The organism is Agrobacterium sp. O3.4, assembly GCF_041414895.1.
Classification (GTDB): Bacteria; Pseudomonadota; Alphaproteobacteria; order Rhizobiales; family Rhizobiaceae; genus Agrobacterium; species Agrobacterium cucumeris.
In genome coordinates, this window is record NZ_JALPZP010000005.1 from 230,686 (window position 1) to 288,356 (window position 57,671).

Sequence of the window (57,671 nt, forward strand, 5' to 3'; positions counted from 1 at the left end):
GCCGGATCTCGCCGACGATGTGGACGCATCACACGTGACCCTAACGATCTGCGTCCACTCTCGTTCCATCATTTTGGGGAAGGCAGGCAACGGCATCATGCCGTCGCGCTTTATTTCAAACGGAATATTTCTTCCGCGTGGTCGCACCTGCAGCCCCGGCAGGCGCCACATCGGGTTTGCCGAAGAGATAACCTTGTGCCTGCGCGCATCCTTCATCCACGACCATGCGATATTGGGCATCGGTTTCGATGCCTTCCGCCGTCACCGGCAGATCGAGGCTGCGGCCAAGGCCGATTACCGCGCGCACGATGGCGCGGGCATTGTCATCATCGCTCATGGCGGCAATGAAGCTGCGATCGATCTTGATCTTGTCGAATGGGAAGCTCTGGAGATTGCTGAGCGAAGAATAACCCGTGCCGAAATCGTCCATGACGATGGCAACGCCCAGCGCCTTCAACTGGTTGAGAATGATCAGCGTCGCCTTGCGGTCTTTCAGAAGTGCCGCCTCGGTGATTTCTAGTTCCAGCCGGTTCGGCGAAAGACCGGTCTGCATCAGCACCGTGCAGACGACATGGCCGAGATTTGCCAGAGAGAATTGCAATGGCGAGACATTGACCGCGATTTTTAGATGCGGTGCCCAGGTGCTCGCCTGGCGGCAGGCCTCACGCAGCACCCATTCGCCGAGCGAGATGATGATACCGCTTTCTTCCGCTATCGGAATGAAAACATCCGGCGACACGACACCCCTTGTCGGATGTTGCCAGCGCACCAGCGCCTCGTAACCGACGACCTGACCGCATTCCACCGACAGGACCGGCTGGTAGTTCAGCAGCAACTCGTTGCGATTGACGGCAAGCCGCAAATCGGTTTCGAGCTGCCGGCGCTCACGCGCCTCCTGATCCATCAGAGGATCGTAAAAAGCCAATATGCCGCGCCCGCCGACCTTGGCGCGGTAAAGCGCCAGATCTGCCGCGTGCATGATGCTTTCATCATCCCGACCGTCGCGCGGGAAAACGGCGATGCCGATGCTGACGCCGACCGCGGTCGGGTCGTTGGCAACATTCATTTTCAGCGCGAACATGCCAAGGATGGTCTCGGCGAGCAGGCGCGCCTCATCCGCCTTGGTGTGCCGGGCCGTCAGGATGACGAACTCATCGCCGCCGAGGCGCGCGACCACATCCCCTGCCCTTGCGCATTCGTGGAGAATGGCAGCAACCCTTTTCAGCACCCGGTCGCCCTCGGCATGGCCGAATATGTCATTGACCGCCTTGAACCGGTCGAGATCGAGCGCCAGCAGCGCAAATTCGTCCTCTTCGTCGCAATTCTCGATTTGCTGGCGCAGCCGCGTCTGGAACATCGTACGGTTGGCAAGGCCCGTCAGCACATCATGGCGTGCGAGATATTCGATTTCCCGCTGCGCCTCGCGCTTCTCCGTCAGGTCGCGAATGGCCATCACCTCGCAGGGGCGACCACGATATTCGATGGTACGCACGGCAAGCTCGAACACCTGTTGCCGGTCGGCCCGCTCGCGGATCGCCTCAACCGGCGCATGGCGCGGCAGATAGGCGGGTTGCCCGTCGATGGCCTGGAACAGATCATCGGGATTTTTCCCGATCAGGGATACCTCATCATTGCCGAGAAGACCGGCAAAACGGGTGTTAAGCTCAACGATACGACCATCACGCACAACGGCAAGGCCATCCAATGTCGCATCGACAAGGCCCTTGAGATCGACAAGGTAGCGATCCACCAGAGCCGCGGTAGCGGTCGCACAAAGGATCAGGAACGTTACGCCGGACACGGCGCCGATCACCATCAGCCTTGCGAGACTATCGGGGTCAGGACCGGAAATGGAAGGATCCGGCGACAGAACCGTTGCCGAAACGGTGGTGAAGTGCAGCGCGCAGATTGCCAGGATCGAAGAGCCGGCCGGAAGGAAGATACGTTGTTCCCAGGAGCCGGAACGGCGAAACAGGAAAAAAGCCAGAAGAAAAAACACCCAGGCAACGGCAAAACCGCCAATAACCGACCCCCAGCGATAGCTGACGGCGGCGGCGGCATCCATTCCCGCCATGCCGACGAAATGCATGACGGCGACCGAAACGGTCACCAGCGTTCCAACGATTGCCGGGCTGTAACCTGCCTGCGAGGGCACCCTGAGCGCCAGCCAGAAACCCAGAACCGGAAGTCCTGCGGAAAGAGCCGTGAAGAAAAAATCAAACCCGATAGGGACCGAACCCTTATAGGCAAGCATGGCGACGAAATGTGTGGCCCAGACGCTGAGCCCTCCGGCAAAGGCGGCCGTCAGCACCCAATAGGGCTTGCGGCCAGCCGGACTTTCCTCCGCACGTAACAACAGGTGAAAAAAGGCGAGCATGCCAAGCAGGCAGATCAATGCCGCAAGAAGCACGACAGCCCTGTCGTGTTGTACGGCAACGCATTCCAGAACCGTGAACATGATGCACTCTCCCAGCCTCTGAAGAACCGCCCATGCTCGCACTATGAATTTGGTTTATTTATAAATCTCTAATGCAACTATTGATAAATGGCGCCATCCGTTCTGTGCCGAACAGGAAATGCACCGGACCGGCGCAAAACACTGCGCGCGGTCCGGCGGGATTAGAGAGAAAAGCCGTTATTTCCAGCTTCGATAGTCGGCCGCAGTGCATCCAAAGGGTGCCGGGCCGTCTGCAAAGCGCTCCTGCAGACGGGCGCAACCCCATTCATTGAGGGCTGCAGGCATCATGTTGTTGAGGTCCATGCCCGGCGAATTGAATTGCGACGGCGCGGCTGTGACGTACCACAACCAGTAACCGAAGACTGCGATAATGATGACGGCCACGATTGCGACAAAAGTGCCCAGCCGCCGCAGAAGGCCCGGTTGTTTCTTTATCGCCGCACCGACAGTAGAGGAGCCTTCCTGCGCCTGGCTCGCAACCATCGGTGCAATTGATGCAAGAGCCTGCGCCCGCTCCTCGTCCGACAGGTCGATCCGTTCCAGCTGGTCGTCGAGCAGAACCGGAAGCGCGGTATTGCCGTGCCAGACTGCCAGCGCCACATCGTGTTTTCCGGTGTGACCAACGACGACAGGGATGCGTCCCCTCTCCAGATGGGTGAAGGACTGCCGCTTGGTCCTGGCGTCTCTCACCGTATCGGCATAGGTCACGAAAAGACGGCTGCGTTTTTCGGCGACTGCCGTCAGCGCCACGGGGATGACGGTCAAAGGGGCAGGATGCCGCAATTGCAGGCGGGTTCGCAGAACGCGGATAAGCGTAAACAGCATTGCCAGACTGCCGAAACCAAGCAGGGCGACAAATACGCCGAGCGTGATGATGCGGTTCCAGAGCATATCGAGGCCGAGGGAGATCGTTGCGAGCTCCGGGTTTTTCGAGGAAATGACCAGCCCGGTCTCATAGTCGCCGGAATGGAAATCGACGAACATAACCTCGACTTCCTTCGTGTAGCTCACGCCGGCATGCTCATAAGAAAGGTCCGCCTCGCAGGTCGTAAAGATCGCCTTGCGTGTCTTGCAGCTGCCGTTGATATCGCCGCTTTCAATCTCCAGCGGATCTTTGCTGATCTGGTAGTCGCGCAATATGCCCGGGCCCTCGGCTACAAGCATCACCGCCAGGATTACCAGAAGCACCGGAATGGAGAAATAATAGGCTGCCGGCACCGAAATGACGCCACGCTTGAGGCTCAGCGGCCGCGACGGAAGTTTTATCTGTGCAAGGTTCATGATCGTCAACGTATTTTGCGGGAGGTTGATGAGCGGAGTTTGCGACTCTCGCCCAGCGGAAGGAATGATCATCACAGGGTCTAATCCGATGAAGTCCCTGAGAAAACCCCCGAAATTTCGGGATGATGACGATAATCGCCTGAAACCAACGGTTTGCCCTAAAACATCACGCTGCAACTGCCCATAAAAAACGGGCGGTAAGACCGCCCGTCACAGGTTTTCAGATGGTATGTGGTTTTACCCTTAGTCCTTCGTCACTTTTTCCAGCCGCGTCGTCTGGCTTGGATGGCCGACATAGTCCTTCACGCGCGCATTCAGCACGATCGGTTCGAACCGCTCGAACATCGGCAGCACGGCCGGATTCTGCGCTACGAACTTTTCCTGCATCTCGGTGTAGATTGCACCACGCTTCTTGGCGTCAGGCTCAAGCGAAGCCTTTGCCGTCAACGCAGTCAGTTCCGGAATGTCCCAGGCCGAGCGCCAGACGAAATTACCGGCATTATTGGCGGCAAGCGAATTGTCAGGGTTGCTGGAAAACTGCTCCATCGAACCCAGCACATTCGGCATATAGGCGCCGGTCTGCGGAATGAGCAGATCGAAATCGCGGGCGCGGTGGGCGGCAATGACGTCCGAACCGTTGCCCTGCTGAATGTTGACCTTGATGCCGATCTGGCTCAGAGACGCCTGGATTGCGGTGGCAAGGTCGATACGCGGTGTCTGCGCAATCGTCTTCAGATTAAGCGTAAAGCCGTTCTCATATCCGGCTTCCTTAAGCAGTTCCTTGGCTTTGGGAACATCGAGTTTCCAGTCCGGGCTTGGAATGGCATATTCGAAATTCTCCGGCACCGGCACCGTGCGTGCCCGGCCATAAGGCCCCATGATGGTCTTTTCCATGCCCTTGTAATCGATGCCATAGGCAATCGCTTCGCGGACCTTGGGGTTGGACAAAGGCTCCTTGCCGGCATTCATGGACAGAACGTAGAAACCGCCGGTCGGCACGCGCTGGATCTGAAAACCTTCCTTGTTGTTGAAGATCGCAAGGTCGGCCGCCGTCAGCGCGCTGGCAATGTCGATATCGCCGCGCTCCAGCATAAGACGCTCGACCTGGCTTTCCGGCACGTGTCGCACGATGACGCGACGCATTTTCGGGCTGCCGGCCACATAATCCTTGTTGGCCTCGAGAATGATGATCTCATTGGGCGACCAGCGATTGAGCGTGAACGGGCCGGAACCGGCGGAATTCGTTCTCAGCCAGGCATTGCCCCAATCATCATTGACTTCATGGGACTTGAGTTCCTTGCTGTCGACAACGCTGGCGATGACCATGGCAAGGCGATAGAGCAGCAGTTCGGACGTGGTTTCACCGGAAAGTTCGATGCGGACCGTTTTTTCATCCGGCGCGCTCACCAGCTTGTCGACATTGTCAGCATTATAACCGACACGCTTAAGATTGGCGGCAGCCGCCTGGTTCATCTTCAACAGGCGGCTGAACGAATAAACCACATCCGCAGAGGTGACGGGATTGCCGGACGCGAATTTTGCCTCGCGAAGATGGAACGTGATGCCCTTGTCGTCTGTCTCCCAACGCTCCGCCAGCTGCGGCGAAACCTTGCCCGAACCATCCACCGAAATCAGGCGATCATAAAGATTGGCCATGATTTCGTTGGCCTTGGCTTCGGTGGCCTGATGCGGATCAAGCGACAGAACCTGAGCCAGCGACGTTGCAATGATAAGCTGGTCGTTGGGGGTTTTTGCCAGACTTGGCGCCGCCGGCACAAGCATTGCCCCCAGAACGGTGGTGAATGCGAGACGGATCAATGATTTTCTCATACCTGCTCCTCCTACAGATCGGTAGTTATGGATGAAGCCGGCGGCGCGAACCTGCGCCGACCGGCCTGAAACGGTCAAAGATGCTTGTTGTTGAGTGCTTCCAGAAGTGCTGCGATATAGCCGTAGCAGAAGGCGAAGGCGACACCGACAGCGTCACGGCCGGCAATCGTCGGCACATGATCGGGCATGATCATGTAGCGATAGCCCAGCTCATGGTAGAGCTTCAGCGAACGCACCATGTCCATGTCGCCCTCATCGGGGAACGTCTCCATGAACGACAGCTTGCCGCCGCTGATATTGCGGAAATGGACGTTGAAAATCTTGTCGCGGCTGCCGAACCAGCGGATGATGTCGTCGATCTCCTCACGCGGATTATCGAGCATCTCGCCAATCGACCCCTGGCAGAAATTCAGGCCGTGATAGGGATTTTCGCGCATCTGTACGAATTTCTTCAGGCCCTCTACGGTGCCAAGCACGCGGGTGACGCCCTTATAGCCCGGCGGCGTATAGGGATCGTGCGGATGGCATGCCAAGCGGACCCGGTTGCTTGCCGCGACCGGCACCACGCGCTCGAGGAAATAATCGATGCGCTCCCAGTTCTCGTCTTCCGAAAGCACCCCGGCGACACCCGGATCGGCATTGTGGTCGGCCTTTTCCCAGCGCCACGCTTCATTCAGCGAACCGCCGCGGCCACGTTCCATTTCAGTGCGCGGAATGCCGATGAGGTTGAGATTGTATTTCGCTGCCGGAATGCCGGCTTTGGCAATGTTCTCGATCATCGTGCAGACGGCATCGATCTGCCGGTCACGCTCCGGACCGGCAAGCAGGATATCGGGATACGATGCCTGTTCGATCGGCCGGGAAGGCAGGGGCAGTTGCACCATGTCCAGCACCAGACCAAAACTTTCGACCTTGTCGCGCAGACGCTCGAAGTCATCGAGAACCCAGCTCGCGGGTTTTCCGGGCGGGTCAGCGCTTATGTTTTTGACGCCGAGCTGCGCCCAAACCTTGAAATCCTCATCATCGCGTGCAGCAACCTGGGTGCCGACATACATCGATTCTCTCCTCTCTCCATGCAAGTCATCATATGACATCGCACGAAATAAGATGAGTGTCGAGATGCTATTGCGCCTCCGAAAGCAGGCGATATCGACGCTGGCTCGCAAGCATATGTTCGCGCATGGCTTTTCGCGCCGCATCCGGGTCCTGCTCGACGATGGCGCGCAGGATTGCATCGTGTTCCGCCTGCACTTTGCGAAGATAATTCGCATCCCCCGTCTCAGGCAGCGTCGGAAACTGACCGCGCGGTATAGAGCGCGAACCGAACTGGCGCAGAGCCTCCAGATAAAAGCGGTTATTCGTGGCGATCGCGATGGCTGTGTGGAACTCGTAATCGGCGTCAACGGTGGTTTCGCCGGCATCTATGGCGCGGGCCATTTTCCGGTGCGCGGCAGAGATTGCGGCTTCCTGCTGGGCCGTCCGGCGGTATGCGGCAATCGCCGCCGCCTCCCCTTCCGTTGCCAGCCGGAACTCCAGCATTTCCAGTGTTTCCGCAATGGTGCCAGCTTCTGACTGGGTCAGCTTTACCCCGGCCCATTCACTGGTATTGCTGACAAAAACCCCCTTGCCCTGGATGGGAACGACATAACCGGCAGAGCGCAGATCCGCGATCGCCTCGCGCACCACCGTTCGGCTCACGCCATAGGTGCGCTCAAGCTGCGGTTCCGTGGGAAGCTGGTCACCATTTCTCAGTTTACCGCTGCGAATTTCCGCGCTGAGATTGTCGATGATCTGTTGCGCCCGTCGCTCCCGCGGTTTTGCCATATCGTCCCTCATGCCACTCTTCCCTCTTGCGAAATACGAATCCCTTCGTTACTCATATGATGACTTTGTGTTACGTCATATGTTTTCATGTTAGCTCAGGGAGGAGTTGGGATGAAGTACCATCAAGAGTTTTTGCAATGGAGAATTGCGCGTCATCGGCGAGCAGTTCGCGGTACGCCATTCGCTGACGGTTCCCTCTTGCGGAAGTGCGGCCTGCAATGACGGAAATCTCACTGCGCGGGCTTGGACATCGCTTCCTGCAACTTGTCGTCAGCCTCTTCATACTGCTTTGCATCACGTTCATCATTGGCCGCGTCATGCCGACCGATCCGGTTGGCGCAATCGTCGGCGAGCTTGCGGACCCCAAGGCCTATGAGGCCATGCGGGCGCGGCTCGGACTTGATCTGCCGCTCTACCAGCAGTTCTTCCTTTATCTGCGCGGCCTGCTGCATGGCGATTTCGGCATAGCGATCCTGACCGGCAATCCGGTGACCAAGGATCTGGCACAGGCCTTTCCGGCAACGCTGGAACTGGCGACGCTGGCGATCATCATCTCCACCGTCATCGGCGTGCCGCTTGGTCTTTCCGCCGCGCTGTTTCGCGATACGTTCATCGACAAATTCGCGCGTGTCTTCGCGCTGGTGGGACATTCGATCCCGGTCTTCTGGTTCGGCATCGTCGGGCTGGTGATTTTCTACGCCAATCTCAACCTTGTTGCAGGCCCCGGCCGTGTCGACGTTTTTTACGAAGGCCTCGTGGAACCGAAAACGGGGCTGATGCTGGTCGATACCCTGCTTGCCGGCGAAACCGAGATTTTCTGGAACGCGCTTTCGCACATCCTCCTGCCGGCGATCATCCTTGCCTATATGGCGATGGCTTACATCACCCGCATGACACGCGCTTTCACACTCGAGCAACTCAGCCAGGATTATGTGATCGCAGCGCGCGCCAAGGGCGTCAGCCCGGCACGCACGGTCACCCGGCACGTGCTGCCCAACATCGCCGTGCAGCTCATCACCGTTCTCGCCATCTCCTATGGCAATCTTCTCGAAGGTGCCGTGGTGACGGAAATCGTCTTTTCCTGGCCCGGGATCGGTCAATACATGACCAACGCCCTGCTCATCGGTGACATGAATGCCATTCTCGCGGCCACCATCGTCATCGGATTCATCTTCATGATGCTCAACTTCCTGGCAGACGTGGCCTATACCACGCTGGACCCGCGCACACGGGAGGTCGCTCGATGACCGATATCACCCAGAATAATGGCGTTCACGGCCGCAGCGCCCTGTCACGCCTGTCGACCACGACATTCCGGACATTAAGAAAGCTCGGTGACGAGCCGCTTGGAATGTTCGGTTTTGCCATCCTTGCCATCCTGGTTCTCGTCGCGATCTTTGCGCCGCTCATTGCGCCGTTCGATCCGGCCCGCCAGGCGCTCGACAATGCACTTCAGCCGCCCAGCTGGCTGCATCTGGCCGGAACCGACGAATTCGGCCGGGATATTTTCAGCCGGCTTGTCTATGGCACCCGCATCACCATCCAGACCGTCTTGTCGGTCTCGGTTATCGTCGGCCCCATCGGCCTTGCGATTGGCGTCATGGCCGGTTTCTTCGGCGGCAGAACCGACGCGATCCTGATGCGCGCCACCGATATCGTTCTGTCCTTCCCATCGCTCGTGCTGGCGCTTGCCTTTGCGGCCGCCATGGGTGCGGGTCTCGGCACGGCGATCATCGCGATCTCGCTGACCGCCTGGCCGCCAATCGCGCGTCTCGCCCGTGCCGAAGCTCTCGTCGTGCGCAATACGGATTATGTCGCCGCCGCCCGCCTTTATGGCGCATCCCCGCTGCGCATCCTGTTCTTATACATTGCGCCGATGTGCATTCCTTCGGTCATCGTCCGCCTGACGCTGAACATGGCCGGCATCATTCTCACTGCCGCGTCGCTCGGCTTCCTCGGTCTGGGCGCTCAGCCGCCCCTGCCGGAATGGGGAGCGATGATCTCCAGCGGCCGTAAATTCATGCTCGATTACTGGTGGGTCGCCGTCATGCCCGGCATCGCCATCCTGCTGACGAGCCTTGCCTTCAACATCGCCGGCGATACGCTGCGAGACCTGCTGGATCCGCGCCATGCCCGTTCCTGATAGCTCCCCCATTCTTTCGGTCCGCGATCTCAACGTTCGCTTCGGCCGCAACTCCATTCCCGCCGTTTCCAATGTCAATTTCGACGTCGGGCGCGAGCGTGTCGGCATCGTCGGCGAGTCCGGCTCCGGCAAGTCCACGACCGGCCGCGCCGCCATGCGGCTTCTGCCGAAAAGCGCCACCGTTACGGCGGAGCGCATGGACTTCCTCTCCGAACCGCTGCTTACCAGATCCGAACGCCAGATGGGCGCAATCCGCGGCAGCGAGATGGCGCTGATCATGCAGGACCCACGTTATTCGCTCAATCCGGTCCTGCCGATCGGAAAACAGGTGGCGGAGGCGGCCGAACTGCATCTCGCTCTCACCGGCAAGGCAGCGAGAAACGCCGCGCGAGACATGCTGCTGCGCGTGCGCATCAACGATCCCGACCGCGTGATGGGACTTTACCCGCACCAGATTTCCGGCGGCATGGGGCAGCGCGTGATGATCGCCATGATGCTGCTCGCCAAACCGAAGCTGGTTATCGCCGACGAGCCGACCTCGGCTCTCGATGTCAGCGTTCGCAAGGATGTGCTTCTGCTTCTGGACGAGATGGTGCGTGAAAACAATTCGGGCCTCATTCTCATCAGCCATGACATCCGCATGGTCTCGGCCTTCTGCGAACGCGTGCTGGTGATGTATGGCGGGCGCGTGGTGGAAACGCTGACGAAGCTCGAGGATGCGCAACATCCCTATACGCGCGGCCTGATCGCGGCGATGCCCGATCCCCGCAATCCTGTCAGGCGTCTCAAGGTACTGGACCGACAGGCAATTGATGCGGAGGTGATGCGATGATCACGGTAGACAAGCTCGATGTCGTCTATGGCACGAAGGAAAACCGCAATCACGTCGTTCGCGGCGTCAGCCTCAAGGTCAACAGGGGTGAAACGCTCGGCATCGTCGGCGAAAGTGGTTGCGGCAAATCGACATTGCTGCGATCGCTGGCGGGGCTGGAATCGGTGTGGACCGGATCGATCAGTTTCGATGACAAGCCGGTCGGCAAGGTGCGCAGCCGCGAGGAACTGAAGCTGGCGCAGATGGTGTTTCAGGACCCGTACGGTTCGCTGCACCCACGCCATCGCATCGGCCGGGCTCTGGCCGAACCCATCCGCTCCATGGGGCTTGGCGATGGCTGGTCGAAAGTACCGGCCGCCCTGCAACAGGTCGGCCTGCCCGCACATTTCGCCGAGCGGTTCCCGCATGAGCTTTCAGGCGGCCAGCGCCAGCGTGTGGCAATCGCACGCGCGCTGATCCTCGAGCCGCCCATCCTGCTGCTCGATGAGCCGACATCCGCGCTCGACGTGTCCATTCAGGCGGAAATCCTCAATCTGCTCGCCGACCAGCGCGAGGAACGCGACCTTACTTTCGTTCTCGTCAGCCACGATCTCGCGGTCATCGCCCATATGTGCGACCGCGTTCTCGTCATGCAGAACGGTGTTTTTGTCGATGAGTTGACCAGGGCCGATCTTGAAGCGGGCGTTACCCACGCGGCCTATTCAGGCGAGCTGTTCGAAAGCAGCTTTCTTTAGATCGACATCGAGCCTCTAAAGACAACCGTCCGGCGGAAGCGCCGGGCGGCTTTGTTTGTGATCGGCTCAATCAAAGATCCGGCGAAACTCAGGGAGAAGACGGTGCTTTGACCTCAGCGAGCTTCTGCTCGAGAAGCCATGTCCACATCGCCTCGTCTTTCAGCACTTTTCCCTCCACCGCCTGATGATTTGTCTCCTCGAACACGGTGAGCCGAACATTGCGTTTCAACTCCTGAAGGCGTTGAACGAGAACCACGGTGTCGGATAGCGGTATCACCTCGTCATTTGCACCGTGGAAAGCCCAGAAGGCGGTCTTTTCATTGGTGCGGTTGAGATAATGCCGGATACCGCCGCCGGCGATCGGCACGACAGCCGCAAAGGTCTCCGGAAACTGTTCCGCCATTGACCATGCGCCAAATCCACCCCGGCTATAACCGATCAGGTAGATGCGGCTGCGGTCCACCCGATGATCGGCCACCACCGACTGCAGAGTGGCTGCAACACGCTCGATCGGATAAAGCAGTTGCTCACTGGGGTTTTGCGGCGAGAACACCAGGAAAGGAAAATCACGCCCCTCTTCGATCATTTTCGGCAGACCACTTGTGCGCAGCTTCTCGACATCGCGGCCACCCTGGTCACCGCCATGCAGCCAGACAACGAGAGGATAGGTCTTGTCCGAACCAGCATAATCCTTCGGGGTGTAAAGCAGGTAATTGATGTCAGAGGCGATGGTGACATCGGATTTCACGGCTTTCTGCTCGGCCGAGGCAAATGTCGAGGTGGTAAGGGCAGCTACGACGATCAGGCAGAATTTCAGATTTTTCATTTGGTCCTCCCAACAGACAGGCCTTTTCCCCCAAGGCCGATGATTGAACTCGCAAGCCTCCGGCCTGGTTCAGGCCTTTCCGAGCCGAAACGGGAAACGCGAGAGCAACGAGAATAAATGATTATATATTTCAATTAAGTACGAGATTTTCCTTATTACTATTCTTATCTTGATGGGAAAATCAGGTCCTTGCCAAACAGTGACGCCGGGGCCGGTACATCGGCTTGGATTATCACGTCGAAGCGTTCATTATTTGTTCTGGATTGGTGTTTGAGTCTTTGCTAATCATTGCAGGAACGGTGGAAATGGCCAGACGATGCCTCGAGGGCTGGCCATTTCCACCGCTATCCACGGACGGACAACCACATATCAAGGATTGCAGGCATGGCGGCTGCCTATCTGGACAAGTTGAACGAACAACAACGCAAGGCGGTGGAACACGGCGTCGGGCTGGCAGAGGGGCAGACGGCCGGACCGCTCTTGATCATTGCAGGCGCCGGTTCCGGCAAGACCAATACGCTCGCCCATCGCGTCGCGCATCTGATCGTCAACGGCGCCGACCCCCGCCGCATCCTGCTGATGACTTTTTCCAGACGCGCAGCCTCGGAAATGTCGCGGCGTGTCGAGCGTATCTGTAAACATGTCCTCGGGAGCAATTCAGGTGCCCTGACCGATGCGCTGGCATGGTCCGGCACATTTCATGGCATCGGCGCACGCCTGTTGCGCATCTATGCCGAACAGATCGGCCTCAATATCGATTTCACCATCCACGACCGCGAAGACAGCGCCGACCTGATGAACCTTGCCCGGCACGAGCTGGGATTTTCCAAGACCGAAAGCCGCTTTCCGACCAAGGGAACATGCCTTGCGATCTACTCGCGTGCGGTGAATTCCCAGACGCCGCTGAAGGAGATCCTGCGCCAGCATTATCCTTGGGTCGCCAGCTGGGAGAGCGAACTTAAGCAACTGTTCGCGGCCTATGTCGAGGCCAAGCAGGTCCAGAACGTGCTCGATTACGACGATCTCCTGCTCTATTGGGCGCAGATGGTGAGCGATCCTACCCTGGCAGACGATATCGGCAACCGCTTCGACCATGTGATGGTCGACGAATATCAGGATACCAACCGGCTGCAGGCTTCGGTGCTGATGGCCCTCAAACCCGGTGGCCGTGGTTTGACGGTGGTGGGCGACGATGCGCAGTCGATCTATTCGTTCCGGGCTGCGACGGTGCGAAACATCCTCGATTTTCCGGCATCCTTCAGCCCGGCGGCGGATATCATCACGCTTGATCGCAACTATCGCTCAACGCAGCCGATTCTTGCCGCCGCCAATGGCGTCATCGATCTGGCGCGTGAGCGGTTTACCAAAAACCTCTGGACGGAGCGGCAGTCACTCGAACGCCCGAAGCTGGTGACGGTGAAGGACGAAACCGAACAGGCGAACTTCATCATCGATCAGGTCCTTGCCAATCGCGAGACCGGCATGACGCTGAAACAGCAGGCCGTGTTGTTTCGCACCTCCAGCCACAGCGGCCCGCTTGAAGTGGAACTGACCCGCCGCAACATCCCCTTCGTTAAATTCGGTGGCCTGAAATTCCTCGACAGCGCCCATGTGAAGGACATGCTGGCGGTCCTCCGCTTCGCCCAGAACCCGCGTGACCGTGTCGCCGGTTTCCGGCTGCTGCAGATGCTGCCCGGCATCGGACCGAAGAAAGCCGGTAACATTCTCGATACGATCGCTGCAGACGCCGAGCCGCTGCTTGCCCTTGCCGAAATTCCGCCGCCACCGAAGACCGGCGACGACTGGACGGCCTTCACGCAAATGCTGGTGGGCCTGCGACGGGGCCAAAACGGCTGGCCAGGCGAAATCGGCCAGGCAAGGCTATGGTACGAGCCCCATCTCGAACGCATCCATGAGGATGCGGATACCCGCAAGGCCGATCTGCTACAGCTTGAGCAGATCGCCAGCGGTTATCCCTCGCGAGAACGATTTTTGACCGAGCTGACGCTCGATCCGCCTGACGCCACCAGTGATCAGGCCGGCGTGCCGCTGCTTGACGAGGATTACCTGACCCTGTCGACCATCCATTCGGCAAAAGGCCAGGAATGGCGTTCCGTCTTCATCCTGAACGTCATCGATGGCTGCATCCCATCCGACCTTGGCGTCGGCACCACCCAGGAACTGGAGGAAGAACGAAGGCTGCTCTATGTCGCGATGACGCGCGCCAAGGATGGCCTGTCGCTGATCACGCCACAACGCTTCTTCACCGGCGGCCAGAGCCAGCAGGGCGACCGGCATGTCTACGCCTCAAGAACCCGCTTCATACCGGCCACATTGCTGCAGTTCTTCGAAACGACGACATGGCCGGTTGTTTCGGCCGCAGCTTCGGAGCGCAGCGCGCAGCAGATCCGGATTGATGTGGGCGCGCGGATGCGGGCGATGTGGAAATAGAGCAGCAACTATGTGCCGGGGCATAGCTGGCACCTTTATGGAAAGCAATCGAGCTGAATATGTCACAGCGCTTACCTAATGCACCGAAGTTGGGGAGAATACGAAAAAAAAAAGCGCCCGTCGTTGAGGCAACCTCGCTTGGGGGTTAACGTCATTATGATATCATTTTTTAGGTATCTTAAATACTGCATGCGAGGGGCGCATTATGAAACTGTATGTTGGCAGCCGGAATTACAAACCTGAGGGCTACTTAACCGTTGATATCGATCCGTCGATGAGGCCTGACATAGTCGCGGACATAACAAAAATGTCTTCGGTAGAAAACAATTCCTGTTCTGAGGTGGTTGCTGGCCACGTACTAGAACATATCGATTGGCCCGACAGCTTTTTGGCGTTCTCAGAATTTTCCAGAATCCTACGACCTGGTGGTGAGTTGAAAATTGCAATCCCTGACATGGGTGCATTGCTTCGAATGCTGTTGAGTGGGGATAGTGCTTTTCACGTCGTAGGATTGATATATGGAGTGGGAGGAAGAATAAATAAATTCGAACAACACAGGTACGGCTTCACGATCGGGATGATAATCGACATACTCGAGGTGCTAGGTTTCAGCGATTTCGATTGGTGGAATTCTAATATTAGTGACGCGTCCAACGGCTGGTGCCCGAGGTACGAAGGTCAGCATGTCGGTATCTCCCTAAACATCAAGGCAACCAAAAAGAGAGAGCCGGTCGTAGAGCCTCAAAAAATCTATGAAAAACTGATTGCCAGCCCTTTGTCAGATTTTCTGGCAGTGGTCGGCGATCTTATTGCGGAAAAACCGCCAGAGGCCGCAGGCACAGACGCCGCGAAAGTGTATCAGAGAATTCATTTTCAACTGATTGATGCACGGCAGCGTATCAAATATCTAGAAGATAACATCAGCGAGATAGAAAAAAAAAGCGAAAAGTAACTTTGCTGTCAAAGTTTCGAACTAAATAGGAATCCCAGCCCTTAAATAAGACCTTTTTTTTAAAATTCACCTTTAATAATCGCGCCCCGGGCTGTGAAATATCTTAGACCGGGGCGCAGAAATGGCAGTATCACAAATTCTCCAACAGCAAACCAAATTTCTTGGACGGCAACGCTATTACATTTAGTCTATCTTCATAAGAGTTTCTGCGATTGGTATCGATTTTTATGAAGGCGGGCGAAAACGTAAATTGACTTTTCTCCCGCATCTCGATGATAAAAAACTCATAGCCAAGAGACATTCGGCTTAACTGAAGGAATGGGGCGAGCGTTTTTTCTTCCGATTGGCTGATCCAGTTCTCAAAAATAATCACTGGTTCAAATTTCTTAATCGTATCCTTCGCTCCGCGCAAAACTGCGTCTTCCACGCCCTCAACATCGATTTTTATCAAATCTATTCTAGAAATCTCACCATCTTGAAGTAAAATATCAAGCGTCGTGCAATCTACCTCAGCGGAAGCAGGCGACGCATCTTCCACAACCCCAGATATACTATTATTTCCCGTCCATAATTCATCAGATATCCGCACTTTACCCGAGCTATCAGATACCGCCACCGAATGAGTGGAAACTCTATCATCGATATCCAACGACGATACAATCTGCTGAAGATCGCGACTCGCGCGTGGAGCAGGTTCTATCGCTACACATTGGCCAGAAAACCCTGGACGCGTGGACAGATACACTGGAAAATAACCCCAATTTGCACCAATATCGACGTAAACCCCGTCATGAGGAACAAACCGGTCGATACAAAATAGAATATCTGGTTCATACCCGTTACGGAAATGGGCAACTTCTAGATCGGCTCCGATAAACTGGGTATTACGCATATCGACCGTTACGGATTTTTGCACTCCGTCGATTTCAACATAGAGTTCGTCATTATATATCCACTCCGGCTTGTTATTGCGTAGCGCCTCCTGCACATCTCTATGAAGAATCCAAAAAGACTCCTGAGTTGCTGGAAAATCATTACTGTATCCCGAGTAGCGGATAATACGCGTCAAAGCAGAGAATGCCTTGAGAGAGATACAATTTCGAACTCGAAAATCCGATAAATCTTTCACTATTTCTCGACGTTCATCTCTCACCATGAAAACTCCCCTCAATTGCCAAACTTAAACACTAGGCGAAATAATCTGGTTTTCCCACCAGTTATGGATATTTCGCGCCAAAACCTCTGCATCATAAGCTGACATGCAGATTGGAGCCAAATCTCCTTTTGGACACGCCATCATCCAAGTCTTTTCACTCCACCAACAATCCCCACATTGCAATGGAGCGAAATTCAAATTTGAGGAATAACCAAAATAATCAACCGACGTAGGCCCGAAGACGACGCAGCTTTTTTTCCCGAAAGCTGCCGCAGCATGTACGAACCCCCCCTCATTATCCAAATGAAATGCAGTATTCGCCAGAAGCCCCAGAGCCTCCGCCAAAGACGTCTTACCAATCAGGTTAACATCTACACCAGAGATAGGCTCGCTCGTCTTCGTGGTACCGATTTGGACAAACTTAAAATCTCCGCCAAACTTTTCCATAAGATAGGAAATCACATCGCTCCATCCCGGATATGCCTTTGTAGCCCTCCGTCCTGGGAGGCCCTGCATTGCCTCATCATAACCGTTGTGAATCGTTATGTACTTGCCAGCGATTAGATCATGTTGGGTTAAAACCGTCTCATCGCAACTGAGAGCTAATTTATCCCCTCCATATCCAACGCCCGTTACATAGTGCAGAAAATCATTTCGGGATCGGCCTTTGATAGCCGCGTACCGACCTAAAGTTCCATCGAGAAAAGGGTGATGAGAGCGTACGACATCAAGCGGCTCAATTTTTTTCTCGTAGGCCTCCAGTATTCGTACAAGTTCATATATTTTCTTATCGGCCTTCGCTAATGCACGATGGCCTGGCCATTTCTCAACATATATAAACTGGTTTATCTTGAGCCCATAAAGACAGACATCTTTGGCATATTTATAAAAATGTGACGGATAAGCACCTTTAAATCCGGGGACACTTTTGAAAACCATTTCCGCCACCGTGGGCGAGCTATAAAAAATGGAAAACTCACCACCGCCTAAATGCTGTAAAAGATCGCGCATAAACCGGGCTATCACTATTAAATCACCCAGTCCGCCTGTTACAAGTATCGCTCCATCATCATTTTCAACAATACCTGACGACGCAAGTTTGCGTCTTTTATATGCATGTCTGATTTTCTTTTCGAGCGCTTTGAAAACTGCCACCACACACTCTCTACTTTGTCCCGACACATAGTATTTCAACCACAGATAGCGTTAACTCGTTGCAGATATCAAGCTTTTTACAGACGTGTAGACGTGATCCACCTGAATATCATTCATACAAGCATGACCTTGTACGCAATTCTCGATTTTTGCGATGTAACACGGAGAACATGGAATTGGTCGCCTCACGATCTCTACTTTTGCACCCACTGGCTGCCATAGGTTCACATCTGCAACCCCGCTGAACACCGCTACCGTCGGGGTACCTAAAAGAGCTGCAAGCTGAGTGGCACCAGTATCGGTACCCACGAATATTCTGGCACCCGCTGAAACCTTCGCCATATCGACAAGCGGCAGCCCTCCTGTCAGATCAAATACCTGTCCCTCGGGAAGAGCTCCGGCAACAGCCTCACCATATTCTTTTTCCTGCGCACCACCCAGTACAACAATTTTTAGATTGTGGTGTTTGGCTATCCGAACTGCCAATTCGGCAAATCTCTCAGCTGGCCATTTCTTGGCAAGCGTCCCACCACCGGGTGCTAAGATTGCGTATTCTGCTCCAGCCCAAAGGAACTCTTCGTTCCCGGCAGAAATCAGAGCAGCACCCGCATCGAATACCAAAGGCTTAACGGAGTTTATTACGTGGCTGCAAAGTAGCATTAACCTGCGGATATTGTGAGGGCTTTTGTGAAGGCCAGAGCGTTCGGGAATTGGGGGAAGCGAGACATCGAGCGGAACGAACTGCTTCCCATGGGTCTGGTACCCGGCCTTTATCTTTGCATCGACAAAAGCTAATATTGGTCTCGTATCTTGGTCATGCCTAAGATCAATTGCGATATCATAGGCCTCACCAACCACATCGCTGATATTGGAAAATTTAGACATGTCAGCCTTCTTAACATCCTGCGAAAGCTGCGCAAAAAAATTATATTCTTTCACCTCGTCGAAGTAGCCGCATGCCTTGGCCAAACTCGAATTGGTGGGAGAACAGACAATCGTGAAATGCCCATGGGGCCATGCGTCCTTAAGGAGCCGAATGGCAGGGAGGGACAAAATAAAATCGCCAATATGATCGAGTTTTACAATAAGTATTCTAAGTTCCACATTACCGGAAAAATGCCCAGCATGCGGAGATGTCGTTACTATCTGCCGATCAGAGGTTTCACGCTGTTCAGACGTGAGTTTTTTTTTTGTGTTAAAGCGACCCTTACGTTTTTTTTCCTTGATACGCGCCAGCAATCCGGCGGCTCCCGCAATAATCACCGACAGCGGATAAGTTATCGGCAAGAATATAGCAGCTTGCCAAGTCAATCGACGTATACGACGCTCCGCTTTCGAGAGGCGATGAGAGACACTTCCTGCTTCCAACGCAGCGCTTGAAAGTTCAGCAATCACATCAGCACTCATCTTCGACTGACTGCGCCAGTCCCGCATTGCAGATATCACTTCGGAAGGGTGAGTTAAGGTTCCTTCAGAATTGACACCAGCTTCTAGATCCCCATATCCAGCAATTAAGCTGATTGCCCGGCCAACAGCCGAGACACGAAGTTCCACATCGGCGTATGACTTCTGCGAAATAACCGCAATCACGAATTGGGTGTTGGCCTCTCCAACTGGACCTGCTGGAAAGTAACGCGTTTCGACCGAAGAAAATCCTAAATACCGCTCAGCGCCAGCAAGGATAAACTCGGGAGAAACTTCGGTCGAACGATCGTGTTGTCTGAATGACACGCCAACATCGTCGATCGGCCTTTTTATTTCCAAGATAAGGACGCCTCCAGAAGAAAGGCGACTGTTTGCGTCAGAGACAATCTGGTAAGCGGCTTTTGAATCAACGTGGGGATTCGTAAGGCGACAAATCACGAGATTGGCAGTCCGACTTTTGTCATCATTCCGGTGGTCTGCTAAAATCTCGGTACTCTCGCCCAAAATCGCTGTCCAGCCTTGAGCCTCTATCCAATCGACTTCGCTCTCCTCCCATGAGCCGAACAACCAGGCGACACGTGGCTCCACCAACTCGAGAGCGAGTGTATAGAAAAGCGCGCGATATGTGGCTGGGCCGCTATATTCCGGATGACGCTGCTGCGACAGATAGGCCTCGAAAGCCTCGTAAGAGACGCCTTCTTTCATGCCTCGCTCTTCCCATGAGCAGATTTCAAAACATTTCCCGTCATAGAATGTTTTCATCTTCCGCGAAACGCATCAAATTCTGACCACTAAAAAGACGACCGTCGATGTTCGCCGCGATTGCCGCCTCTATATCCGATAGTTTGTCACCTATAAGAACGCTTCGCTTTCGGTCTATGTTCCAACGGACAACAATATCTTCTATCATTCCTGGAGACGGCTTCCTCCAATAGTGATTGCCCCGGTACTTTTCAACGGTGGCGTTTTCGTGAAAAGGGCAAAGGCGCTCATCATCAATAAAAGCCCCTTCTTCACGAAGCAACTTCCCGATATGTGCTCGCAAAATTATGTAGTCGAGATCATCATAATAACCGCGCCCTATGCCGGACTGGTTTGTTACAACGAAGACACGGTATCCCCGATCTCTAAAAGAGCTTATAACTTCCGCCGCCCCCGGAATCAGCCGAACGTCCTCAACTTTACTGGGGTATCCGGTGTCTTCTATAATCACCCCATCGCGATCCAGGAAAAGTGCAGGCAGGCTTTGTGCTTGAGGTTCCAGCAACTTATGCATTTCCTCGATGGCGCAGACAATATGATAGAGAGAGGACGCTGGCGAAGGCTCTTCCACCGGACGTCCCGTCTCATCAAACCGGTCCACCCAAAGACCAGGTGAAACATCACTGAGAAAACGCTTCAGACCAGAGGCTGCATCCGCCACCTTCGCATAAGCATTTTCTCTATCCTCTGGTGTTACCGCCGTTTCGGCCATCATAAGCCAAGCCTTAATCCGCTCCGTTTGCGGCCATAGGCGAAAAGCCCTATCTGCGGGGTTCAGGCTGAAATCAAGGCCATTCTGCGCCAACGAAAGCGCCTCATCGACCCCTCCCTCACCGATCTCCACCAGTCTCCGCGCTACGATCAAGGCGTCCTTGCGCCCGACCATTTTGCCCCACCTTGTCAGTAGCCACGCCCACTCGAATTGGTGCCCCGGCTCGACCGGCGTAGGAGCATAGTCGCGCATCACAGACCAGTCGTGATTGTAATATTCACGAAGCGACCCGTTTTCATCGGATACAAATGTCGATAGGCATAAATCACCGATTTCGTTGAGACAAGACAACCAGCGTTCGGGATTCTTGACCCGCAGATTTTCGAGCCATGCAAGAAACGCCTCGAATAGATGCATATGAGGGTTTGACCGAAGCGGGACAAGGGAAGGAACCGCCTCTTCGAAACCCGCAACCGGATGTTTCCAACCAGATATCATCGCCTCAAGACAGCGCAGGGCCTCATCTGCGGCAATCTCTCCAGTCTCCAGAGAGTCGGCAACACAGCTTAAACCGAATAAAGCAAAAGCATGATCATAAAGATCGAACGAGGTCTTCCTTGACCCGTTGACGGCATCTACAGTCGTGATCAAAGTCCCATCTGCGTTAAAACAGTGGCGGCGAAGAAAATCCCACCCGTGCATGACCAGACCTTGAGCATCGCCCGACCATCCCATATTTTTCGCAGCGGAAAAGCTGTAGATTTGGCGACAGACCACTCTCGTTCTGCGCGGAGCCTCAATAGCTACACCGCTTCTGTCAATCTTTTCAAAAAAACCGCCATTAACGTCGTCACGGCCAACCGAAGACCATAAAGGAAGCGCCGCTTCGAAAAGCCATTTCTTAAGCTCCAGATATTCATTCTGAGCGGTTTTGAAACCCGGCTGGACCATAAGGGTCTTCCTAACTATACTATTGGGCTAAAGCAATTGTCGAATCGACAGCTGCACCACCTAACAATCTCAGGCGGTACGAATTCTTACAAAAGTCTCGTCTCAGTTTCCTTGAGGCACGGACACCTCTTGGATCAGACATTTACTTTAGCGATACCTGTCTTCATGCCGTAGATAAGAGTTAATATAGTCATCAAGCCCTTCTTCCAAGGATGATTGCGGACCATTATAGCCGATCGACGCCACCTTCGACATATTTGCTTCCGTAAAATACTGATATTTACCCCGGATAGCCTCAGGCATTTCAATGAAGTTTATATTCAGTTTCTTGCCGAGAATATCGCCCATGACGTGGGCGATATCGGCGAATGACCTTGCTTTACCGGACCCGCAGTTGAATATTCCACTCCGGTTTCCATTGTGCAAAAGCCAAAGAATGAACGACGTGCAGTCTTTAACGTAAACAAAGTCACGACGCTGTTCTCCATGGGCAATATCAGGCCGATAGGACTTGAACAGAGAGACCTCATTTGTTGTCTGCACGACATCAAAGAGCTTGCAGGCTACGCTGCGCATGTCGTCCTTGTGATATTCGTTAGGCCCATAAACATTGAAGAATTTGAGGCCAACCCATTGGGGGGGCGCCTTCTCGCCTCGCGCTACACGTTCAACAAAAATATCATCGGTCGTCTTCTTGCTCCAGCCATAGGCGTTTAGCGGGGCGAGAGCTGCTCGCCCTGCAGACGTCTCGTCGTCATCAAAGCCATCTTCGATTCCACCGTAAGTCGCAGCGGAAGACGCATAGATGAACGGGACGCCATGCTCTGCGCACCAATCCCACAACATAACCGAATAATTAATGTTTAAGTCGATCAACCGGTCGACGTCAGCCTCCGTGGTGGCCGAAATCGCACCCATGTGAATAACCGCCTTCACGTCCACCTTGAGGCCACGAAGATAGTCCAAAAGTCCCTCAGGGGCGACGTAAGCGGCAATATTCCGCTTCGCGAGGTTGCGCCACTTGTCACCGCGGCCGAACCAGTCAACCACAGCAACGGGCCCTAGACCCGCAGCTTCCAAATCAGCGACAATGTTTGACCCGATAAATCCGGCAGCTCCGGTAACAATGTACATTAGACTGCCCTTTCCTGACTGCGCGCTATTGTCGCCGTCGTGCTCTTTCCTGGTACTATTTCAAACGTCACGACCTTGCCGCCGTCCCCCAAGACGACGTCAGCACCGACAATTTTATCGACCGTGTAATCCGCGCCTTTTACCAAAACGTCCGGGCGTATCATCTGGATGAGTTCAAGTGGCGTGTCCTCTTCAAACACCACCACCGCGTCTACAAAAGCAAGCGCGCCCAACAATTCTGCCCGATCAAATTCTGTATTTATGGGCCTTGCCGGGCCTTTAAGCCGTTTTACCGAGCTATCGGCATTTACACCCACAATAAGACGATCGCAATTATCTCTTGCATATTGCAAAAGCCTGATATGACCGACATGCAAGATGTCAAAGCAGCCGTTGGTAAAGCCCACTTTCAGATCATCGCTTCGCCAATCTTGTGTAAGAGCTTGGATATCCTGCCAAGCAACAAGCTTGTCAGAAGGGCTTATTTCCCCGGATGACGTGTCGTGAGACAACGCATCTCTAAGCTCCGCAACGGAAACAGTTGCGGTCCCCTTTTTCCCGACCACGATACCGGCAGCAGCATTCGCAATGCGCGCAGCATCCGCGCGCGAAATATGCGAGCCTAGGCCCACCGCAAGTGCCGCGATCACCGTATCCCCTGCGCCGACAACATCGAAGACCTCTTTCGCATCCGCGCGAATATGGAATGGCTGGTGACCTCGCTCAACAAGCGTCATGCCTTTCTCAGCACGGGTAATAAGGACTGCCTCAATACCAAAGCGAGACAGGATCAACTCGCCGGCCAATTCGGCTTCCTGATCAGTATCGGGCCACAGACCCGTCACCGCCTGTGTTTCCTTTTGATTGGGCGTCACAATCGCTGCCCCGGCATAGCGGGAAAAATCGGAAGTTTTGGGGTCGATGATAACGGGCTTCCCCTCGGACCGACAGGCCGCAATAATCGCTTTTACAACTCTTTCACTTAAGAGCCCTTTGGCATAGTCGGAAAGAATGACAACGCTGTGCGAGCCGATCAAGGATACCGCGGTTGAGATAACCCGATCTTCCTCTTCCGACGAAATCGGCGAAGCGTCCTCAAAATCGACACGTAACATTTGTTGGCCGTGACCCAAAAAGCGTGTCTTGATCGTGGTCGGACGCTTATCCAAAATAACAAACTTTGCCGAGACATCATGAACAGCATTCAACAGTTCGAAGAGCTTGGTGCCGTTGCTGTCTTTTCCGATCGCTCCTAAGAGGGTACAGCTCGCACCAAGAGACGAAATATTGCGCGCGACATTTGCAGCGCCGCCGGCAAAATATTCTTCCGATCGCGCGCACATAACGGGAACCGGGCCTTCCGGCGAAATGCGACCAACATCACCAGAAATAAAGCAATCCAGCATTACGTCGCCGATGCAGAGAACTTTAACTTCAGAAAACCTCAAATAGTCCAACATCACCAGCTACTCTTCCTGTCCCTGCCCTTATGTGACCTACAGAACACACGAACGGCAATGCCAAAAAATTACTCTGAATCTACAGAGCCCCCGCCCCCCAAAAAACGATTCAACCGAATCGAGTTACCATTCTAATTCATCCAAATTGTGCCAAACGTCCGACAACGTGTTCAGCCCATGAGAATATTCCGGCCAACCTATAGCCGCTGAATATCAGTTGAGTTCCTGCTTCCACAAATTCAATACAGAGACCACCGGAAACCCCATATACCCCCAATACATCAACCAAAAACCAGATGCAATATCTCGCGCATAGCCCTTAATCGAAATAATATAGAAGTATACATCTAAATTAATCCGATTTTTTACTTATTTAGATCGTTCATTTTTTTGACCGCCTGAAGCACGCCATTCGCGACATCTTTCCAAGTACGCATTTGCGGCCTGGAGAGTTCGATATTTCTTTTCACCGCTGCATATTCCGCGGGATTCTCAATAAAGGTCTCTAACTGGATCGCCAGCTCCTCCGGATTTTCTGGGTCGAAATAGCGCGCCAGCCCCCCCCCCGCTTCCCTTAAAGCAGGAACATCTGCGGCCAAGGCCGGAGTTCCACACCATAATGCCTCGCTAACGGGAAGCCCCCAGCCTTCCATTCGGCTGGGCAAAAGAAGGGCATAGGCCTTTTCGTAAAGCGACCGTAGCTCCGCCTGATTCGGATTGAAAACAAAGTGAAACTTTCCGAACAAAGGTGCGAATTTGTCTTTCTTCAGAAATTTCTCTACTCTCTTGCGACGCGCACCTGCCAACACGAGCTCCGGAACGGAAACGCCCCGCTGATGCAGGGAAAGCATTGCTTCCACGACGCACTCCAGATTCTTTCGCCCGTTATAGATGCCAACGCAAAGAAGATATGGCTTCTCTGGACCACGCTTATTAACTGCTTCATTCGTCGGTCGTAATTCGTGGCAGAGCGGAACAGCGACAACATCCGGTACAGGCGGCAATGTCCCAACTTCGGAGAAGTGCTTGACTTCAGCCGCCGTAAACTCGGAATTGGTCAAGACCATGGACGAAGCCTCGATCACGACCTGATTGTCGTAAATAAAGTTTCTGGGAAATGAAAACTGATTTCGATGACTGAAATCGTGCAACGGTATCATGTCATGGAGAAGCGGAATGAAAATCGGCTTCGTACCGTTTTCTGCAAGAGCCATCAGATAATCAGACATTATCTTCGGGCGCCCAAGCGCTATGAGCACATTCCCATTGAGATCAACTTCTTTAACCGCGCCCGCAGGAACCGTCGCCCAGCGCTTCTTATTGCGATATTGAACGATACTCTGCAAAACACGGTAGAGCGCGTTCTTAAACACGTTTTTATCATACAGATTTTGGCGAAGCCGCAACGGCGTTGCGGAAGATGGAATATTAGGGTCTAGGACCCCTGTAGGTGAAGCATCACCTGTCCGGGGAAAAACCTCAAAGAACCTTCGATGCAATGGCGAGTATATCACATACCGAACGGTTGCATCAATTTCCGTCAGCTCATAGGCAACTTCCATCACCGTACGCGCGATGCCATAATATTTGAATTTCACGCCGGAGTTCAAATACAGCTCAGATAAATCAAAAAAAACATCGGGCATTCACTGACCTGCCTGCCTTGAACTGGCCCGACGAACACCATCGGGGGATGCAACCAAAAAATTCGCCTGCGATCAGTGAATGGTCGGTCCATTGCTCACCGATAAACGAGAACGTTCCAAGCCAGAACCTTCGCAACACTTGGCCGATATAGATTTCAGTCTGCGGGCTTGTCAATCAGGCAACAGCGCAAACATCCGCCCTAACACCTCGATTGGAACCAATGCCCGGGAGGTTTGAACGCCAGCAACGTGGCTTTTTACGATCCACAACCCCACAGATTTTCTAAAATTCGCAAGAGGCGCAGCTTATTCGCCATGTTGCCCGCAGAAAAGAAGTGGTTTTCAAAGAAAGCTCCACCATACTCCTTGTGGTAGAATTTACGGGTCATTTTTTGATCTCTTCTGTGAGAAGAATAGGGAGAGGGAAATTTCGATACGGGAAGAAATGCAAATGTAGTGCTGACCTGCAATTATCAACCGCTTCGCCGTTCCAATTATAAAAACCGGAGTTGGCGTCACCGAACTGCACCAACCAGGACATTTTTAGAGCTCCCCCCCGCCAGAGTCATGTTCATGCGGTGGTTCCATCACTACGCAATGTTGACACTTTGAAGCCCTAGGCTTATTGGCGTCGTCTAAAATCAGTTGAAGAGGTTTTCCGGTTCGGTAGAACCTTTTTCGCGCGTTTCACCAGAATTGCGTGGTAAATATCATCGAGCTTGGCACGGCAGTTGGAACCTTTAAAGCCATCCTGCATGAAAACATGCTGCTGAATGTGCGATTGAAAATCTGTGTGAGCGTCGACGTCAAATAAGGATGTTTCTGTGATCGGATCGTTTTTGTCGCCAAACGACAAGAAGTTGCTGACGCGGCTTTTTAAAGAAAACTTCAAAAAGCACGTTGGTTGGTACTCTGCAGCAATCGTGGCTATGCTTGTAGTCGCAGGTATGACGTCTCTCAGTGCATGGATCATGCGTGATATCGTCAACAGCGTTTATTTGAAACAGGGTTTCAATGTCGTTCTCGAAATTGCAGTTGCTGTCGCCGTAATCTTTATAGTCAAAGGACTCGCGACTTTTGTACAGAGTTATTACCTGAGTAAAGCTGGCAACAGCATTGTGGCTGAACAGCAACGCAAGATTTATGACAGGCTTTTGAAACAGGGGGTCTCCTTCTTTCAGAATTTGCCATCCTCTGAATTGCTCGTCCGTGTTACCTATAATGCTCAATCCGCTCGCAGCGTCATAGATACGATTGTGACGTCGTTCGTCCGTGACCTTTTCTCGCTTCTCGGGTTGATTATCGTGATGTTCGCTCAAAATTTCCTTTTGAGTGCTATTTCCATGATTATTGGCCCGCTTGCGATTTTCAGCGTGCGCCTAGTTCTACGCCGTGTTCGCAAGATCATGGAGGCAGAACTCGCCTCACTAGGCGAAATCGTCAATGTCGTGCAGGAAACCAGCATCGGCGTTCGTGTCATCAAGGCGTTCTCCCTAGAGAAGCTGATGCGTCAACGCATGAACAAGGCGGTGTCTGACGTCGAACAGCGTGCCAACGGTATTGCTAAGCTCGAAGCAGCGACAAGCCCTATCATGGAAACATTGTCTGGCCTTGCGATTGCGGCTGTCATAGCCATCTCCGGTTACACTGTTCTTGAAAAAGGCGGCTCCCCAGGGGATCTGATGGCATTCATCACGGCATTGCTCCTTGCCTACGAACCTGCAAAACGTCTTGCCCGTATGAGAGTACAGATCGAGGGCGGAATGATTGGCGTTCGCATGATGTTTGAAGTACTGGACGCCCCATTGACTCTCGCCGAGAAAAAGGATGCCGTACCGCTCCCGAAGGCAAGCGGCGATGTTGAACTTAAGAACGTCAGCTTCGAATATGTTTCCGGCCAGCCCGTTCTTAGGGACGTCAGTGTCCTTTTCGAAGGCGGTAAGATGACGGCGCTGGTCGGCCCCTCCGGCAGTGGTAAATCGACCATCATCAACCTCATGATGCGTCTTTACGACCCACAGAACGGCTCGGTTGAGATCAACGGCACGGATCTGCGTGACGTATCCTTTGCCAGCCTGCGCGAGCATGTTTCTTACGTCGGCCAGGAAACCTTCCTCTTCTCGGGGACGGTAAAGCACAATATTTCCGTGGGTCGCGACAACGCCACGGATGAGGAAATCATCGCTGCCGCGAAGGCTGCCAATGCGCATGATTTCATCATGAAAATGCCTGACGGTTATGACAGCAAGCTTGGTGAAAACGGGTCCGGCCTGTCCGGTGGCCAGAGACAGCGTGTTGCCATTGCTCGCGCTATGCTCAGAGACGCAGACATATTGATCCTCGACGAGGCGACGAGTGCGCTCGACTCGGAATCCGAAGCACTCGTCAGAGATGCGCTGGAGAGACTGACGCTAAATAAAACGTCGATTGTCATTGCTCACCGGCTTTCAACGATTAACCGGGCTGACAAGATCGTCGTCATGGATAACGGACAGGTTGTTGAGCAGGGCAGCCGTCGCGAATTGCTCGCAACGGATGGTCTCTACAAGCGCCTGCACAGCATCCAGTTCGATGCAGATGTAGCTTAACCCAAAACAGATCGGGCGGCCTTGCCGCCCGAATTATACTTAATTATTTCCGTACCGATTGACGTCTATTGGCATGCGATGTTCATATCGCGCGTCCTTCTGGCGAAGCGGTGGGATTTTCATCAGTCGATCAGGTGAACGACGTCACAACGCTGGTGGTGCAGACAGTTCCCATCCTCCGGCTACGGTCTTCATTTCACTATCCGCCTTATTCATGCCGGGTAACGCGATAACGAACGTGCACAGCAGTGTCCGCCTTGTAATGAAGCCGCCAGCTTTCATGAAAGGATATTGTCGAACTCGGCATCGATAGCCTTGGCAAACATCGCCAAATCGTGACAGCATTCGATAAGTGACTGCAGGAATGGATGATGACGAAATGGCGGCTATCGAAGAACTGGCCAGAAGATTTGCGCAGGCAGATCTCACCGGCGGGAAAATTCCTCTGGCGCAGATGGAGACGGATGGTCTTGTTCCCAATGATTTCGAAACTGCAATGGCCGCACAGCGTGCATTTGCTGAGATTTCGGAAAAGCCGGTAAAAGGTTGGAAACTGGCGATCCGGCCGGATGGCGAGGCGGTCGGCGCGCCGATACTGGATTGTTTCCGGGTCGAAGACAACAATATCGCCTCTTTTCCGGAAGCGGGAACTGAAGGCATCGAGGTGGAGATCTGCTTCACTCTTTCCTCCGATATACCAGCCCGCGGCACGGTGCCGTTCACCAGAGGCGACCTCATGCGGCACATCGGCAAGGTCCATCTGGGGGTTGAACTTCTTCGCTACCGGCTGGCTGAGAGAAATCAGGTGCCCTTTCCGTTGTTTCTGGCCGACCGCCTTGCCAACCACGGCTTCGTCGTCGGTCCGGAAATAGATACCGGCGTTCTGGAGGTCTTTGCCGGAAACGAAACAGACCTGCCGCAACTAACTGTGACGGAAGGTTCGGTACAGCTGTTCGATGCCACGGTAAAACACCCGAATGGTAATCCGCTTGCGCCGCTGGTCGCCTTTGCGAACGCGGCATTCAACAAAGGCGATATGCTCAAAGCAGGCAATGTCATAACAACGGGCAGTCTCTGCGGTGTGATACCAAACACACTTGCCCAAGAGATACACATAACGCTGAAATCGGTTGGTGCTTTCACCTTGTCCGGTCCGAAACCATAGGCGCACCACCATCCGGATGTCCGGTTTTCCGTGGCCGCCTGCGGTCTTCATCTCGGTCGCGCTTTCCGATATCGCCGGATGATCACTTCACCCGCCCATATTCGCCCAGAAAATCGAGCAGCGCCCGAATGCGTGAGGGAAGTGGTCCGCGCTGGCCGACATAGACCGCATGAAACATCTCCATCTCACCCGTATCAAAACCATCGAGGACCGATATCAGCCGGCCGGCGGCGATGTCCTCCCGAACGGTGAAAACCGCAAGACGAACCAGGCCGACACCGGCAAGAGCAAGGCGGCGAAGGCCTTCGCCATCGCTGACCTGTACGCGCCCCGTTGCAGGGATGACGACGGTCTTGCCGTCGGCTCGCAACGGCCACCCATCGACTGACCGGGCATAGCCAAATCCGAGACGATTGTGGTCCTCGAGATCGGCGATGGTTTGCGGTACGCCGCAGCGCTGCAGATAATCCGGGGCGGCAGCGATGATCATCCTTGTCTCACCGAGTTTTCGCGCAACGAGGCTTGAGCTTTTCAGTGGCCCGGCGCGAATGGCGATGTCCATGCGCTCGGCAAGAAGATCAACCACCAAATCCGTCTGGACAATGTCGAGTGTGATGCCCGGATGAAGCGCCAGAAACCGTGGCAGGACGGGTGCAAGAATATGCGTGGCATAAGAAGCACTGGTGTTGATCCGAACGCGGCCGATAGGCTGTTCGCCCTCCCCCGCGGCGCGTTCTGCCTCTTCGAGATCGGCAAGGATGCGCGTGGCACGCTCATAAAAAGCACAACCCTCCGGCGTTATCTGCAGCTGCCGGGTGGAACGGTTTAGCAGGCGTGCCCCGAGCCGCGTTTCCAGCCGGGCGATCAGCTTGCTCACCGCCGAAGGCGTCATGTTTGCCGCCGCCGCCGCTCGGGAAAAACCGCCGAGCTCGACGACCCGCACGAAGATCTCCATCTCCCCTGCCCGGTTGATCTCAAGTCGCGCCATAATGACTTCATCTCACAAGTGATATTATTTTCGGCATTCTATTTCATTGAAGGGTGAGCGTCTATCTTCAGACAGCGATTGAAACACACCGCAATCCTCGTCTGCCAGATCACGGCGGAATGGGCAGAGCATGGGGCCACCAGACGCCTCGCCGCAACCATGTCGCAGCAACAAAGGAACACTCCATGGAATATCGCTATCTCGGCAAATCCGGCCTGAAAGTGCCGGTCTTGAGTTTCGGTACAGGAACCTTTGGCGGTTCCGGGCCACTCTTCAGCAACTGGGGCAATCAGGACGCTCGAGAAGCTCGCCGCCTGGTCGACATTTGTCTGGAGGCCGGCGTCAATCTGTTCGACACGGCCGATGTCTATTCCAACGGCGCATCGGAGGAGGTGCTGGGTGAAGCGATTAAGGCAAGGCGCGACAGCGTTCTGATTTCAACCAAGACCAGCCTGCCGATGGGCGACGGACCGAACGAGGCCGGTTCCTCCCGCTTCCGGCTGATACGCGCAGTGGAAGACGCGCTGCGGCGGCTGCAGACCGACCATATCGATATTCTCCAGCTCCACGCCTTCGATGCTTTCACACCGGTGGAGGAGGTGCTGTCGACGCTCGATACGCTCGTCCGGTCCGGCAAGATCAGATATACGGGCGTCTCGAATTTTTCGGGCTGGCAGATCATGAAATCACTGGCGGTCGCCGACCGATATGGCTGGCCGCGTTACGTGGTCAATCAGGTCTATTATTCCCTTGTTGGCCGGGACTATGAATGGGACCTGATGCCGCTCGGCGCGGATCAGGGCCTTGGCGCCATGGTCTGGAGCCCGCTTGGCTGGGGCCGATTGACCGGAAAAATCCGCCGCGGCACGCCGCTGCCAGAAGGTAGCCGCCTGCATGAGACAGCGAGCTTCGGTCCGCCGGTGGATGATGAACATCTCTACCGCGTAATCGATGCGCTCGACGCTGTCGCAGCAGAAACCGGCAGGACGGTACCGCAGATCGCTCTCAACTGGCTGCTCAGGAAACCCACAGTTTCCACAGTGATCATTGGCGCACGCAATGAGGAACAGCTTCGCCAGAACCTCGACGCCGTGGGATGGGAGCTGACATCAGCACAGGTGGCGCGGCTGGACGAGGCCAGCGAGACAACCGCACCCTATCCGCATTTCCCGTATCAGCGGCAGGAGGGCTTTGCCCGGCTCAATCCACCGACGGTCAACGGCTAGACTTTTAAAGGCTGGCGGCCTGGGGCGCTGTGCGTAGCTCCAGCCGCCGGAAAACGAGGGAATGTCGTCAGCCGTGCAGCCGTGAGGTCCGATCAAAAGCGGTAATGCAATCGCACACAGCCTTTCTCAATCGGCTTGGCGCTGAGCAGACGAGGACTCGCGCGATAACCGGTGAGAGGAAAGAGAGGCTGGCCCGAGCCAAGTATCTCGGGGATAACGTAAATCTCGATCTCATCCAGCGCACCACGCTCCATAAAGGCCATCTGCAACCGGCCGCCGCCCAGCATCCAGACATCGCCATCCTCGAGAGCGCGTAATTCCGCGATCAGCGCATCGACGTCGGCGTAGATTTCCAGCGGTCCTTTTGGTCGTTCAATCGGGCGCGACGTGACAACGATGACACGCTGGTCTCCATAGGCCCAGGGTGAATTCTCGCTGGCGATAAAGTCATAAGTCGCCCGTCCCATGACGACGGTTCTGATGCCCTTCAGGAACAGTCGGTAATCATGCTCGCCGAGGTCCATGTCGTCATATTTGAAGAGCCAGTCGAGGGAGCCGTCTCCCGAGACGATCAAGCCATCCAAACTCGCCGCGATGTATCCACGAATGACAGCCATATTGTTCTCCTTGATTTATAAATGAATATACGTTTATATATAGACCATGCCTAGACACAAGCTGATTTCCGATGAGAAGGCGCTGGATGCGCTGCTGCCCCTCATGTTGCAAACCGGGCCAGATGGTATGACCTTTGCCGCAGCCGCAAAGGCCTGCGGCCTGTCCGCTGCAACGCTGGTGCAGCGATACGGCAAACGCGAAGACCTTGTGGAGGCCGTACTTCTGCGTGCATGGGACGGGTTGCAGGCCGAAACTGACGCGGCCGACGCCGAGGAACCCCTGACGCCTGAAGGGGCCATCTCCCTGCTCTCGCGGCTCATGCCCAGCGATGCCGCTGAACAGAATGCAAGTGATGGATTGCTGCTGCTGAGAGAAGATATTCGCAATCCATCCTTGCGAGCGCGGGGAGCACTTTGGGGCAAAACACTTGCCCGTGCGCTCGGACGCCGGATCACGGCCGACGACAGAAACGCCGAAAGGCTTGGCTGGCAGATGGCTGCCGTCTGGCAAGGGGCCCACACCTGGTGGGCGTTCACCCGTGGTGAAGACGCGGGCTCGGCCATCCGCAAAGCACTGGAGGAATGGGTTGAGATGGTGAAGCGGGCGGAGCGCTAGTCAGAAATCGCGCTGTTCTGGATTTTTGCGGGCTCTGCGCCGAAGGCACGTATTTCAGCGCGCCACGATATTTTCATCGAGATGATTGGTTTCTCGCCTCCACAATTGCTCCGTAACCCGGGTAGCGATAGGTAAATCGCCATCAGGTCGCCGCAGGCTCCCATAATTCCACTGGGTTGCCTTCCGGATCGTGTATCCGGGCAAAACGGCCGACATCGGAATCCCACTCCGCCCGGGTCTCAACCTTGACGCCCTCTGCGGTGAGCTTCGCGATAAGACCATCGAGATCATCGACCCGGAAATTGATCATCCACTGTTGTTCATCACGGCCGAAATAATCGCTATCCCTAGCGAAAGGCCCGAAGATGGTCATTCCGGCCTCCTGCTGCCATACGGACATGTGCAGATTGTCTATGCCGAGATGTTTCTGATACCATTCGGCGAGGCCGGCGGGATCCCCGGCCCTGAAAAAAACGCCACCAATTCCAACGGCTTTCGCCATGAGTTTCTCCCGCTTCGCAAGAATGGAGGCGATGTTGTGCACCACTGCGCAAAATATCAAGCAGAACCAACGTCAACACCAGCCCGAAGTTGTAACGGCTGGAGAGCGGCAGGCGGCGATGATATCGATCGCTTACGACAGAGATAGACATACCCACCCCGGAGAGATGAGATGCTGACGCTTAGAGCGGCATCGTTTGCGGAAGCAGACGCGCTGACAGAACTTTGCCTGCGATCGAAGGCCGTGTGGGGTTATGATGAGGAATTCCTGCGTGCCTGTCGTTCAGAGCTGACAATCACCCCCCGGAAAATGCGCGAGTCATTTTTTCAGGTCGCAATTGCCGAAGGGGAGCTCGCGGGCGTCGCCCAACTATCCCTTAAAGAAAGCAGCGCCGCCGAGCTCGAAGCTCTTTTCGTCGAACCGAGGTTGCAGGGGCTGGGCACAGGGCGAGCTCTCTTCCAGTGGGCGATTTCGATCTGCCGGGATCATGGCAGGCGGACCCTTCTCATCGAATCCGATCCCGGTGCTGCCTCGTTCTATAAGCGCATGGGTGCCAAAGAGACGGGCGTGGTTCCCTCAGGGTCGATCCCGGGAAGGATGATACCGAGGTTTGAGTTTGACGTGCCAGACGTGAGTGAACACGCCCTCCCCTCCCGATGAAAAAACCTCTTGACCTCAACCATGGTTGAGCTCCTAGAAGTATTGTCACCTTGTTTCCGCAAGGCTCATTTCATGCTCTTGAGCGAACAGTTGACAAAGGATACCCCATGGCTTTCCAGCTTCCCGACCTCCCCTATGCCCATGATGCGCTCGCTGCCTCGGGCATGTCCGAAGAGACGCTGAAGTTTCATCACGATCTTCACCACAAGGCCTATGTCGATAATCTCAACAAGGCGATATCAGGCACTGCATGGGAGAAAAGCAACCTCGAGGACATCGTCCGGGGCACCTATGAGAAGGGCGCAATCGCCCAGTCCGGCATCTTCAACAATGCCTCCCAGCACTGGAACCACAATCTCTTCTGGGAGATCATGGGACCGGGAAATCACGCCATCCCTAAGACGCTTGAGGATGCGCTGACGCAATCCTTCGGCTCGGTATCGCTGTTCAAGCAGAATTTCGCCCTCGCCGGCGCCTCGCAATTCGGCTCGGGCTGGGCATGGCTGGTGGTGGATACCGACGGCACGCTGAAAATCACCCGCACCGAAAACGGCGTCAATCCGCTGTGCTTCGGCCAGAAGGCGCTTCTCGGCTGCGATGTGTGGGAGCACAGCTACTATATCGATTTCCGCAACAAGCGCCCGGCCTATATCGAGAACTTCCTCGACAATCTGGTGAACTGGCAAGCCGTGGCCGCCCGCCTCTGATCTGAGCCCCACCGATCCGGCCTCTGCCGCTGCCCTCGTGCGGCTGGCCGGGTCAGGCGCAGCCGGACAGCCGCCGTCCGGCTGCAACTTCATTCGAGCGTTTCAATGCCCTATGTCGTTACCGAAAACTGCATCGCCTGCAAATACATGGACTGCGTGGAAGTCTGCCCGGTCGAATGTTTCTACGAAGGCGAGAACATGCTCGTTATTCATCCCGACCAATGTATCGATTGCGGCATCTGCGAGCGCGAATGTCCTGCGGCAGCAATCCGGCCGGATACCGAAGCCGGGCTGCATGTCTGGCTCGACCTCAATCGCCACTATTCGGGCATCTGGCCCCGCGTACACCAGAAAAGGCAGTCGCCTGATAATGCCGACGTCATGAATGGCGCCGCAGCCAAGTTTTCCATTTTTTCCAAGAACCCGGGAGCGGGCGGTTAGCCCGGCACTGCATGTCTCATAATCTCAGGCTGATCGATGGCAGCGTGATAAGCCATACGCATATTCCGCTCAAAGGCACCGTTTCACCGACGATTTCCCCCCGCGAATTCAAAGACGCGATGGCCGCCCTTGCCTTTACCGTGGCTTTGGCCACGGCCTCCCATGCCGGAGAAAGGGTCGGACGAACGATCACCTCCTTCATGCCGCTCAGCGCCGAGCCCCCGTATCTGATGATCTCCATCGATGCCAGCAGCCGCATGGTTGATCTGATCGCCGCAAGCCGACGCTTCTCCGTCGCAGCACTTGCAAGAGGACAGGAGGAAATTGCCGACATATTTGCCGGAAAAGGCAACCTGCCGGACCGATTTTCCGTCGGCGACTGGGGTCTCTGGCCTTCGGGAAACCCGAAGCTTGACGGCGCGCTGCTATCCCTGGATTGCGAACTCGTCGGCTCCATCGATGCCGCCGACCATATCCTGTTTGTCGGGGCCATCATTGAAGCGACGTCTGACCCGCTGCGCAGGGCCCTGCTCTGGAGCGAGCGCGACTATACCGTCAAGGAGGAACGCGGAGCCAACTCCTAAAGGGTTTCAGGCGTTGCCACGAGGGCAATAGCTAAAGAAAAGCCGTGGAATGGGGACGATCGTCATTGTTTGCCCGGGCAAAGCTTCCTGGAGCAACGCCCATTCTCCGGCGGAACGCGGTGCTGAATGCGCTGGCGGATTCATAGCCGATCTCATCGGCAATGCGGTCGAGCGATTTTACCCCGCTCATGAGCGCATCCCTGGCAAGCGCCATCCGCCACCGGGCGAGATATTCGATCGGCGCGCAGCCCACCATTTCAACGAAGCGTGCGGAAAAGGCCGAACGCGACATGCCGGCGATTCCCGCCAGTTCCGCAACCGTCCAGCCCACACGAACATCTTCATGCATGGCCGATAATGCACGGGCAAGGCCGGGTAAACGCATTGCCTTTACCAATCCCGCGGGAATTGCCGCATTGCCCGCTCCCGGTCGGCGCAGCGCTTCCACCAGAAGGACTTCCAGCATGCGCCGGATGATCAGCTCCTTGCCCGGATCCTCGCCGGCGCATTCCTCTGATAACAGCTCGATCAGCCGCGCCAGCCGCGATGCGCCTTTCTCCTCTGCCGGCACGTAGATCATTTCGGGCATCAGTGACAGCAGAAGTGAAGCATTGATGCGTTCGAACCTGAAGCTTCCGCCCAGCGCGACAAAATCGGGCGCCCCCTCCTGTTCGCCATGACGGACAGCCCGATCCTGCGGTTCGACGGGAACACATTCGACATCGGTCTCGCTACAAAGCGAAAAAGCCGGCGTTGTGGGCAGAAGCAGGAAATCTCCGCATGTCAACCTGAGAGGAACCCGGCCTTCCATCATCACCCATGCCGCACCTGCAAGGACGAGCGCGAAACCCGGCGCATCATGCGGACGATAGCGCACTCCCCATCTGCCCTTGCCGGAAATCGGCTTCGAGACGGCGGCACTGGGTCGCAAAAGGTCGACGATATCGCTGAGAGGATCCATTTTGGACGATCGATAACAAATAATAGCTCATTGAGCATATATCATCCACCTCAGCCCGTCTATCTCCCGCACATCAACAACGGAGATTTACCATGACCAACACCATCCTGATTACCGGCACGTCGTCGGGTTATGGCAAAGCGATTGCCGAACTGTTCCTCGCACGCGGCTGGAACGTCATCGCCACCATGCGGCGTCCAAGCGCTGCCCGCTTTGCTGACGATACCGGCCGGTTGCGCGTGCTGTCACTGGATGTGACAGACGAGCATAGCATTGCAGCAGCGATCGATGCGGCCGGCCCGATCGACGTTTTGGTGAATAATGCCGGCATCGGTATGGTCGGCGCCTTTGAGACTACACCGATGTCGGCGGTGCGCACGATCTTCGACACCAACAGCTTCGGTGTGATGGCCATGACACAGGCGGTCATCCCGCAGATGAGAAAACGCCAATCCGGCATGATCATCAACGTCACGTCCAGTGTTACGCTTGCTTCTTTCCCGCTTGCCGCCGCCTATACCGCCAGCAAGCAGGCTATTGAGGGATTTACCGGTTCGCTCACGCATGAACTGGCGCATTTCAACATTGGCGTGAAGCTGGTAGAGCCGGGTTATGCCCCGACAACCAGCTTCACGCACAACGCCATTCTACCGCTTGAGCAGCTGCTTCCCGAAGATTACATGGGCTTCGCAGGACCAATTCTCGAAACTTTCGCCCAACCGGCTTTGACCACCCATGAAAGTGATGTCGGCGAAGCGGTTTGGAGCGCGGTGCATGACAACTCGGGACAGCTCCACTTTCCAGCCGGCGCGGATGCCGTCGCTCTCGCCCGCAAACACTGACCTTCAGAAAGCAGCAGGATGCCGAGTGTCTGAAGAGCACCCGGCTTCTGCTTTTCAGAAGATTCACGCGGGCTCCGCCGGCACTTTTCCCCTGATCTCCGGCCACAGCCCTTCCGTCACCGCCATCAGCGCCGGCGTTGCGGCGGCGACCCAGGGGATGTCGCTGCCGGGGCGCGTCCCGATACGGACATCGAGACCCGCTTCCCTTGCGAGAACGACGCCGCCGGCGATATCCCACATGGTCGTCAGCTTCTGCAGATGGCCGTCGAAGATGCCGCGCGCGGCAAAGGCAAGGCCGATCGATGTCGAGCGGATGGATTCCACCACCCAGCCCGCATGCCTGAGCCCGACGGTAAGAGCCGCCACCTCTTCCGCATCGGCAGCGGCGCTGTCGCCAAGCGACATGACCTGCACATCCTCAAAGGGCACATGGCGGGAAAGCGGCTTGCCATTCAGCATCAGCCCGGCTCCATCCGCCGCCGCATAAATGTCCTTGAAGACGGGCATGGCGACGACGCCGAGTTCCGGCCGGTCGTTGCGCACGAAGCCGAGGGAGATACCCCAGAGCGGCGAACCGCGCAGGAAATTGGCGGTGCCATCGATGGGATCGATAATCCAATAGGCGTCATCGGCAACACCGCCCATTTCTTCCCCCAGCACGGTTTCGCCGGGAAAAGCCGCCGCCAGACGGTCGCGGATCAACCTTTCGACCGTGGTATCGGCTTCCGAGACGAAATCCTGAAAACCCTTCGTCCGGGCGGCGATGGCGTCGCGGGCCTCGAAAAAGCGAAGGGCAAGGCCCATCGCTTCCTCGATGATGGCGACGGCGCGTTCGAGACGCTCGTTCATCGTGTCCACGCCCTGCCCGTCTCACCGGCGCCCGCCTTCAGCCAGTTGGTGAAGGCTTCGACTTCATCGGTCTGGATCGCGCCGACGCCAGCCCCGGCAAGTGCACCCCAGACGGCTTCCGGATTTGAAAGCGCCCGCGTATCGTTGAAATCAAGGCAATGGGAAACGTCGAGCGAGTTGATCCACAGGCGGATGTTCTGGCGCTCCATCTCGTCACGGCCTTCGGCCAGATCGGCAATATCGGTAAATTTCACTTCGATCATCGGCGCCTTCAAGGCTTCGATCCGGCGCAGGTCCTCGGCAAACTTGCCCTTTCTCACCGGGAACATCGGCATATGCGGGATTTTGCCGAACCAGTCAGTCTCCAGCACCTCGAAACGATCGGCCTCGGGATCGATATCGGTTTTCACCAGCACCTGATCCTCGACGCCGAGCCGCAGCACGGTTTCCATGACCTGTGGCAGATCGCGGGTGAATTTGGTGTCGATATTGACGGTGATCTTGCCACGCGCCTCTTCCAGCAGTTCTTCCAGCGTCGGCACGCATTCATCGGTCACGCCAGCCGCATCGCCGCCCGCGCCGGCCTTCAGCTTCGCTGCGCGGACCACCTCGAAAGGCAGCGCGCTCACGGTGCCCTTGCCCGTCGTGGTGCGGTCGAGCGTTTCGTCATGAATGACGACCAGCCGGCCATCGGCCGTCGCCTGCGTGTCTATCTCGATCATCTCCACGCCGGCCGCAACCGCGGCGCGGACGGAGGCGAGCGAGTTTTCGGCGGTGGCGGTCCAGAAGCCGCGATGGGCGATGGTCAGGATGGCCGGATTGTCGCGCGAGCAGAGCGCGAGGACATTGCAGGGATTGGAGGTCTTACGGGAGGCTGCAAGGGTTTGATGCATGGTTTTCACTTTCGGACGTTGCAATTACCGGGTTTGAGCGCCCGGATCAGATTTTCCCCATGCCCGCCGCCATCAGGTCGTCGCGCAGGATGCGGCCGGCGATGATGAAGACGACGAGTGCGGGAAGAAGCAGGATGAAGGAGACGATGGCGGCGAGCGGCAGCTGCATCGAATAGGGATCGAGATACATGTAAAGCTTGATCGGCAGGGTCTCGACAACAGGCGCGCCGACGATGAAGGACTTGTCGAATTCCTCGAAGCTGCCGATGAAAGACATCAGCCCGCCGGCGAGAAGGCCGGGCACCGCAAGCGGCAATATGATGTGCAGAACGATGCCGACAGTGCCCGCGCCAAGCGAGCGGGCGGCATGAATGAGATCGTCTGGAATGGTCTCCAGCGCCGCCGTCATCAGCCGGATCATCAGCGGCAGGGTGCCGACGATCTGCACGAGAATGACCCCGGTTACCGAATAGGCAAGGCCGAAGAGAAGAAACACCTGCCCGATGCCGACGGCGACGACCAGCCCCGGAATGATGATAGGCGCCAGAATAAAAATCTCCACCAGCCGTTTCAGCCGGAAGGGAAAACGCGCCATGGCCCAGGCCGTGGGTAACGCGATGGCTGCCGTCAGGAAGGTGACGACGACGGCGATGAGGATACTGTTGATCGCGGCGCGGATGAGGCTTGCATCGCCGAGAATGCCCGCCCAGCGCGCCGTGGTGTAATGCTCCGGCACGACAAGCGGCGGCGACCAGCCGTCGGCAATGCTCCAGAGGAACATGAGAGCCAGCGGCACGGCGATGGCGAGCGTCAACGCGCCATAAAGCCCGATGGAGACGAAAATCCTGTCCTCCGGCGTAAAGGCACGGCGACGGGGAGTGACGGTAGGTTCAATGGTGATAGCACTCATCAGGCGTCTCCGCGGGTTTGGCCGGGGCCGATGCGGGATGTCAGCGAATAATAGAGAATGAGGACGGAGACCGCGAAAAGGCTCAGCACCATGCCCATGGCATAGACCTGATTAAAGCGGCCCTGATTGAACTCCTGGATCATCAGCACCGAAAGCGGCCGGGCCGTGGGCGGGCCGACGATATCGGGAATGGCATAGGAGCCCATGGAGCCGATGAAGGTCAGAAGAATGGCGGCGGTGATGCCGGGCATGGCGAGCGGCACTTCCACGAAGAAAAATGTCTTCAGCCGCGACGCGCCAAGCGTGCGGGAGGCATAACGTATATCCTCGGGAATGGCCGCAAAGGCGCTGGTGATGATCAGCGTCATGAAGGGTATCTGTTTCCAGACGCTGGCGAGAATGACGCCGATGCCCCAGTCGTCGCGCACGAGCTTGGGCAGTTCGATCCCGAGCGGCGCGACCAGCCGGTCGAGGAACCCACCCCTTTCGAAAACGACGATCACCATCAGGCCGACGATGATACCCGGCACCGCCATCGGTAGCTTATAAAGGCCGCTGAACAGTTTTCGACCGAGAAAGCTCTTGCGGATCAGAAGCGCCAGCGGCACCGAGGCCGCAAGCGAGACGATGACAGGCATGACACCGTAATAGATGGAGGTCGTGAGCCCCCGGATCATCGACGCGCGGGTGAAAATCCGCTGGTAGAACATCAGCGTGAAGCTGCCATCCTCCTGCCTGAAACTGCCGATCAGCGCCGACAGCAGCGGCCCGCCAAAGAAGACCAGAAGATACCCAACACCCGGCAAAAGCAAGAATAGAAGCTGGGCGCGCCCGTTTCGAAGGAGCCCGGCCATCATGCCGCCTCCCCCGCCATCCTGTCATCGAGAAGATGGACCGAGCCGGGAAACTGCAGGGCGACCTTCTGCCCGGCATCGATCAGAGTTTCAGCACCGGACTGGCTGATCCGGATCTGACGGCCGCCGATCTCGACCGCATAGAGTGCATTAGCGCCCATGAAAGAAACGGCGGAAACCGTGCCCTCGCCGGCCTGATCGGCGCGGATGTGGATGTTTTCCGGACGAACGGAAATCTGGACATTGCCGGCGGCAACCCGGTCAAGCGTCACGGACTGTCCCCAGGGCAATTGCGCCTGCTGGCCCTCAGCGAATACGGGCAGCAGATTGGTTTGGCCTAGGAAGCCGGCGGTAAAGGCGTGTTTCGGCGCGCGGTAAAGCTCGAGCGGCGTGCCGATCTCGACCACCCGGCCGGCATTCATGACGACGATCCGGTCCGACATCGCCATGGCTTCGGCTTGATCATGTGTCACATAAAGGCTTGTCGCGCCGATGCGGCGGTGAAGCTCGGTCAGCTCATGGCGCAGCGTATCGCGAAGTTTGGCATCGAGATTGGAAAGCGGCTCGTCGAACAGAAGCAGGCTCGGCTGCATGACAATGGCGCGCGCCAGCGCCACACGCTGCTGCTGGCCGCCGGACAGTTGCCGGGGCATGCGATCCACCAGCCCGGTGAGATTGCAGATATCAAGCGCATGGGCGATACGCCGCACCCGCTCATCCTTCGCGACCTTCTTCATTTTCAGCCCGAAGCCGAGATTCTTGGCGACCGACATATGCGGGAAAAGCGCATATGACTGGAACACCATGGCGATATCGCGCGCTTCCGGCGGCGCCTGATCGATGCGTTTGCCACCCAGCCGGATCTCGCCGCCCGAAGGCTGGCTGATGCCGGTGAGGATGCGTAAAAGCGTCGACTTGCCGCAGCCGGAGGGCCCAAGAATGGTGACGAATTCGCCCCGCTCCACGGTGATCGACACGGGATGAAGCGCCCGGCTGGCGCCGTAATCCTTGCTGATATTGCTGATCTCGAGTTCACTCATGACGAGCCTCCCTCATATTTTTGACCAAGGCTATCCGGATCGCGCAGCCAGTTGCGGCACACGATCCGGCAATCCCAACGGCGTTACTGGTTGAGGACTTTTTCATCGAGCGCTTCGGCAAGCGCTGTCGACATGTCCCAGAAAGCCGGCAGCGACAGGCGCGGATAGACACTCTGCGGCAGCACATGCTCCTGCACCGCCTTCGGCATCAGATCATTGGTGACATCCGTGCGCGGCGAGCGGGAAGCCTTGTTTTCCAGCTTCCAGAGCTGGAATTCCTTGCTCATGGCCATATCGATCAGCAGTAGCGCCGAAGCGACGTTCTTGGCGTTGGCCGGCACGAACATGGCGTCCCCAGAGCCGACCTGCCCTTTTTCCAGAAGCGTGACGCGGAAACTGTCAGGCAATTGTTTGGTGCCGAGGAAGCTCATGACCTGATCTTCCCAGACCGTGCCCATGTAAAGCTGCTGGTTGTTGATGAGGTTGAGCGTATCGGCATTGCCATTGGTCAGTTCAGCCACGGCCAGAAGACGGCGGTAATAGTCCCAGACGGGCGTGAGGCACTCGGACTCCATGGCCCAGTCTTCGGCCTGCTGCAGCGTCTGGTTATAATCGGTCAGCTGCTTGCGGCAGTCGCCGGTGAGATAGTTGAGCGCCACCGAATAGATGAAACCGCCACCGGAACCGCCCTTGGCCGGCAGGGTGACGCCAAGCCGCTTGGGGTTCTTTTCGGCCCAGACCAGCAGGTCCTCGAAGCTCTTCGGCACATCCCCGGCTTTCACGAAGGCAGAATCGTAACCGATTGCGGTCTGGTTGAGATGCACCAGCGGGAAGCTGCCGCCATGCGGCTTGCCGAAAACGGTCTCGGCCATTTCCGGATTGTAATTCGCCATGTTCGGCAGGATTTTCGTCAGCGCAATATTGCCGACAACCCCCTTGGAGGAGAGAAGCGGATAGCTGCCGCCACCGGCGAAATAGGCATCAACCGGTGAATCCTGCCCTGCCGCCTGAACCGCGATGAGCTGCTGGTTCGCCTGATCGCCCTTCACGTCGCTATAGGCGACCTTGATGCCATATTTGGCTTCGAAACGGCTGATCAGCTCCTTCCACGTATCGGCGAAACTGCCGGCGAAATTATACATCGTCACCGAGCCCTCGGCTTTGGCGGCGGGAACGACGATCTCGTAAAAATTGTCGCGCGTGACCTTCGACAGATCGAAGTCGAGGTTTTTCATATTGCTGTCTGCCGAAAGGCACGGCGCTGCCGTCGTCGCCAGCGCAAGCGCGGCGATCGCAAGAAATTTCATGCGCATTGAATGGTTCCTCCTGAGGACCCGTTGTTGACCGGCCCCTTATTAATACACTCTAAGTGTAATATTTGTGACAGTCCAGTGAAAAATGCTGTCGCAAACCAATGCCCCATGTTGCCGCCGCTTCGCGCAGCCGTTATCCAAGGCCATGACAACAGATCAGACGCCGCAGCAGACCTTCGATCGCCAGCCGCTTGCCAGCGAGAATGAGCGTCTCATTCTGGATATCGTGCGCCGCCATGGCCCCATCGCCCGCGCATCGATCACGGGCCACACCAACCTGACCCAGCAATCCGTGCACCGGCTGATCGAAGGCCTGCTGGAGCGCGGACTGCTGCAGACCGGCGCGCCGCTCAAGGGCACGCGCGGCCAGCCGAGCCCCACCATCGAGCTGGTGCCGGAGGCAGCCTATTCACTCGGCATTTCCATCAACACCGACTCCGTCATCATCTGCATCGCCGATTTCCGCTGCGACGTGATTGTCGAAGAAAAGCTGAAGATGCTTCCGGAGGACCGGCAAGAGACGCTTGCGGCCTTGTCGCTGGCCCTCGAAAGGCTGCTGGCAGAACACGGCATCCCGCGCGAGCGCCTGCTGGGCCTCGGTTTTTCCATGTCGGGTTTCTTCGTGTCGGAAGACCGCGCCTTCAACGCGCCGGAGCCATTGCGCGACTGGTCGCTGATGGACTTGAAGCCTATCCTTGAGGAAAAATTCCACCTGCCGGTCTGGCTGGAAAACAATGCCACCACGGGGGCGATCGGCGAGAGCCTTCGCGGTGTCGGATCATGGTGCGAGACTTTTGCCTACTTGTCCTTCAACTACGGTTTCGGCGGCGGACTGATCCTCGGCGGCCAACCGTTTCACGGCTTTCACGGCAATGCCGGCGAATTCAGCGGCATATACAGCCCCGATGAATCGCCCAAGCGGCCGGCGCTGCAATATCTGATCGCCACCCTGCAGAAAAACGGCGTCGATATCCATTCGATTGAAACACTCTATCGACAGTTTGATCCGGCGTGGCCAGGAGTCGAGGAATGGCTGACCGAAACCATGCCGCAGGTGGACCGGCTGGTGGCAAGCCTGATCGCGGTACTTGATCCGCAGGCCATCGTCTTTGGCGGACAATTGCCACGCGCACTTGGCCAGATGATGATCGAACGCACGCACATGCCCTCCCAGCGCGAACACCGTTATGGTGTCGGCCCAAAGGAGGCGAAGCTGGTTCTCAGCGAAACGGTCGGCGATCCGTCCGCCATCGGCGCCGCACTATTGCCACTGAGGGTCCGGTACTTCCTGTAGGGTGATTATCCTGCGGTTCCCCGCAGATTTTTTGGGGCCGCCGTAACCGGAGGGTTGCGGCAGCCTCTATCATTGCATCATGGCCTATTCGACCACCACGGACAGTGCCGACCCGGTATAGACCGGTCGTACCTTCACATTGCCCGCATCGATCGTGGCGAATGTCCCGGTCAAACCATTGGCGGCGATCACATCGAGGCGCGTGCCGGCAGCCGGTGCGCCACCATCGAAAGCGAGCTTCAGCGTCGCGCCGTCCAGCACCACATTCCCTTTAACGCGCAGAGCAGCCTTTTGCGGATCCAGCGCCAATATGCCGCCAGACTGCGCATAATCACCGCCGATGGCGACATCCTTGCCTGCCGTTAGCGAAAGCGTGCCGCCGCTGACCAGCACGCCACCGGTTCCAAGCGCATCGACAGACGAGACTATCAGCGCACCATCCCTTAGAATTGTGCCGCCACCATAGCTGTTATTACCGCTGAGCATCAGCGCTCCGCTACCGGATTTGACGAGACGCCCTGCCCCGGCAATGTCGTTCGTCCAGCGGTCTGCCGCGTTGAAACCGCCGGCGGCGGCATCCATCGTGACTTCGACATCGCCATCAAACGCACCGTAACCACCGGCGGCGGCCACCAGATTGATGCGGCCCCAGCCATTGCTGTCATCAAGCAGCGGATAACCCGCCTCAATACCGGTAGAGAACAGAACGGCACGCCGCTCTGCGGCATCAAGATAAGGCAGGCGCGTTTCCAGCAGAACCTCGGCCCCTTTCGGCACCATCATCGGCGCGTCACCCACAGCTTTGTCGCGGCTGAAGGAAAAAGTCATGCGCCTGCGATAATCCGCCGCGTTCGCCGTCGCATCCGCAAACCGGTCAACATCCGGCTTTGCGCCATGGGCGAAATCGATAAGCGACTGCCCCTGCGGCAGACGTTTGGCGAAATAGGCCTGCAAGGTCTCATGCGCGGCCTTCTTCACCTCGGCATTTTTCGGGTCCTGCAACATGGCGGCGGCCATGGCGGTTGCGGTGATGCGGCCGCCGATCACGTCGAGCGGCGAATGCATGCCGGCGACGATGCGGCTTTCACCAAGTTCGGAGGCAGCCGTCAGCAATTCGGTAAAACGCTCCGGCACGGCATAGGCATAAGCGATGGCGGCCAGATAGGCAGCGTTGGTATGCCCGCTCGGAAAACCGCCATCCTTGGAGCGGCCGCGATTTTCCCGCGCATATTTCAGGGCCGGCACGATGACGCCAGCGTCGCTGTCATAGCTTTCGAATGAACGGTCACCGATCGTTTCTTTACCGGTTTCGATCACCTCGCCCCTGTCATTCATGCGCCAGGGCCGCGGTGTGGAATAGAAATATTTCGCCGGCGATGTCGTGCCTTCCGGGCCACGGATCACCTTCATGAAAGCGACGAAATCCTTCAACTTGCTATCGGCTGCACCCGCCTCGGTGCCCTTGTCGTCCTCCTTGCGGGTGATCACCTCGTTCGGATCGAAATCCGAAAGCGTATGATTGATCGTCGTCGTCGCGCCCGCACCTTCGCGATACCAGTCGGCAAGCGGGCCCATGCCGTCGATAACGCTGTAACCCTGTGAACGGCGATCATTCATATAGGCTTCGAAAGCCGCAGCGCGGGTGCGGTTTTCCCCGGTCACGGACAATACGTAACGCATGTTTTCCTGCCAGACGGCGGGATCTACGATCTTCACATGGCTGAAATCCGATGGGCCGTCGCCATTGGCGCCGCCATCCGCCCATTTTTCATCGCCGAGCGTCCAGATACGGTTGAAACCCGAGAGGATTTCGATGATCGGATTATCCCGGTCGTCATAGGCGCGGACATCCTCGCCCTTTTCATTCTTGCCGGTCTGGTTGCGATAATTGTCGGCAAGCGGCAGCGGATAGGTCGCGGCAGGCTCCGGCACCGTGATGGCATAACCCTGACCTGCCGGCCCGCTGCCCTCGAACCCCTGCGCGCTCGGGACAAGAACCAGCAATGCGACGGAGGCAAGCAGGGTTGCGCGTGCGGACGGAAAAGACGACATCTTCAGTTTGGCCATGACGAATCCTATGATTTGCAGCGAGTGACGCGTGACGAAAACAGGCGGCACGGTCTCCCGCGCGCCTCGTCATCAGGTTTAAACGGAGCGTATTTCAGTTTTTCGATGGTGCTGATCGAGACAGCATATGCGGCAATATGCGCCCGGAAAAAGCGGAGAGATATGCCCGAAGACCGGCTCCGGGCATAGGGTTCAATGGCTTCGTTACTCCGGCAAAGCCGGATGCTGGGCCAGTTACTTCTTGACCGCAACGGCCTCGTTGATCTTGGCGACATCGTCAGCCAGGACCTTATAGGTCTGGTCAAGCGTCAACTCGCCGACGATCAGCTGGCTCATACGCTGGACGATCTGCTGATACATGGCACTGCCGCCCTTGGCGCGCTCGAAATCGCGAGCCGCCTGCGGCACGTTCTTCTTGTTGTCGAGGAAGACCTTCATCGCCGCCTTGGCGTCTTCACTCTTCAGCTTGTATTGCGGATCGACGATCTCGGCACCGGTCAGAACGACATAGTTCTCGGCGATTTCCCGCTGCACCTTCTCGGAGCCGAGGAATTCGACGAAATGCGCCACATCTTCAGGATATTTGGTACGCTTGAAGCCGACAATCGCGGTTCCGCCCGGCATGGCGTAGCATCCGGCATCGCCGCAGGGCGCATTGATCGCCGTCCATTCGAAAGCGTCGCCGATCTTGTTCTGGAACGGGTTTACCATCCAGTTGCCGGCCAGATAGGTCACGACATTACCGTTGACGAATTCGTCACCCATGTTCTTGTACTGCGAACCGCCGGCGGCACCCCACATTTCCTTGGGGAAGCTGCCATTTTGCGTCCATGAATAGATATCGGCGATGTATTTTTTCGCCGCATCATCCGGGAAGCTGAACTTGCCGTCCTTCACATAGCTCGAACCGTAAGCGAAAGCGCCGCCGGAGAAGCGGTGGCCGGAACGGTCCATGGTGAAGGGGATCTGCACGCCGGTCGCCTTGGCAACACGGGCGGACGCCTCGACGATCTCGCTGAATTTCGCGGTCGGGCCGGGCAAGGGCTCACCCGCCTGCTCGAACAGCGTCTTGTTGACGAAGGGCAGGTTCAGCGTCTGCGACGCCATGTAACCGTTTATCGACTGTGGATCGTTGACGTTGGGCAGGCGAAGCTGGTTGAGGCTCGAACCATGCAGCTTCGCGAAGGCCTCCGCATCTTTCATGTAAGGCCGCATGTCGAGATAATAGGGGGCAAGCTGCCAGTCGGTGATCTTGGCAATGTCAGGGCCTTCGCCGACCGCCAGCTGTACCGGCAGCTGCTTGGAAACGGCGTCGTAACCCGAAGACACGAAGTTGATCTTCACGCCCGGATTGGCCGTTTCGAACTCCTTGCTGAGGTCGGCCATGCGCTGCACGTAACCCTGGTCGTCATCCGTAAAAAGGAAAGTGATCGTGCGGGTCTCGGCCTGCGCGGCTGCAAGACCGGCGACGGAGGCAATTACAAGGGCGCTGACGCCCGAAAACAATTTCATCATGCTCATCCTCCCAATGAAAATATTTTCACAAACCGAATAGAAGCTCCTCTGCTTAATTCGATTTATCCTGTTTTGCGGCTTGACAGAATAAACGTCAAGCTGTTTGTTTTACATAAATCGCACAAATCGACGCGAAAAAGCGGAAATCGAATTGTGAAAATAATTTCATAAAGATCGAAGGGAGGCGATCCATTATGACGGATGGACCTTTGGCGACGGATGCGTCGCAGCCCACATACACCGTCGCCGACGGCGAGACGGTGACCGCCTGGATCGTCTCGGATCCGGTGGAGACATCGTTTCCGGGCACACCCGCCCCGGCGGAAGACCGGGTCAATTACCGTTTCATCAATGGTTTCGTCGATGTCGGCGACCTTCCCTGCCGCAAAGCCTTCCAGCAGACCATGATCGGCCGCGACATCGCGCCCGAGAGTGGCTTTGCGGTGTCTCACCTCAACCTGCCGGGTTCCAACCGCCGCGTGGAATTCACCGGCTTCTGGCATGTTCCCACCCATGTGCAGCGCTGGCTGAAGGGCACGTTCCGCAGCGATGCTGCCAGAAAGGCGCATTTCCGGCTGCGCACCTGCGGCGGCGTCCGTATCTGGGTGAACGGCGCTGAGCAGGTGCGTTTCGAGCCCTTCATCCGCAATGTCGAAACCAACAGCGATGTGACGCTCGACCTTGCGGCCGGCGACAACGAGGTGCTGCTGCTCTGCGAGGATCTGGCGGAACGCGACATCATCTGGTTCTTCGAGCTTGAGGTTATCGATCCTACGCCGCTGACAGTCGTGTTGCCGGTACCGCTCGACCGCGAGGAAACGAGGCGCCTTGCCGCGCTGGTGCGCGATGTTCGCCCGGCACGCGACGTGTTTTGCGGCACCGCCCTCGAACTGGTTTTCGGAGCAGCACCTGCGCGCGACCTGCCCGTGCACATTGCGGTGAAAAGCCATGGGCATGAGCGCGCTGCGCTGGCGGAAGTCGACACCATGCTGAAGGCCGGGCAATCAACGCTGACAATCCCCGAGACGTCAGGCATTTCGGACGGATATCACGGCGTCAGGATCACCATGGGCTCGGGTGCGGGAACGGTCACCCGCGTCATCGACGCAGCCTTCATGCATGATATCGCGCCGGAAGCGCCCAATGCCGATATTAGGGAGCGAAAGAAAGCGGCCCTCTCCTTCAGCGCGCGTTTCGGCGCATGGCGCATCGGCCGGGCGCTGGCGATGGTCGCCACCGGCAGCGATGACTTCAAAACCATCGGCGGCATCGTCGATGCGACGCTGCGCTCCATCGACCGGCGCGAGGACTGCTCCGATTTCATCATGATCCCGCTGCTCTGGCTGGTGCGCGCCCATAGTGACCGCCTGCCGGCCGAAATGCGAGCGCGGATCGACGCTTCGATCCTTGGCTATCGCTACTGGGTGGACGAGCCGGGTAACGACGTCATGTGGTTCTGGAGCGAGAACCATGTTCTCTGCTTCCACACCAGCCAGCTGCTCGCCGGACACTATCTGCCCGACGCCGTCTTCACCGCCTCCGGCCGCACCGGCAGAGAGCAGGCGGCGCTGGCCACTGAGCGGTTGGAGCGCTGGTTCGACAGCGTCGAGGCGCACGGCCTCGCCGAATGGAATTCGGCCGCCTATTATCCCGTGGATTTCATCGGCCTTCTCGCCATCGAACATTGGGCCGGACCGGAGCTTGCAGCACGCGCGCGCTACCAGCTCGATCTCATCTTCGAAATGATCGCGCTGCATACGCTCGGCGGCGTCCCCTCCGGTTCGCAAGGCAGAGCCTATGACAAGGAGCTGCGCGCCGGGCCGCTGACGGAACTGGCACCCTTCGCTGAGGTCGCCTTCGGCCAAGGCTGGCTCAACAACGGCGTCGCCTCTCTGCCGATGTTCTGCTGCGGCGATTACCTGCCACCGGCACATCTTGCCGCCCTTTCCCAGCTTGAGGGCGGCCGCATGGTCGAGGCCCGTTACGCGCAGGGGCTGGAGCCCGGAAAGCTCGTGCTGTTCAAGAACGAGGCCGCCCAGCTTTCCACCGTGGTCGACCACAAGACCGGCCGCAAGGGCCATCAGCAACACGTCATGGATATCAAACTCGCCGGCCATCCGATGGCGCGGCTCTGGGTCAACCACCCGGGTGAAGACGATCCGTGGGGCACCCAGCGCCCCTCCTATTGGGCGGGAAGCGGCATCCTGCCGCGCGTGGCGCAGCATCGCGATCTGGCGATGCTGATCTTTGATACGCACGATCACCGCAATGACTGGACCCATGCCTATCTTGGCCGCGACGGACTGGACGAGGTGCTGACGGAAGGCAACTGGCTCATCACCCGCTCGGGCCGCGGCTTTGCCGCGCTTTATGCAACGAACGGGCTTCAACCCATCAGCGCAGGCGCCACCGCCAATCACGAGATCAGATCGCCCGGCCGCCGCGCTGGCTGGGTCGGCATCATCGGCTGCGGGGATGTCGCGGAGTTTGCCCGTTTTCGGGAAAAAATCCTCGCCACGCGGGTCACCTTCGATGCCGAAAGCCGTCTGCTCTCGGTCACGCCGCTAGGCGGACCCGATGTCACCCTCACCTGGGACGGCGCATTCACCATCGGCGGGCAGACAACGGCCTTCGACCATGATCAGCCCCAACCCGAAATCACCTTCGACAGTGCCGACCCCGCATCGGGCGGCGCGGCACGACCATTCTACTCCTAGAGCCTTTCCGCTTTTCTGCGAAACGCGAAAACGCTCTAGCTCTTTGTTTTAACGCATTGTCCGGACGTAAAAGCGATCCCCGCTTTTACTGGAAATGCTCCTAGCGGAATTGACAGATGAACCAGCCAAGCATGGAAAAAGACACTCTCAGGACGACGATCGACAATGTCGCCGCCGCGTTCAGCCGCCTCAAGGGCATTCAGGAAGGTCTGGCGAGCAGCAGTTCCGATGGCAAGATCCAGTTCGATGAATGGGACTGGGAAGTGGGTGTGGGCCTTTACGGCTTCCTGCGCCGGGCGCTCGCCGCCAACGATCGCAAAGCGCTTGATGATCTCGTGACATGGTATGGCTGGCAGATCGAGCGCGGCCTGCCGCCGCGCCAGATCAACAGTTCCGCGCCGATGCTGCCACTCGTCATCCTGACGGAACATGTCGACCGGCCGGATTTCCGGGCGCTGGTGGAAGACTGGGCCGACTGGCTGGTGCATCAATTGCCGAAAACCGAGGATGGCGGCTTCCAGCACGTCGTCAAGGAACGGCTGAATGAGGGCGAATTATGGGACGACACGCTGTTCATGGCATGTCTGTTCCTCGCCCGCGCCGGCGTCGTCTGCAAACGTCAGGACTGGATCGACGAGGCGGTCTACCAGTTCATGGTCCATACGCGTTATCTCTCGGACCCCGTCACCGGGCTCTGGTATCACGGCTGGACCTTCAACGGCCGCCACAATTTCGCTCATGCCTTCTGGGCGCGCGGCAATTCCTGGATCACGGTTGCCATTCCCGAACTTTTCGAACTGGTGCCGACGCTCTCCGAAAAGGACAGGCGTTTCCTCGCCAATGTGCTGGCAAGTCAGGTGCGGTCGCTGCGGCAATATCAGCGCGAGGACGGCATGTTCCACACGCTGCTCGATGACCCGACCTCGCCGGTCGAGACATCGGCCACATCAGGCATCGCCTATGGCATTCTGCGTGGCATCGAAGCCGGCATTCTCGGAGAAGAGAACCGGCCGCATGCGGAACGGGCGTTGAAGGCGGTGCTCGGCAACATCGATGACGAAGGCGTTGTTCACGGCGTCTCCGATGGTACCCCCATGGGCCATGATCTTGATTTCTACCGCCGCATTCCCAATCTGCCGACGCCCTACGGGCAGGCGCTGACGATGCTGCTGCTGATCGACGTGTTCCTGAAAAGGCCGCAGGTATCATGAGCGCGCACTCAGACATCACCATCACGGCCGATGGCCGTGATGCCACGGCCGACATCCAGCGGGCGATCGATACGGTCTCGGCAGCGGGCGGCGGTCGCGTGTCGCTTTCGGCCGGTCGCCATATCAGCGGCGGCCTGCAGCTCAAGAGCGGCGTGGAGCTGCACCTTGCCGAAGATGCGGTGCTCGCCCCCATTTCAGACTATGAGGCATATGCCCATACAACGGTTTCGGTGATCGCCGAGGCATCCAATCGCGGCATGATCATTGCCCGGGGCGCAAGCGACATCGCCGTCACCGGCCCCGGCCGCATCGAGGCCGGCGGCGAGCACTTCATCACCGGCGATGACGAGGCGATGGGAACCTATATCCCGGCGGAACGGCGTCCACGCGTGATGGTGCTGGAAGCCTGCCGCAACGTGCGCCTTGAAAACCTCTTCGTCAGCGGCTCGCCGATGTGGACGCTGCATATGGTCGATTGCGACGATCTCAATTTCCGCAATCTCCGCATAAAAAACGACCGCCGCCTGCCCAATACCGACGGCATCGTGCTGGATGCCTGCCGGCGCGCGCTGATCGAGGATTGCTTTATCTCGACTGCCGATGACGGCATCTGCCTGAAGACCAGCGCCGGGCCGGACGGCAAGGCGGTCGGCGTCTGCGATGACATCACGGTTCGCCGCTGCATCGTTTCCAGCGTCAGCTGCGCCCTGAAGCTTGGCACGGAATCCTTCGGCGATTTCACCAATGTGGTGTTCGAGGATTGCAAAATCGTCGAGTCCAATCGCGGCATCGGCCTTTTCTCCCGGGATGGCGGTGCCATGCGCAATATCCGCTTTTCACGGATCGAGGCCGAGTGCCACGAAACGCCGGGAGGCTTCTGGGGCTCCGGCGAGGCTGTGACCGTCACCGTCGTCGACCGCCGCCCCGAGCGTCAGGCCGGCAGCGTCGACAATCTGGTCGTGGAAGATCTGAGCGGCTCCATGGAAGGCGCAATCAATCTCGTCGCCACGTCGAAAGCCGGCATCCACAATGTCAGGCTGGAGCGCATCACGCTGGCGCAGCGGCCCGGCAAGCTGGGTACCGGCCTGCAATATGATCTGCGCCCCACCAATGCCGATATTGCTCCAAGCCCCGATGCCGCCGGCCGCGCCAATGCCTGGACGCGGGATGCCGAAGGCAGGATCGTCGGTCTGGAGGATTACCCCGGTGGAATGCCGGCGGTTTATCTTGCCGGCGTGGAAGGATTTGCGGCACGCGATGTCGCCATTAAAAGAACGACGCCCTTGCCCGAGGGCTGGAATAAACAAGAGATCGTCGCGATGACGAACTTGTCCAAAGGGAGCAGGTGATGGGAAGTCTGAAACTGGAAAATCTCAACAAGGCATTCGGTGCCGTTCATGTGCTGCACGATATCGATCTTCAGATCGAAAACGGCGAGTTCGTCGTTTTCGTCGGCCCCTCGGGCTGCGGAAAATCGACACTGCTGCGCATCATCGCCGGCCTTGAGGATGTCACGTCAGGCACCATTGGCATTGGCGGGCGCGATGTCAGCGCCCTGTCGCCGGCCGAGCGCAAGATCGCCATGGTGTTCCAGTCCTATGCGCTTTATCCGCATATGAGCGTGCGCAAGAACCTTGCCTTCGGCCTGGAAAACCTGCGTTTCAAGCGGGCGGAAATCGAAAGCCGCATCAACGAGGCGGCGCGCATGCTGGCCATCGAGCCCTATCTCGACCGCAAGCCGAAACAGCTTTCCGGTGGCCAGCGTCAGCGCGTCGCCATTGGCCGCGCCATCGTGCGCGAGCCTGACATCTTCCTGTTCGACGAGCCGCTGTCGAACCTCGATGCGGCGCTGCGCGTGCAGACGCGCGCCGAAATCACCCGCCTGCACCGCGATATCAAGACGACGATGATCTATGTCACCCATGATCAGGTGGAAGCCATGACCATGGCCGACAAGATCGTGGTGCTGCGCGCCGGACGCATCGAGCAGGTGGGCAGCCCGCTCCAGCTTTTCGACAATCCGCGCAACCTCTTCGTTGCCGGTTTCCTCGGTTCGCCGCGTATGAATATTCTCAAGGGCACAATTACCAGCGACAGCGACGGCAACATCGCCATCGACCCCGGATACGGCGTATCCCTGCCCTGCCTCGTCGAACCGGGAGAGGTATCTCCCGGACAGGCGGTTCTGGCGGGCATCCGCCCTTCGCATTTCACCATCACCGACAATGTCGGCCTGCCCTTCGAGGTGCAGTACCACGAAAGCCTCGGCACCGAGACCTATCTCTACGGCAATCTTCAGGGCCAGAAAGAGCAGATCATCGTGCATCAGGCGGGCCATTTCGCGCCGGCTTCAGGCTCGGTGCTGAAGATCATGCCGGCGCCTGAAAGGGTGCACGTTTTCGATCCCGTAACGGAACTGACATTGCCGCGTCTCAACAGCCAGGGGAGAGGGTAGCATGGCCAATCAGAAGCTTGCCAGACTGTCCGACCGCACGCTCGACGCCGTGATGGCGATCGCCGAAGTGCCGCTTAACTTCATAGAGCGGGTGATCGGCAAAAAGCGCATGCCTTATATTTTCCTGATGCCGAACCTCGTCCTGTTCGGCATCTTCACCTTCCTGCCGATTGCGATTGCCGTCGGTTATGCTTTCACCGGCGGCACCGAACTCCTGATCAGTGACCGCCCCTTCGTCGGGCTCGAAAATTTCGGCAAGCTGCTCGATTGCCAGAGCTATATGGACCCCGGAAGCTGCCGGGAATCCCTGTTCTGGACGGCGATCTGGAACACGCTGTGGTTCGTCGGTTTTAATGTCACCGCCACGCTGTTCGTCGCGCTGGTCACCGCCCTCATCCTCAACCGGGCGATTGCGGCGCGCGGTTTCTTCCGCGCCATGTTTTTTTATCCGGTCCTGCTGTCGCCGGTCGTCATCGGCCTTATCTGGAAATGGTTCCTAGACCGCAACGGCCTGCTGAACGCCTTCCTGCAGATGCTCGGTGTGCCGCCGGAAATCTTCCTGCTGGATGTCGGCTGGTCACGCTTCTTCGTGGTGGTGGTCTCGGTCTGGTTCCATATGGGCTTTTATACGCTCATCCTGCTGGCCGGCCTGCAGGCCATCCCGAAGGACCTCTATGAAGCCGCCGCCATCGACGCCGCCTCGCCCCGGCGCACGCTCTTGCGTATCACCTTGCCGCTGCTTGCCCCCAACCTGCTCGTCGTGCTGATCCTGTTGATGATCCGCTCGGTGCAAATCTTTGATGAAGCATGGGTTCTGACCAATGGCGGTGGGCCGGGCACGGCCAATACATTCGTGGTGCAATATATCTACCAGATGGCCTTCGGCAGCGATCTCAGGCTGTTCGGCCTTGCGTCTGCCGCATCGGTTCTGATGGGTCTTGTGCTTCTCGCACTCACCCTCGTCCAGCTGCGCCTCGGCAAAAAGATGGAGTCCTGACCATGTCCAACGCCGTCGCGTTCCTCACACGCACCCGCCGCCCCGGCCGGATCGGCCTTACCGATATCCTATCCTGGGTCTGGCTCATTGGCGGCACGCTCGCCGTCCTCATCCCGGTCGTCTGGGCCGCCATGTCATCGCTGAAGCCGGAAGCCGAAATCACCCGGTTTCCGCCAAGCCTTCTGCCGCGCGCCGCCGTACAGGTGGAGGTGCCAGGTTACGACAAACAGCTCAGCCTGTGGAAAGCCACCATCGATGGCGTGGAGCGGGAAATGGCCATGGTCCGCCGTGTTGGCCTCAAAGCCCAGATGGTGGACCCGGCCAATCCCGGCCCGCCGGTCAGCGTCGATACACGGGAAATAACGCCCGTCCAGAAGCTGACCATCGCGACCGAGAACTTCACAGATCCGCTGACCCGCTTCAGCTTCCTGACCTTCCTCAAGAACTCCGTCTTCGTCACTTTCGTGGCGACCATCCTGACGCTGATCGTCAATGCCATGGCGGCCTTTGCGCTGTCGAAATACCGCTTCCGCGGCGAGAAGGCGATCTTCGTGCTGATCATCTCCACCCTGATGATCCCGCTCACCGTCGTCATGGTGCCAGCCTATCTGGTCATCGTCGGCGTCGGCCTCGTCGACAATCTCTGGGGCGTCATCATCCCCACCGTGGCCACGCCAACCGGCGTGTTCCTGCTCCGGCAATATATGCTGACCATCCCGGACGAGCTGATCGAGGCGGCCCGCGTCGATGCCGCCAGCGAATTTCGTATCTTCTGGCGCATCATCCTGCCGCTGACGGCGCCGGCGCTCGCGGTTCTCGCCATCTTCTCGGTGCTCTGGCGCTGGAACGACTTCCTCTGGCCCTTGATCGTCCTCAGCAGCCGTGAGAACTTCACGCTGCAGGTGGGTCTGAACGCCTTCCAGGGCGAGTTCTCGGTGCAATGGCACTATATTCTCGCCATGACCTTCCTCAGCCTGGCACCTGTCACCGTCGTATTCCTGTTCCTGCAGCGCTACATCACGACAGGCATCGCCGGGACGGGGATGAAGTAAGGGGAACAATACGGCTTGCGGTGAAACCGCAGCCCCGTTGGCAACTCGGATGACGCAGGCCCATCCCCTCCGTCATACCGGCCTTGAGCCGGTATCCAGCCGACGCGCGTCTGCGCGGCGAAAGGAGTCTTTTCAGCCCAAGGACTTGGGCTAGCTGGATTCCGGCTCAAGGCCGGAATGACGGATGACCGCCCCAAAGCATATGGCCACCAGCAAGAGCCGCCACCGCCCTACTTCGGTGGCGGCGCGATGCTGCCCCTTAAAACCAGCCGACAGCCAAGTTCCAGCCGGTGCGCCGGCCTGGTCGGATCAGCCGCCACAAGCCGCTGCTCCAGCAGCGAAAGGGCGGCACCGCCCAGCCTGTCAGCCGGCAATTGTATGGTGCTGAGCGGCGGCGCGCTGAAGGCAGCCGGCATGATATCGTCAAAACCCAGCACCGAGACGTCATCGGGAACCCGGATACCGGCTTCCGTCAGCGCCTTCAGACAGCCGAGCGCCAGATTGTCAGCGGCGCAGAAAATGGCGGTAGCGTTTCTGAGCGGGTATTCTTCGGCCAGCAGACGGCGAATGGCGATCTCGCCCCATTCCGGCTCGTAGCTTTCCACCTCGATGACCATATCGGCCGGAACTGTCAGGCCCGCCGCCAGAAAGGCGTCGCTATAGCCGTCAAACCGCCGGCGGATCGTCGTGCGGCCCTTCCAGGTGACATGCAATATATTGCGGTGCCCGAGCGACAGCAGATGCTCGATACCGAGACGGGCGCCAAAACGGTTCTCGGCGGTCACCGTATCGACGATCATGGCCGGGTCTTCGCCATTGATCAGCACCACCGGCCTGGAAAGCGCGGACAGCGCCTCGACCAGCTGCGACCTGTC

General features: G+C 57.1%; 50 protein-coding genes (1 of these 50 running past the window's edge). 22 read left to right on the top strand and 28 right to left on the bottom strand.

Annotation, left to right across the window (positions count from 1 at the left end):
• Positions 1-115 precede the first annotated feature (115 nt).
• The 5 genes from M0412_RS21270 to M0412_RS21290 all read right to left on the bottom strand — a co-directional run bounded on the left by M0412_RS21270 (position 116) and on the right by M0412_RS21290 (position 7,405).
• Complete coding sequence (locus tag M0412_RS21270; protein ID WP_269699910.1) at positions 116-2,458, bottom strand: EAL domain-containing protein; 2,343 nt, start codon at positions 2,456-2,458, stop codon at positions 116-118.
• Positions 2,459-2,635: 177 nt separating this feature from the next.
• Positions 2,636-3,739 (bottom strand): hypothetical protein, encoded by a 1,104-nt coding sequence (locus M0412_RS21275; RefSeq protein WP_269700064.1) that lies wholly within the window; start codon positions 3,737-3,739, stop codon positions 2,636-2,638.
• Between the two features lie 243 nt (positions 3,740-3,982).
• Positions 3,983-5,521, bottom strand: a complete 1,539-nt coding sequence (locus M0412_RS21280; RefSeq protein ID WP_371338332.1) for an ABC transporter substrate-binding protein — start codon at positions 5,519-5,521, stop codon at positions 3,983-3,985.
• A 122-nt stretch (positions 5,522-5,643) separates the two neighbouring features.
• Positions 5,644-6,624 (bottom strand): mannonate dehydratase, encoded by a 981-nt coding sequence (locus tag M0412_RS21285; RefSeq protein ID WP_142841897.1) that lies wholly within the window; start codon positions 6,622-6,624, stop codon positions 5,644-5,646.
• 67 nt (positions 6,625-6,691) lie between these two features.
• Positions 6,692-7,405, bottom strand: coding sequence for a FadR/GntR family transcriptional regulator (locus M0412_RS21290; RefSeq protein WP_046801148.1), 714 nt, complete (start codon positions 7,403-7,405; stop codon positions 6,692-6,694).
• A gap of 206 nt (positions 7,406-7,611) precedes the next feature.
• On the opposite strand from M0412_RS21290, the gene M0412_RS21295 reads away from it, so the two are divergent.
• The 4 genes from M0412_RS21295 to M0412_RS21310 are packed head-to-tail and all read left to right on the top strand — an operon-like array spanning position 7,612 to position 11,102.
• Positions 7,612-8,640: an ABC transporter permease gene (locus M0412_RS21295; RefSeq protein WP_080843016.1), complete on the top strand. Its 1,029-nt coding sequence runs from the start codon at positions 7,612-7,614 to the stop codon at positions 8,638-8,640.
• A complete protein-coding gene (locus M0412_RS21300) occupies positions 8,637-9,536 on the top strand; it encodes an ABC transporter permease (RefSeq protein ID WP_052820396.1) in 900 nt (299 codons plus the stop codon). Before M0412_RS21295 ends, M0412_RS21300 begins: the two co-directional genes overlap by 4 nt.
• Positions 9,523-10,368 (top strand): ABC transporter ATP-binding protein, encoded by an 846-nt coding sequence (locus M0412_RS21305; protein WP_052820395.1) that lies wholly within the window; start codon positions 9,523-9,525, stop codon positions 10,366-10,368. Before M0412_RS21300 ends, M0412_RS21305 begins: the two co-directional genes overlap by 14 nt.
• Complete coding sequence (locus tag M0412_RS21310) at positions 10,365-11,102, top strand: ABC transporter ATP-binding protein (RefSeq protein ID WP_142841894.1); 738 nt, start codon at positions 10,365-10,367, stop codon at positions 11,100-11,102. The genes M0412_RS21305 and M0412_RS21310 overlap by 4 nt, the downstream gene beginning before the upstream one ends.
• Positions 11,103-11,190: 88 nt before the next feature.
• Here the strand turns inward: M0412_RS21310 and M0412_RS21315 are convergent, their stop codons facing one another.
• Positions 11,191-11,928, bottom strand: coding sequence for a prolyl oligopeptidase family serine peptidase (locus M0412_RS21315; protein WP_269699909.1), 738 nt, complete (start codon positions 11,926-11,928; stop codon positions 11,191-11,193).
• 384 nt (positions 11,929-12,312) lie between these two features.
• Between M0412_RS21315 and M0412_RS21320 the strand changes: the two genes are divergently transcribed.
• Together M0412_RS21320 and M0412_RS21325 are read left to right on the top strand one after the other, a co-directional pair.
• Complete coding sequence (locus M0412_RS21320) at positions 12,313-14,379, top strand: ATP-dependent helicase (RefSeq protein ID WP_269699908.1); 2,067 nt, start codon at positions 12,313-12,315, stop codon at positions 14,377-14,379.
• A 205-nt stretch (positions 14,380-14,584) separates the two neighbouring features.
• On the top strand, positions 14,585-15,331 hold the full coding sequence (locus tag M0412_RS21325; protein WP_142841891.1) for a methyltransferase domain-containing protein: 747 nt from the start codon (positions 14,585-14,587) through the stop codon (positions 15,329-15,331).
• A 130-nt stretch (positions 15,332-15,461) separates the two neighbouring features.
• Here M0412_RS21325 and M0412_RS21330 read toward each other — a convergent pair whose 3' ends face one another.
• The 9 genes from M0412_RS21330 to M0412_RS21370 form a co-directional block, all read right to left on the bottom strand.
• Positions 15,462-16,487 (bottom strand): FkbM family methyltransferase, encoded by a 1,026-nt coding sequence (locus M0412_RS21330; RefSeq protein WP_142841890.1) that lies wholly within the window; start codon positions 16,485-16,487, stop codon positions 15,462-15,464.
• A 24-nt stretch (positions 16,488-16,511) separates the two neighbouring features.
• Positions 16,512-17,642 (bottom strand): glycosyltransferase family 9 protein, encoded by a 1,131-nt coding sequence (locus M0412_RS21335; protein WP_142841889.1) that lies wholly within the window; start codon positions 17,640-17,642, stop codon positions 16,512-16,514.
• 51 nt (positions 17,643-17,693) lie between these two features.
• Positions 17,694-19,829, bottom strand: coding sequence for a glycosyltransferase family 9 protein (locus M0412_RS21340; RefSeq protein WP_142841888.1), 2,136 nt, complete (start codon positions 19,827-19,829; stop codon positions 17,694-17,696).
• Positions 19,813-21,492, bottom strand: coding sequence for an HAD-IIIA family hydrolase (locus M0412_RS21345; protein ID WP_283159211.1), 1,680 nt, complete (start codon positions 21,490-21,492; stop codon positions 19,813-19,815). Before M0412_RS21345 ends, M0412_RS21340 begins: the two co-directional genes overlap by 17 nt.
• 147 nt (positions 21,493-21,639) lie before the next feature.
• Positions 21,640-22,626 carry an ADP-glyceromanno-heptose 6-epimerase gene (gene rfaD / locus M0412_RS21350; protein WP_142841886.1) on the bottom strand — a complete coding sequence of 329 codons (987 nt, stop codon included), beginning with the start codon at positions 22,624-22,626 and terminating at the stop codon, positions 21,640-21,642.
• Positions 22,626-24,086, bottom strand: coding sequence for a D-glycero-beta-D-manno-heptose-7-phosphate kinase (gene rfaE1 / locus M0412_RS21355; RefSeq protein ID WP_142841885.1), 1,461 nt, complete (start codon positions 24,084-24,086; stop codon positions 22,626-22,628). Before rfaE1 ends, rfaD begins: the two co-directional genes overlap by 1 nt.
• A gap of 365 nt (positions 24,087-24,451) precedes the next feature.
• The gene (locus M0412_RS21360) at positions 24,452-25,732 is read right to left on the bottom strand and encodes a glycosyltransferase (RefSeq protein WP_142841884.1); all 1,281 of its coding nucleotides are present in this window, start codon (positions 25,730-25,732) and stop codon (positions 24,452-24,454) included.
• A gap of 257 nt (positions 25,733-25,989) precedes the next feature.
• Entirely contained in the window at positions 25,990-26,121 is a 132-nt protein-coding gene (locus M0412_RS21365) for a hypothetical protein (RefSeq protein ID WP_269699906.1), read from the bottom strand.
• A gap of 233 nt (positions 26,122-26,354) precedes the next feature.
• The gene (locus M0412_RS21370) at positions 26,355-26,705 is read right to left on the bottom strand and encodes a hypothetical protein (RefSeq protein WP_237681422.1); all 351 of its coding nucleotides are present in this window, start codon (positions 26,703-26,705) and stop codon (positions 26,355-26,357) included.
• Between M0412_RS21370 and M0412_RS21375 the strand changes: the two genes are divergently transcribed.
• Positions 26,704-28,320, top strand: coding sequence for an ABC transporter ATP-binding protein (locus tag M0412_RS21375; protein ID WP_237681421.1), 1,617 nt, complete (start codon positions 26,704-26,706; stop codon positions 28,318-28,320). The genes M0412_RS21370 and M0412_RS21375 overlap by 2 nt on opposite strands.
• Positions 28,321-28,699: 379 nt before the next feature.
• A complete protein-coding gene (locus tag M0412_RS21380; protein ID WP_269700062.1) occupies positions 28,700-29,485 on the top strand; it encodes a 2-keto-4-pentenoate hydratase in 786 nt (261 codons plus the stop codon).
• 82 nt (positions 29,486-29,567) lie between these two features.
• Here M0412_RS21380 and M0412_RS21385 read toward each other — a convergent pair whose 3' ends face one another.
• Entirely contained in the window at positions 29,568-30,473 is a 906-nt protein-coding gene (locus M0412_RS21385) for a LysR family transcriptional regulator (protein WP_269699905.1), read from the bottom strand.
• A 185-nt stretch (positions 30,474-30,658) separates the two neighbouring features.
• Between M0412_RS21385 and M0412_RS21390 the strand changes: the two genes are divergently transcribed.
• Positions 30,659-31,699 carry an aldo/keto reductase gene (locus tag M0412_RS21390; RefSeq protein ID WP_269699904.1) on the top strand — a complete coding sequence of 347 codons (1,041 nt, stop codon included), beginning with the start codon at positions 30,659-30,661 and terminating at the stop codon, positions 31,697-31,699.
• 92 nt (positions 31,700-31,791) lie between these two features.
• Here M0412_RS21390 and M0412_RS21395 read toward each other — a convergent pair whose 3' ends face one another.
• A complete protein-coding gene (locus tag M0412_RS21395; protein ID WP_269699903.1) occupies positions 31,792-32,316 on the bottom strand; it encodes a dihydrofolate reductase family protein in 525 nt (174 codons plus the stop codon).
• Positions 32,317-32,362: 46 nt separating this feature from the next.
• On the opposite strand from M0412_RS21395, the gene M0412_RS21400 reads away from it, so the two are divergent.
• Complete coding sequence (locus M0412_RS21400) at positions 32,363-32,932, top strand: TetR/AcrR family transcriptional regulator (protein ID WP_269699902.1); 570 nt, start codon at positions 32,363-32,365, stop codon at positions 32,930-32,932.
• Positions 32,933-33,074: 142 nt separating this feature from the next.
• Here the strand turns inward: M0412_RS21400 and M0412_RS21405 are convergent, their stop codons facing one another.
• Entirely contained in the window at positions 33,075-33,434 is a 360-nt protein-coding gene (locus tag M0412_RS21405) for a VOC family protein (RefSeq protein WP_269699901.1), read from the bottom strand.
• 171 nt (positions 33,435-33,605) lie between these two features.
• Between M0412_RS21405 and M0412_RS21410 the strand changes: the two genes are divergently transcribed.
• The 4 genes from M0412_RS21410 (at position 33,606) to M0412_RS21425 (ending at position 35,826) form a co-directional block, all read left to right on the top strand.
• Complete coding sequence (locus M0412_RS21410; RefSeq protein WP_269699900.1) at positions 33,606-34,094, top strand: GNAT family N-acetyltransferase; 489 nt, start codon at positions 33,606-33,608, stop codon at positions 34,092-34,094.
• A 107-nt stretch (positions 34,095-34,201) separates the two neighbouring features.
• Positions 34,202-34,801: a superoxide dismutase gene (locus tag M0412_RS21415; protein ID WP_142841877.1), complete on the top strand. Its 600-nt coding sequence runs from the start codon at positions 34,202-34,204 to the stop codon at positions 34,799-34,801.
• Positions 34,802-34,906: 105 nt separating this feature from the next.
• Positions 34,907-35,242: a ferredoxin FdxA gene (fdxA, locus tag M0412_RS21420; protein WP_142841876.1), complete on the top strand. Its 336-nt coding sequence runs from the start codon at positions 34,907-34,909 to the stop codon at positions 35,240-35,242.
• A gap of 11 nt (positions 35,243-35,253) precedes the next feature.
• Positions 35,254-35,826, top strand: coding sequence for a flavin reductase family protein (locus M0412_RS21425; protein WP_161991366.1), 573 nt, complete (start codon positions 35,254-35,256; stop codon positions 35,824-35,826).
• Between the two features lie 31 nt (positions 35,827-35,857).
• On the opposite strand, the gene M0412_RS21430 is transcribed toward M0412_RS21425, so the two are convergent.
• Positions 35,858-36,787: an AraC family transcriptional regulator gene (locus M0412_RS21430; protein ID WP_269699899.1), complete on the bottom strand. Its 930-nt coding sequence runs from the start codon at positions 36,785-36,787 to the stop codon at positions 35,858-35,860.
• 92 nt (positions 36,788-36,879) lie between these two features.
• On the opposite strand from M0412_RS21430, the gene M0412_RS21435 reads away from it, so the two are divergent.
• Entirely contained in the window at positions 36,880-37,629 is a 750-nt protein-coding gene (locus M0412_RS21435; RefSeq protein ID WP_269699898.1) for an SDR family oxidoreductase, read from the top strand.
• Between the two features lie 63 nt (positions 37,630-37,692).
• Here M0412_RS21435 and M0412_RS21440 read toward each other — a convergent pair whose 3' ends face one another.
• From M0412_RS21440 to M0412_RS21465, 6 genes are all read right to left on the bottom strand, one after another.
• Positions 37,693-38,478, bottom strand: coding sequence for an inositol monophosphatase family protein (locus M0412_RS21440; protein ID WP_142841873.1), 786 nt, complete (start codon positions 38,476-38,478; stop codon positions 37,693-37,695).
• Entirely contained in the window at positions 38,475-39,371 is an 897-nt protein-coding gene (locus M0412_RS21445; RefSeq protein WP_142841872.1) for a glycerophosphodiester phosphodiesterase family protein, read from the bottom strand. Before M0412_RS21445 ends, M0412_RS21440 begins: the two co-directional genes overlap by 4 nt.
• Positions 39,372-39,417: 46 nt before the next feature.
• Positions 39,418-40,281, bottom strand: coding sequence for an ABC transporter permease (locus M0412_RS21450; protein WP_142841871.1), 864 nt, complete (start codon positions 40,279-40,281; stop codon positions 39,418-39,420).
• A complete protein-coding gene (locus tag M0412_RS21455; protein ID WP_142842079.1) occupies positions 40,281-41,135 on the bottom strand; it encodes an ABC transporter permease in 855 nt (284 codons plus the stop codon). Before M0412_RS21455 ends, M0412_RS21450 begins: the two co-directional genes overlap by 1 nt.
• Positions 41,135-42,175: an ABC transporter ATP-binding protein gene (locus tag M0412_RS21460; protein ID WP_142841870.1), complete on the bottom strand. Its 1,041-nt coding sequence runs from the start codon at positions 42,173-42,175 to the stop codon at positions 41,135-41,137. The genes M0412_RS21455 and M0412_RS21460 overlap by 1 nt, the downstream gene beginning before the upstream one ends.
• Positions 42,176-42,258: 83 nt before the next feature.
• Complete coding sequence (locus M0412_RS21465) at positions 42,259-43,488, bottom strand: extracellular solute-binding protein (RefSeq protein ID WP_269699897.1); 1,230 nt, start codon at positions 43,486-43,488, stop codon at positions 42,259-42,261.
• 145 nt (positions 43,489-43,633) lie between these two features.
• Between M0412_RS21465 and M0412_RS21470 the strand changes: the two genes are divergently transcribed.
• Complete coding sequence (locus tag M0412_RS21470) at positions 43,634-44,782, top strand: ROK family transcriptional regulator (RefSeq protein ID WP_142841868.1); 1,149 nt, start codon at positions 43,634-43,636, stop codon at positions 44,780-44,782.
• 84 nt (positions 44,783-44,866) lie between these two features.
• Here the strand turns inward: M0412_RS21470 and M0412_RS21475 are convergent, their stop codons facing one another.
• Both M0412_RS21475 and M0412_RS21480 read right to left on the bottom strand, forming a co-directional pair.
• A complete protein-coding gene (locus M0412_RS21475; RefSeq protein ID WP_269699896.1) occupies positions 44,867-46,849 on the bottom strand; it encodes a phosphatase PAP2 family protein in 1,983 nt (660 codons plus the stop codon).
• Between the two features lie 234 nt (positions 46,850-47,083).
• The gene (locus M0412_RS21480) at positions 47,084-48,364 is read right to left on the bottom strand and encodes an ABC transporter substrate-binding protein (protein WP_142841866.1); all 1,281 of its coding nucleotides are present in this window, start codon (positions 48,362-48,364) and stop codon (positions 47,084-47,086) included.
• 194 nt (positions 48,365-48,558) lie between these two features.
• Here M0412_RS21480 and M0412_RS21485 point away from each other — a divergent pair, with 194 nt between their 5' ends.
• From M0412_RS21485 to M0412_RS21510, 6 genes are all read left to right on the top strand, one after another.
• The gene (locus M0412_RS21485) at positions 48,559-51,081 is read left to right on the top strand and encodes a hypothetical protein (protein ID WP_269699895.1); all 2,523 of its coding nucleotides are present in this window, start codon (positions 48,559-48,561) and stop codon (positions 51,079-51,081) included.
• Positions 51,082-51,197: 116 nt separating this feature from the next.
• Complete coding sequence (locus tag M0412_RS21490; RefSeq protein ID WP_269699894.1) at positions 51,198-52,292, top strand: glycoside hydrolase family 88 protein; 1,095 nt, start codon at positions 51,198-51,200, stop codon at positions 52,290-52,292.
• Entirely contained in the window at positions 52,289-53,641 is a 1,353-nt protein-coding gene (locus tag M0412_RS21495) for a glycoside hydrolase family 28 protein (RefSeq protein ID WP_269699893.1), read from the top strand. Before M0412_RS21490 ends, M0412_RS21495 begins: the two co-directional genes overlap by 4 nt.
• Complete coding sequence (locus M0412_RS21500) at positions 53,641-54,747, top strand: ABC transporter ATP-binding protein (protein ID WP_269699892.1); 1,107 nt, start codon at positions 53,641-53,643, stop codon at positions 54,745-54,747. Before M0412_RS21495 ends, M0412_RS21500 begins: the two co-directional genes overlap by 1 nt.
• A 1-nt stretch (position 54,748) precedes the next feature.
• A complete protein-coding gene (locus tag M0412_RS21505) occupies positions 54,749-55,744 on the top strand; it encodes a carbohydrate ABC transporter permease (RefSeq protein WP_269699891.1) in 996 nt (331 codons plus the stop codon).
• A 2-nt stretch (positions 55,745-55,746) separates the two neighbouring features.
• On the top strand, positions 55,747-56,796 hold the full coding sequence (locus tag M0412_RS21510; protein WP_269699890.1) for a carbohydrate ABC transporter permease: 1,050 nt from the start codon (positions 55,747-55,749) through the stop codon (positions 56,794-56,796).
• A gap of 230 nt (positions 56,797-57,026) precedes the next feature.
• Here M0412_RS21510 and M0412_RS21515 read toward each other — a convergent pair whose 3' ends face one another.
• On the bottom strand, positions 57,027-57,671 hold the 3' portion of the coding sequence (locus tag M0412_RS21515; protein ID WP_269699889.1) for a LacI family DNA-binding transcriptional regulator. It continues 402 nt past the right edge of the window; only the last 645 of its 1,047 coding nucleotides appear in the window; its start codon lies off the right edge, out of view; the stop codon is at positions 57,027-57,029.

Bases quoted from the DNA above. Each gene is read 5' to 3' on its own strand.
- M0412_RS21270 (WP_269699910.1), bottom strand. From the start codon at position 2,458: ATGTTCACGGTTCTGGAATGCGTTGCCGTACAACACGACAGGGCTGTC.
- M0412_RS21275 (WP_269700064.1), bottom strand. From the start codon at position 3,739: ATGAACCTTGCACAGATAAAACTTCCGTCGCGGCCGCTGAGCCTCAAG.
- M0412_RS21280 (WP_371338332.1), bottom strand. From the start codon at position 5,521: ATGCTTGTGCCGGCGGCGCCAAGTCTGGCAAAAACCCCCAACGACCAG.
- M0412_RS21285 (WP_142841897.1), bottom strand. From the start codon at position 6,624: ATGTATGTCGGCACCCAGGTTGCTGCACGCGATGATGAGGATTTCAAG.
- M0412_RS21290 (WP_046801148.1), bottom strand. From the start codon at position 7,405: ATGAGGGACGATATGGCAAAACCGCGGGAGCGACGGGCGCAACAGATC.
- M0412_RS21295 (WP_080843016.1), top strand. From the start codon at position 7,612: ATGACGGAAATCTCACTGCGCGGGCTTGGACATCGCTTCCTGCAACTT.
- M0412_RS21300 (WP_052820396.1), top strand. From the start codon at position 8,637: ATGACCGATATCACCCAGAATAATGGCGTTCACGGCCGCAGCGCCCTG.
- M0412_RS21305 (WP_052820395.1), top strand. From the start codon at position 9,523: ATGCCCGTTCCTGATAGCTCCCCCATTCTTTCGGTCCGCGATCTCAAC.
- M0412_RS21310 (WP_142841894.1), top strand. From the start codon at position 10,365: ATGATCACGGTAGACAAGCTCGATGTCGTCTATGGCACGAAGGAAAAC.
- M0412_RS21315 (WP_269699909.1), bottom strand. From the start codon at position 11,928: ATGAAAAATCTGAAATTCTGCCTGATCGTCGTAGCTGCCCTTACCACC.
- M0412_RS21320 (WP_269699908.1), top strand. From the start codon at position 12,313: ATGGCGGCTGCCTATCTGGACAAGTTGAACGAACAACAACGCAAGGCG.
- M0412_RS21325 (WP_142841891.1), top strand. From the start codon at position 14,585: ATGAAACTGTATGTTGGCAGCCGGAATTACAAACCTGAGGGCTACTTA.
- M0412_RS21330 (WP_142841890.1), bottom strand. From the start codon at position 16,487: ATGGTGAGAGATGAACGTCGAGAAATAGTGAAAGATTTATCGGATTTT.
- M0412_RS21340 (WP_142841888.1), bottom strand. From the start codon at position 19,829: ATGAAAACATTCTATGACGGGAAATGTTTTGAAATCTGCTCATGGGAA.
- M0412_RS21345 (WP_283159211.1), bottom strand. From the start codon at position 21,492: ATGGTCCAGCCGGGTTTCAAAACCGCTCAGAATGAATATCTGGAGCTT.
- rfaD (WP_142841886.1), bottom strand. From the start codon at position 22,626: ATGTACATTGTTACCGGAGCTGCCGGATTTATCGGGTCAAACATTGTC.
- rfaE1 (WP_142841885.1), bottom strand. From the start codon at position 24,086: ATGTTGGACTATTTGAGGTTTTCTGAAGTTAAAGTTCTCTGCATCGGC.
- M0412_RS21360 (WP_142841884.1), bottom strand. From the start codon at position 25,732: ATGCCCGATGTTTTTTTTGATTTATCTGAGCTGTATTTGAACTCCGGC.
- M0412_RS21365 (WP_269699906.1), bottom strand. From the start codon at position 26,121: ATGACCCGTAAATTCTACCACAAGGAGTATGGTGGAGCTTTCTTTGAA.
- M0412_RS21375 (WP_237681421.1), top strand. From the start codon at position 26,704: ATGCGTGATATCGTCAACAGCGTTTATTTGAAACAGGGTTTCAATGTC.
- M0412_RS21370 (WP_237681422.1), bottom strand. From the start codon at position 26,705: ATGATCCATGCACTGAGAGACGTCATACCTGCGACTACAAGCATAGCC.
- M0412_RS21380 (WP_269700062.1), top strand. From the start codon at position 28,700: ATGGCGGCTATCGAAGAACTGGCCAGAAGATTTGCGCAGGCAGATCTC.
- M0412_RS21385 (WP_269699905.1), bottom strand. From the start codon at position 30,473: ATGGCGCGACTTGAGATCAACCGGGCAGGGGAGATGGAGATCTTCGTG.
- M0412_RS21390 (WP_269699904.1), top strand. From the start codon at position 30,659: ATGGAATATCGCTATCTCGGCAAATCCGGCCTGAAAGTGCCGGTCTTG.
- M0412_RS21395 (WP_269699903.1), bottom strand. From the start codon at position 32,316: ATGGCTGTCATTCGTGGATACATCGCGGCGAGTTTGGATGGCTTGATC.
- M0412_RS21400 (WP_269699902.1), top strand. From the start codon at position 32,363: ATGCCTAGACACAAGCTGATTTCCGATGAGAAGGCGCTGGATGCGCTG.
- M0412_RS21405 (WP_269699901.1), bottom strand. From the start codon at position 33,434: ATGGCGAAAGCCGTTGGAATTGGTGGCGTTTTTTTCAGGGCCGGGGAT.
- M0412_RS21410 (WP_269699900.1), top strand. From the start codon at position 33,606: ATGCTGACGCTTAGAGCGGCATCGTTTGCGGAAGCAGACGCGCTGACA.
- M0412_RS21415 (WP_142841877.1), top strand. From the start codon at position 34,202: ATGGCTTTCCAGCTTCCCGACCTCCCCTATGCCCATGATGCGCTCGCT.
- fdxA (WP_142841876.1), top strand. From the start codon at position 34,907: ATGCCCTATGTCGTTACCGAAAACTGCATCGCCTGCAAATACATGGAC.
- M0412_RS21425 (WP_161991366.1), top strand. From the start codon at position 35,254: ATGTCTCATAATCTCAGGCTGATCGATGGCAGCGTGATAAGCCATACG.
- M0412_RS21430 (WP_269699899.1), bottom strand. From the start codon at position 36,787: ATGGATCCTCTCAGCGATATCGTCGACCTTTTGCGACCCAGTGCCGCC.
- M0412_RS21435 (WP_269699898.1), top strand. From the start codon at position 36,880: ATGACCAACACCATCCTGATTACCGGCACGTCGTCGGGTTATGGCAAA.
- M0412_RS21440 (WP_142841873.1), bottom strand. From the start codon at position 38,478: ATGAACGAGCGTCTCGAACGCGCCGTCGCCATCATCGAGGAAGCGATG.
- M0412_RS21445 (WP_142841872.1), bottom strand. From the start codon at position 39,371: ATGCATCAAACCCTTGCAGCCTCCCGTAAGACCTCCAATCCCTGCAAT.
- M0412_RS21450 (WP_142841871.1), bottom strand. From the start codon at position 40,281: ATGAGTGCTATCACCATTGAACCTACCGTCACTCCCCGTCGCCGTGCC.
- M0412_RS21455 (WP_142842079.1), bottom strand. From the start codon at position 41,135: ATGGCCGGGCTCCTTCGAAACGGGCGCGCCCAGCTTCTATTCTTGCTT.
- M0412_RS21460 (WP_142841870.1), bottom strand. From the start codon at position 42,175: ATGAGTGAACTCGAGATCAGCAATATCAGCAAGGATTACGGCGCCAGC.
- M0412_RS21465 (WP_269699897.1), bottom strand. From the start codon at position 43,488: ATGCGCATGAAATTTCTTGCGATCGCCGCGCTTGCGCTGGCGACGACG.
- M0412_RS21470 (WP_142841868.1), top strand. From the start codon at position 43,634: ATGACAACAGATCAGACGCCGCAGCAGACCTTCGATCGCCAGCCGCTT.
- M0412_RS21475 (WP_269699896.1), bottom strand. From the start codon at position 46,849: ATGGCCAAACTGAAGATGTCGTCTTTTCCGTCCGCACGCGCAACCCTG.
- M0412_RS21480 (WP_142841866.1), bottom strand. From the start codon at position 48,364: ATGATGAAATTGTTTTCGGGCGTCAGCGCCCTTGTAATTGCCTCCGTC.
- M0412_RS21485 (WP_269699895.1), top strand. From the start codon at position 48,559: ATGACGGATGGACCTTTGGCGACGGATGCGTCGCAGCCCACATACACC.
- M0412_RS21490 (WP_269699894.1), top strand. From the start codon at position 51,198: ATGAACCAGCCAAGCATGGAAAAAGACACTCTCAGGACGACGATCGAC.
- M0412_RS21495 (WP_269699893.1), top strand. From the start codon at position 52,289: ATGAGCGCGCACTCAGACATCACCATCACGGCCGATGGCCGTGATGCC.
- M0412_RS21500 (WP_269699892.1), top strand. From the start codon at position 53,641: ATGGGAAGTCTGAAACTGGAAAATCTCAACAAGGCATTCGGTGCCGTT.
- M0412_RS21505 (WP_269699891.1), top strand. From the start codon at position 54,749: ATGGCCAATCAGAAGCTTGCCAGACTGTCCGACCGCACGCTCGACGCC.
- M0412_RS21510 (WP_269699890.1), top strand. From the start codon at position 55,747: ATGTCCAACGCCGTCGCGTTCCTCACACGCACCCGCCGCCCCGGCCGG.